Genomic DNA, 57,671 nt, shown 5'->3' on the forward strand with positions numbered 1-57,671 from the left:
ATACCGATAAAGTAGCAGAAGTTCTGTCTGTTCATAATAGATAGGATTTTAGATAACTAACCAGTATCCAGATAACCATCGAACCCCTGATAATAGGTCTAAAAACCTGAATTTCCATCTGATGCCGTTCTGGAGATAACTGACGGGGGCTTTTATCAAATAAAGTATAAGCCCACAGCTTTGAGTAGCGTATAATTCGCCCCCATCAGTTTGGTCACAGTTTATTATTATTGGGGCTATTCCCCGATAGAAAGTTAACAATTACGGAAACTCACTAACATATAAATAATCCCTAAATAAAGTGCGTTCGCAAAACTAAGGGAGTAGCGGCATTGCAACAGGCAAATGCGCTCTAGATATTAAATCCGGTAAGAGATTTAAACGTTTTTAGGAGGCTGAAAAATGCTGTTTGCCAGCGAAAAGGAATAAGAATCTCGGTAAGCAAAATTAGAAGTCGTCTGATCTGAAGGAATACTCTTAGGCTCCGGCAACAATTCAAAATCAGTTAAAAAAGCAACAACGCTATGAACACAGCTATGCTGGTGCTCAAACGGAAGTTTCTCGTGATCTTCCCGTTCTTCCTGATGTTCTAGATTGTGTTCCGCTTTGAGTTCGCCATAATGTTTATTTAAAAACGAAAAAACATCATCCCCAAAAGTCTCTTGATGGTACTCATAATGATTTACCAAATCTTCAAAATGCAAAAAATCGCCAAAGCTTAAATTGAAGCTTTGGATCAATAGCATTATAGATAATATTGAGGTAACTAATTTTGACATCGGCGTAAAGTTACTTAAGAAATGAAAACAATCTACTTGGCCATTCGTATTTATAATTAATATAAGTAGTTATTGCTGCGTTAACAATAAACTTTCATAATTAGCGGTATTGAGATATTCTTTTTTAAGGTTGCTCAAATACTGTTTTGCACTATTATAATGCTCGTGTTCAACATTTAACATGTCATTAACCGCATCATCTCTCAGAATCATCACAATATACCAGTGCCCTGTTCTACTCGTGTAGGTATCCTCTAAAAGGGAATCGTAGTCGTTTACTTCGAGAGCTGCATCTATTACTAACGGAATTAAATTAAGTGTGTTTGAAGAGCGCTCTACTTCATAAAACGTGAGAAATCCTTGCACACCATCTAGTTCTATCGGTAAATTATAAGCGAAATCATCTGGATGTAAGTTAGGATCAGGCCTTAATTTATAATACAGATAATCGTAAAACTCTCCGGCTTCTTTAGTATCCTCAAAAATAAATGCACGCTGTCTGGGTAATTTTTTATGGAATTTCTTCGCTAACTGAACGTGATCTCCCGCTATTTTAGGAGCAAATTTATAAGGAATACAACTGGTTAAAAGCAAAAGAGTAAGGAAGCGATACAGGTGTTTCATAAATCGAATTTAGAAATACCAATACAATAAATGTTCCGTTTCATTAAAACTTAAGCTTAATCAACTACAATCTATCGATTACCGCTTCAATGTAAAATGCGCTTTAAATTCTGCTGGTTGTTCTTCAAAAATATACTCTACTCTAAACCAATAATCATCAGAAGGTAAATTGCGACCGCGATAGGTTCCATCCCAACCCGGTCCTGTGGGGGTTAATTTTTTAATCAATTTACCAAAACGGTCAACTATAAATATCTGTGCTTCGGGATGATCATCCAGTGAAGATATATTCCAAGTGTCGTGATATCCGTCATTGTTAGGAGTAAAATATTTAGGATAATTAATAACCTGAACTTCTAACATCGCTTCTCCACAAGTACCATTTACCCCCCTAACGGTGACTGTATGAACTCCGGGGGAAACATTTCTAAACTCTGGTGTGTTTTGAAAAGCCTGCTCATCTAAGCGATATTCGTAATCCCCAAAACCGGAAACAATAATAACCTCAATAACAGACTCCTCTGCAAAAGGTTGGGTCACTTCAGCTTCAAAAACAGGTTCTGCAGATTCAAGTACTTCTACTGTTGTGGGATTGTAGTTACAGGCAGCTCCAACGTCAGGAATTATCTTTTCAGTTGAAACGGTATAAACACCCGCTTCTTCAGCAGTAAAGGTTTGCCCCTGACCAACTAACTGTTCATTCAAAAACCAACTCACTAAAAACTCTGAAGGATTTAAACCGGAATCTAAAAGAACAGCACTTTCAACAGCTCCGGTCTCTGCATTTCGGCATAGGGTTCCGCCTTCAACCGTAAAATCTAATAAGGGATAAACAGTAACCTCAAAGACATTTTCGTCAGCACAATCAGGATTATCAGAAGCTTCCGCATACTTATAAATGGTATAGGTGCCCGGTAACAATTCGTAATCAGCAGGATCAATAGGTGACTGTTTATTGGTACCCAAATAGTATCCCTGAGTAAACACATCCTGAGGTAAAGTGGGTAAGGTATAACTTCCACATTGCTCCACATCTGGTTCTGGAATCAACACCGGTGTTTCTGAAATAGTAACTGTAAAACTGCTTTCATCTTCACAAAAAAAGCGCGTACCGTTTCTAGCATAAATAAATACCTCTTGCGTGTTGGTAAGCACATCTCCTGGAGCAAGCCTTGCTCCCTGACCTCCAGATTCTGTAAAATAATCTCCTTCAACTAGAGCTGGTAAGGTAAAAGAGTCACAACTGGCTATATCGTCAAATTCCTCAACTTCAACCCCTAAAATAGTTATGGTAAAGGTGTTCTCACTATAACAAGATGGAAAGTCATCGTATGCATTATAAACATAGATGGTCTGGGTTTGAAAAATTTCTGTTCCAGAAAATAACTCAGTTCCCTGCCCCTGAGGTTCTGTGAAATACCTACCGTTATTCAATTCTGGTAAAACATAAGTCTCACAAGAATAAACAAAGCTTAAGTTATCTACCGGTAAAAGCGGTCGTATTTCAACTGTAAATTGGGTTTCATTTTGACAAATACGTACTTGATTATTGATGTATACTGTTTGCGTTGCATCAATAATATCTCCCGGGAAATACTGCGCTCCTCCCCTATCGGGTTCTTCAAAATATTCCCCATTATTCAAAGTGGGTAATGTATAGGTTTCTCCTTCACACAATAATTGATCGGGTAAGGTGTCAACCTCAGGGATTGCTATTACTTCTAAATCAAAAAATGAATGATCTGTACAATTTGAACCTGCAGTCGTATTTACATAATAATAAATGCGCTGAGAGCTCGTGATTTCAGTGCCCTCAGGGATTAGCGAACCACTCCCCATTGCCCCGGTGTAAAAAGCACCTTCTTCTACAGCCGGAATCGTATAGGAACCACAAGCCTGTAGATCATTAAACTCCGGAACGATAAAAATGCGCCATTCATATGTGTTTTCACATTGAGTTGTACTGTCATAGTTATAAATATACACCGTTTGTGTAGTTGTTATCGCATCACCTGCATTAAGCGAAGAACCTTGACCATCAGGTTGTGTAAAATAATTTCCGTTTGTTAAAGCAGGAAGTGTATACCTATTACAAGCTACCACATCTGAAGGCATATCAACAGGAGGAAGCGGATATACAATGATATCAAAAGCATCATCTCTGCAAACCGAACCGTTTTCTACAAAATAAAAGTAAATAGTCTGACTAGTGGTCAGCTCTTCTCCCGTGTTCAATCGCACTCCGGTTCCATTAGGACCTCCTGATTCGGTATAAAAAGCACCTGCAGGAGTAGGCGGAATTATAAATGATTCACATGCCTCTATCTCGCCCAAATCATATTCTGAAACAAATGTAATACTAAACGAAGACTGACTGCTACAGCCATTAGCATCTGGACCGTTGTAGATAAAAAGAACCATATCTTCAGTTATAACATCACCGGCATTGTATGGAGTACCTGAGCCGTTAGATCCTGAATAATAATCTCCGTTTGTGAGTGGTTCTAACTCATAAGCATCACAGGTTATCACATCACCTAACTGATCTACAGGCGGTAAATCATTCATGATGATATCAAAATCAACTGTTTTATAACAGGTGTCTTCATCTGCATACGAAACCCTTGCCCACAAGGTAAGTGTGGAAACTCCCGAAGAAATCAAATAAGGAGCTGCTACAGCATTATTTTCATTCGCAGCATTTGCTTCAGATGTATAATACGTGATGTCAAATAGAGCCGGATTTTGACCATTGAGAATACGGTTGTTTATCGGTGTTAAATCTACTGAAACATCATTTCCGTCGGGAGAACATACACGTATGGGACTGGGTTCTGAAATTATTATTTCTGGTAACACATCCAATTCAAAATCATAGGTAGCATCACAAAAATTACCGGTATTTGTATTGCGCAATCTTAAATAAATAGTTTGACTGCCCGTACTCCGGTAAGCAGTTGTCTGATTATCCGGAAGGGGTTGGTCTGCATTTAAATCTGCGAGCGAGGCATAATAAACAACATCAAATTGGCTAGCGTTCACACCTAATACCGACTCATTATTTTCGGTTAAATCAAATACGGAAGGCTGACCGCCATTAGCACACGCCTCAAGATTTACGGGTTCAGTTACTGATAACTCACTAACACTAACTTCATCTGTAATTACACAAGCCTTATTTGTCACTCGAACGGTGTAAGTGCCACTTGGGTTCACTGTAATATTGCTTCCTGTTTCCCCGGGAATAATCGTGCCATTAAGAAGCCATCTGTGCGCATAAATCGAAGCATCAAGACCGGTATCTAAAACGGCTTCATCACCACTACATAAAGTAAGGTTGGGACCTAGATCTACACTGGTATTAAAACTTCCACCAGCCAGAAAAATAGCCGAATCAAAATTGGTATCATTAGAGTCTCCTATTACAATACGAACCTTATATGAAGTACCGGGACTAAGCGCAGAAGATGCCGTAAGCACTTGAGTATAACCTCGCATATTAATAGTTGACTGCGTATTAGAAGCTTCATAAACATCAAAAAGCTCCGGATTTATCGAATTACACGCAGGATTGTTTTGATTATCCCGAATGTTACGCACCGAAACAGATTCTCCGGAAGGAGTAACCGCAAGATTTTGAGACTGCCCTGTACTCAAATCGGTTAACACAAAGGCTACAATATCTTGTGAAGAACATTGCCATTCACCATATTCATTAGATGCAAAAATAAAGTCGAAACTAAAATTGCTGGAAAGCGGCACAAAATCAAATTCAAGAAAAGTAGTCTCCTCTATTTGAGCTCCGTTTCCGGTTGCCTCATTCAAACCTTGAAGGTATGCATCCTTATTGGTGTTGAGTTCGGTACTTAAATTAGTTTCTGTGTAAGGACCCGCGGTGAATTGTGCATTACCGGTGCGTAACACAACACCAGTTGCTAGTGGAAACGCTCCGCCGTTATTGCTAAAAATCCCAGCAGCCTGAGTAGAGGAAATTGAGATATTAGAAACCTCAGCACAGGCATCGTTAAAGAGTTCATTAACTAATTCTTCTGCCGGTTGCGGATTACTCACAGTAACCTGTTGCGCAAAAGTTTGCACAAAACAACAAAGTATTGCAAAAACAATGGGGGAATTTTTGCTCATGATAATAGGGGGCGCTAATTCATTTAATTGCAAGGAGATAACATTCTTATTCTGAATAAATTATTTACAAAACAAAAAGTATTAAATCCTAAGTTTAATTTAAAGTTTAAAAATCTGACAATCAAACAATTATTCTAAACTTAACATTTTAGCTATTCTTAAAAACCACGGAAATACGATTTTGGTTGCAGTATAAAATTCTGTAGCGGTTATCGTATAGCCGGCGGGTGCTTTGAACAAGTTAGCCTACGGGCTATTCTTAGTTCACAGCTGTTTGTAATTTCATGATATGCATGGAAAACCTGCCCTGAGTTTATCGAAGTAAAAGTATATCAAGAGCAGCTCTTCCATAGTTTTCGGTTGACTGAGTGCGTACCGCCCCCCAATTTCTACCGGCGTCTAAAGGATGCGTTGAATCTTGATTTTCTCTACGACCTTACCCGAAGCTTTACGGCAGCAGTGGTCGAAAGAGTATTGATCCGGTGGTGTTTTTTAAGCTCTGTTTAGAGAACCTACCTGAAAAGTAAATACGATTGGATTAAAACAGGCCAACACATGTATGCAGCTCGCTGCCATGGAATAAAACATTAAAAAGTACCTTAAATTCACGCAAAACCGGGTGAAAAGTGGTGCAGGTATGCTCGGCTTGTTTTTAAAGTTCACAATGACCTTAAATCAGGAGTATACGTCCATTTTAAAGGCACTTCATGCTGCTAATTAAAGGGTATAAAACTAAAAAACCGCTTAGAGGCGGTTTAAATGAATGCGTTTTTTAAGAGTTGTTGTGCAACAGTTATCATCTTTGTTGGCAACTGGCTTTTTTTATTTATAATCTTGAACCAAAACTTCAGTTGGAATGTGAAGAGTTGTGTTCAGTTTTCTAATCATATTTAAAGTAAGTTTTCTTTTTTTATTTAAGATTTCACTTACTCTGCTTTTAAAGCCAACAACTTCTGCTAAATCTTTTTGATTCATTCCCATTTGTTCCATTCTGAACTTAATTGCCTCGATTGGGTCAGGCATTCCGATTGGGAAATTCTCTTTTTCGTATTGGTCAATCAAGATGGAAAGGATTTCCAATTCATCTCCTTCTTCCGTTCCTTTTTTTGCATCAAAAATATCCTCAAGTCTGCTGAGTGCTTTTTGATAGTCTTTTTCGTTTCTAATAGGTAATATTTTCATAATCAGATGTTATTTGCGTCAATTTTTTCATATTCTGCGTGAGTTCCAATAAACCTTATCCAGCATATTCCATATTCAAAGTTGAATTTTACAATCAAGCGATAATTATTGCCTTTGATATTGTAAACAATTCGATTGTCATTTAAAATACTTGCGCTTGGATATTCATTCTTTAAATCGTTGATGTTTTTCCATTCCGATTTTTCGGTTTCTCTGTACCACGATTTTAATTGTTGTTCGCAATCAGCGTGTTTTTCCCAAAAATCTCGTAAAGTTCGTTTTGCTATTACTCGCACATTATAATTGTTTGTTGCAAATATAATAAAAAAGTTACCAAATTGGTAATTATTTTGTCTTTTTAGCTTGTTGCCAACTCGTTATATCCTGATAAATATGCCCATTACCCCCTTTATTTTTCCGGGATAACCGGAACTTTTATTCCTGTTTATCAATCGTAAACCTAAGTTAGGACATCAATAGCAAACTCAGTTACGGAAATCCTTAATCACATCAAAAAGGGTATCGTTATTTTAGAATTACGGCATGTAAATTTCTAGGAATTGCGTTTCTTGAAAATGGTAGCCTTGCATCCACAACTAGTGCATGAGAACAGCTACCCTGCCGTTCCCATAGCTTTAGTATACCGTTACCCTGCTTTTGCTATGCTCTATCCTCGGGTGAAACGCGGGTGAACCTCGGGTGAACTATGGGTGAACCTTGGGTGAATGGAGTTCTGGGTATGTTTAAAATAAAACGTGTGCAACACGAAGTTTCGCTGCAGGTAGTAGGGCAAGCTACTCGTTAAGATCAAACTTGGTGATTAAAAAAGAACCTTTCCCCTTATCTTACTGTGTGCCGGCTAAGCGAAAGCTGTCTTAGCTTAGTAAACTACCTTGGGTTAAGCCTGTTTGCCGACAAAGGCGGTAGGCAGGTTTCAATCTCGATTATCGAATAAATATAGCGTATTTATAAGGCCTTGTCAAGAGGTATAGCCTATAAAAGCTAATTAGACTTTTCTCGTTAGCAGCGCAAACTAAAACAATGCTTTCACTCCACGGAAATACCCGATGACCAGTATCTTATGCAGCGGGATATTGGAAGGTATTTTCTGTACGTGCATCTATTTGGGCACCGCTCTAAACGAATAAAAATACTATTTGAGTCCAAAGAGTAAATAGGATAAGACCTGAGCATTTTTATTGCTATAAACATATAAAAGCTCTCAGGTTTGACTTGAGATTGAGAATCCCCTCAATATTGAAACAGTTAGTTGTCAGATACCGCGTTCTTTCTGGATGGTATCATACGCGTCCTGCACATTTCTAAACTTTTCTTCTGCACCGGCACGATAGGCTTCATCCATATGCTGTAGTTTATCAGGATGGTATTTTTTAGCCATTGCCCTATACGCTTTCTTAACCTCAGCATCAGTTGCAGTTTTTTCAATCTCCAAGATTTTATAGGCACTGTCTGCATTTTTAAAGAACATCGCTTTAAGGCTTTCAAACTCGCCTCTGCTCAATCCCAAATATCCGGCAATTTGAGAGATTTGATCAACCTCTGATGCAGAAACCGAACCATCTGCCTGAGCAATACCAAACAAGAAGTGTACAATTTGTAAACGCACTTCTCTGCGGGTACGCTGGGTCAGATACGCACAAATACGCTGTGCATTGATTTCGCGTTTTTTGACTACCTCATTAAAGGTTCTAAACGTGGCATTAGCCCGCTCTTTACCATAAGCTTGTACAAAATATTGCCGTACATAGTCCATCTCACGCTGACTTACTTGTCCATCTGCTTTTATAACTATAGAGCAAAGCGAAAGCAAATTGAGTTCAAAATCACCGGGAGTTACGGTTTGCTCCTGACTGCCAAAAGGAGCGCTGCTTCTGCCTGAGCTTGTACTGGTATTTTTATTGAAAAATAAATTATCTATGAGCATCCCAATTACATACCCTGCGATTCCGCCCATCCAGCCGCGGAAAGCCAGGCCAATAATGGCTCCTATCCATCTTACCATTTAATCTTTTTTATTGTGTTTTCGGTCAAAACCGGTATCTATACGTTTTGTGCGCTGCAAAAATAAAGCCTTTACAAGATGTGAGTCTGTAAATATGACAAAATGTTACTGTTTTGAGGATGCGCAAAGGATTGAAGCCCTGTGGAGCTCGTTGTATCTGCCAGAAGCAGATGCAACAGCGACGGCTGAAAGCCTGCCTATGCCGGCTCTTAGTCCTGCCCCAAAGGGATGCGCCCTAAACCCTATATTTTTTAGCAGGAGACTGTAGGGTTTATAAAAAGTACCCGACTATTATTTTGTAACTTTGTAAACTAAAGCAAAAGCCTTGTGGTCGAAACAGAAGGTCTTGTTTAAAATAAAATTTTAGTTTCGAAGCCGATATCGAAATGTTAAACGCCAGAAGTGGCTTAAAAAGAGAACTTATGTATCCAGCAGAATTAGTAAAACCTATGCGTGAAGACCTTACTTCTGTAGGTTTCACAGAATTACATACTACAGATGATGTGCAAGCGGCTATGAAAAAAGAAGGAACAACACTTGTTGTGGTGAATTCTGTTTGTGGTTGTGCTGCAGCAAATGCTAGACCGGGAGCGCGTATGGCTTTGCAAAACGCAAAAACTCCAGATAATATATTTACGGTATTTGCAGGTGTAGACCGTGAGGCTACAGATCTTGCTCGTAATTTTATGGTACCGTTTCCTCCATCTTCGCCTTCGATGGCTTTATTTAAAGATGGTGAATTGGTGCATATGTTAGAGCGTCACCATATTGAAGGCCGTCCTGCAGAGCTTATTGCAGACAATCTTATAGATGCATTTAACGAGCATTGCTAAGCAGTTAATTAGCTCTAGGAAAACCTGAGAAGACTTTAGTCTTGATTATTGAATACGAATCAGACAACCTATTAAATCCCTGCCTTTTACGCAGGGATTTTTTTGTTTTCATAAATACTGCTAATTGTATGATAATTTGATTTATACCTCTTACTTTTGCGCCTCAAAACACGATTAAAATGCCTGGTAAAAAACCCCTTTTACATCGCTTTCACGCCTGGCGCTATAAGCATATTTCTAAAACCACATTTGTTTACTTTTTAAGTGTAATCACAGGTCTCCTTGCGGGGTTAGGAGCTGTATTGATCAAAAACATCACACACATCATCCAGAATTTATTAGAAGGCAAACTTGTTGAGAATTACCGGTATGGTTTTTACTTTTTGTTCCCTATTGTTGGTTTGGCGTTAACGGTTCTCATCGTAAAATTTATCATTCGTAATCCCTTGAGTCATGGGGTTCCTATGACGTTACGTGCCATTGCAAAACGCAAGGGTATTTTACGCAACTATCAGGTTTATGCCTCACTAATTACAGCACCGCTCACCGTAGGTTTTGGAGGTTCAGTGGGATTGGAGAGTCCTACAGTAGTTACCGGAGCAGGAATTAGTTCGTACTTGTCCCGTATCTTTCATATGGATCAGGCACACCGAACGCTGTTGCTGGGCTGTGCTGCTGCCGGTGCAATGTCTTGTATTTTTAAGGCTCCCATAGCTGCCATCATTTTTGCGGTTGAGGTTTTTAGCCTTGATCTCACGTTACTCTCGTTGATGCCCTTACTATTAGCATCACTTTCCGCAATTCTTACGTCTTACTTTTTCTTTGGCTCAGATACGATTTTACCTTTTGTGCTTAAAGATGCCTTTACGATTGCAGACTTCCCTTACTATATGATACTGGGGCTGGTTGCAGGTTTTACTTCGGTGTATTTCAGTAAAGCCTATTTTGCCACACAAAAGATTTATACACGTTGGGATTCTGTTACTATCCGTTTACTAGTCGCCGGCGCCTCGTTAGGTCTGCTCTTATTTTTAATCCCACCGCTATATGGTGAAGGTTTTGATACCATTAACAAACTGTTAGACGGGCAAGCGGTCAATGCATTAGGTGCTACTTTTTTTAGCGAATATTTAGATAATATCTGGGTTGTTATTGCGCTACTTGCCGGTCTCGTTTTATTTAAAGTCATTGCTTCAGCAATTACTTTTGCGGGTGGTGGTATCGGTGGTATTTTTGCACCAGTATTGTTTATGGGTAGCGTTATGGGTAATTGTATTGCTAAAATCATCAACAATCTTGGGATATCCGGTGTTCATATTTCTGAAAGCAATTTTACACTTGTAGGTATGACCGGTTTACTTGCCGGAGTTTTGCATGCACCGCTCACTGCAATATTCCTTATTGCTGAAATCACCGGAGGATATGGGTTGTTCATTCCTTTGATGATTACGGCAGCAATTGCGTATGGTATCAATAAATACTTTCTACCGCATTCTGTTTATGGGATGGAACTGGCCGTTAAAGGTGAACTCATAACTCACGATAAAGACCAGGCGGTGCTTACACTATTAAATGTAAATCACATTATAGAATCTAATTTCATACGGGTCAGACCTGATATGACTTTAGGTGAAATGGTTCAAAAAGCTGTAGCAAAATCTACGCGAAACCTCTTCCCTGTAGTAAATGAAGAGGACGAGCTCGTAGGAGTCATCACACTCGACGACATCCGGGAAATTATGTTTGATTCGTCTCTATACGAGACCACAAAAGTAAGAAGCTTAATGCATGCCGCTCCGGAGTATATTTATCTAGAGTCTGACCCTGCTAAAGTGGTGATGCGTAAATTTCAGGAAAGTGGCGCGTGGAACCTCCCCGTTATTAAAGACGGAAAGTATCACGGTTTTATTTCAAAATCTAAATTACTTACCGCTTACAGACGTATGCTGGTCAGTTTTTCCAGGAAATAATATCTTTAATATTAAATTATCAATCTAGAATACTAGCTATGCGTAACGCGATAATCATACTCTTTTGCATACTTTGCCTCACACTGGGCTATGGCTTTTATTTGCGCTATTTCACCCAAGATACACTCACCGGAGACCGCTTTTTAGGACTCACTATTCTTGCGGTTGCGTTCATTCTTATGCCTATGTTTTTATACCACCGCTGGAAGGACAGAAAGGTAAAAGATTACATGCTTGACGAGGATAACATCAGGAGAATGAGAGCTTTCAATGACCGTAAAGAACCTCGTAAAAATTCTGAAAATCAATAACTTTTATAAAATTATTTACTTTAAGATAACCTTCATGTCGTTTAAACACGTAGTTTTGTATCAATATTAATTTTTACAATTTTATAATGAAAGGTACAGTTAAATTTTTCAATGAATCAAAAGGTTACGGATTCATTACTAACGATGACACAGGAAAAGACATCTTCGTTCACGCCACCGGTCTTAACGGTGAAGTATTAGAAGAAGGTGACCAAGTAGAGTACATCGAAGAAGAAGGAAGAAAAGGTATGGTAGCTGCGCAAGTGCGCGTACTATAATCCTAAGATATATATAAGTATATTTAAGATTCCAACCCTGCTTAATTAGTTAAGCAGGGTTTTTTGTGTGTTAATATTAAGTATCAGGGCGTTCACCCCTGCACTTAGGCGCAGTTTCCATTACAATTCCTCCTGCGCTCTATTGCGCCGTGCGGGATTTTCACTACAATCCCTAACGCAAGAAGAACTCGCTGTTTCTATTTTGTAATTTTACGCGATAATCGAGAGTAAATTCTTTTAAACGTATTCCAATACCGCATTAGATATGTCACAAACATTAGAACTAGCTGCAATACAAGCCAATTTAGTCTGGGAAGATCCGGCTGCTAACCGGGCGTATTTTGATCAGAAACTCGCTGAAATCAAAAAAGACGTAGACCTCATCGTACTACCCGAAATGTTTGCGACCGGTTTCAGTATGAATCCAGACGGTATCGCAGATGAAGGGGAAACCCTTAATTGGATGAAAAGCAAGGCTACTGATCTAAACACGGCTATTGCCGGAAGCTTAATGGTTAAAGAAAATGAGTTGTATTACAACCGCTTTTATTTTGTCACCCCAGATGGTTCTGTAACCCTATACAACAAACGACACACGTTTACACTCGCAGGAGAAGATCAAGTTTACGAGAAAGGCACGCAGCAGGTGTTTGCAGTCTATAAAGGCTTTAAAATATTATTACAAGTCTGCTACGATTTGAGATTTCCGGTTTTTGCTCGTAATACGAGCGCTTACGATGCAGTAATTTATGTGGCAAACTGGCCTAAAAAGCGTGTTTTTGCATGGGATACTTTATTAAAAGCCCGTGCGGTTGAAAACATGTGTTATTGCATCGGTGTCAACCGAATGGGATTAGATGGCAATACGTACGAATACAATGGCTTTAGCGGTGTTTACGATAGCTTAGGAGCTACTTTAGCTTTCGCAGAAGCAAAAGAAACCACTATCTACGCTACATTAGACAAGTCGCATTTAGAGCAAACACGCAACCAACTCAACTTTTTGGCAGATCAAGATAGATTTACTCTTGAGTTAGAATGAATGTATCTTTAGGATACCATCCGGATCTTAAATCTAGCAAATCCGGGTAATACAACACCTCTTCAGGTTGTACTTGCTTTAAAAAGTTACCGCTGTCGTATTTACCATTTTCATTGAGATCTACAATGACACGCGCATAATATTTGCCGGGTTCAATACGGTTAAACTGAAAAAATGTTTTACCGGGTTCACCTATAAGTTCTCTCTTCACATCACCTTTTTCGGTAATTAACTGTACAATATGTTGAACATCTGCTGCACCCTGCAAGGTGAGGTCATATTCACCATAATCTCCGTAAGCCTTGGTAGAGGCAGTAAAGTTTAATGTGTCATTTTTAGCTCCGTAAAAATCGGTCAAAGCTTCCGGGAGCATTTGTATGTTATAGGATTCATTCTCCGCCGTTTCAAAGCGCAAGTCAAGCTGGAGTTTTTTTGGATACAAATTCACTTTAAAATCTTCCACTAAAGTCGAATCTTTTCTACTGATCACAATTTTTGAAGTGTCTACCGCAATAACCGGAATCGTAGTATTGAGCACATAAGGCTCTTCTAAAATTAATCCGCTGGAAGCCGACTGTATTTGCAGGGAATCTGCTTTTAACTTCCGCTTGCGTACAAAAGCAGTATCTATTTTTTGATTGGCTAGGGTTCTAAAAACAAGTGAATCTGTTTCGGTTTGTGGTTTATACCAGAACTGTAAAGAATCCTGACCGGTTTTACGCGTAATGAGCTTTTCAAAACCTTCGGGTTTTGCGCTGATCAGTTCAACAGCAATACTGTCTGGATTTCCCACATAAGGAATGGCGATTCGTTGCGCAGCACCTTGTTTTGGTCGGCCGGGTTTTGGCGCCAACTCTTCATTAAACAAACGCAGCACATACACAGAGTCTGTAGGTACGTCAATAAAAGTATCGTAAAAAGCAATTTTATCTTTATCAGGCTGAAAGGTGTAATTACTTGCATCATCTTTCATCGCCACCAGTTTATACCGACCAGCCTTTACGTTTGAAAGTTCAAAAACCACAGAACTGTCTAACGTATTGGTCACATAGCGTGGTACTTCTTTATAAACTACAGAATCACGATAGGTAGAATCTGCTTCGTAAAGCATTACCGTAACATAGTTATCAGGCTCTCTTAGAATTGCATCTCTAATCACACCGGTCACGGTTAACGAATCTATATAGTCACCCGTAGAAAAAACGTATTTAAAAAAGGAAAACGGATTGCCCTCGTTATTATCGGTTACGCTTTCACCGAAATTAAAAACATATGTAGTATTGGACTCTAACGTATCTGTAATCTGAATGTCTATGTAGCGTGAAGCACTGCCCTGCGGTGAGATTTGCGCTTTAGGATCCATAGGAGGTGAAATAATCAGATTCTTACTAAGATCTTTGAGCTTGATGTATTCATCAAACTCAATACGAATCTCTTTTCCGTTGAAGTTTGTCGTATTATTAGGCGGATCAGCACGCACCAAAACCGGAGCGGTCTCATCTTTAGGTCCGCCGGTAGGTGTACCTCTTTTAGCACATTGCACCACAAAAAGCAGTAAACCTGCCACCAATACCAGTTGTAATCCCTTTTTTAGCATAACAGCGCAAAGTAACAATTATTTTTAAAGATTAGCTGCAAATACTACCTGCTAAGAAGCAGTAAACTATCTTGGGTATTAAACCCTTTGGCGGTGCCAATAAAACTGCTGTTTTTAAACGGTATATTCAATCTGTTATTGCCATTACCGCAACACTAAGTTTGATTCCCGGTATTTTTTGAAGTGCAATAGCGCACCCTTCTACAGTTCCACCGGTTGTTATCAAATCATCAACGAGTAAAATGTGTTTTCCTGCCAGGCTTTCTGTTTCAAGTACATCAAACGAGTCGATGACTTCAGTAGAACGTAGACCTCTATTGAGAAAAACCTGAGTTCGAGTTGCTTTTTTCCGGTATAAAACGGTATCAGAATACGATTTTCCCAATGCATGCGCAATGGCTTTACCAAAACCTGCAACTTGATTATACCCGCGTTTTTTTAATCTTTTTTTATGCAAAGGCACCGGGATAATGCAGTCTACATCCTGATATACTTCAAGTTGAGTCAATTCCTCTCCCAGCCAGTTTCCAAAATAAGTACTCAAGTGTTCCTGATTGCGGTATTTTAAATTATGTATAAGTTGTTGAACTCGTGATTTCTTATCAAAATAAAACAATGCTGTAGCTAATTCTAGAGAAGTACGCCCTCTCAATAATTTTTTGATAGGGTTGTGCGTTGTAGTATGCAAATGAGTAACCGGTAGTGCGTGTCTGCAAGAGGTGCAAATGAGATTTTCGCCCAGAGTTAAAAGTCCGGAACAGGCGCTGCATTGATCGGGATAGAAGAGTTTAAGTAAAGACTTCATCTCATTTTGATTAAAAATTATAACTTTCGCACTAAGATATCAAAATAGGCTGCATGAGCGCAACTCGCAATAACAATGCTTTAAAGATTCTTATCGGTATATTATTTTTACTACTGCTTGGACTGGGCGGATACACCTATAAATTTTATCACGAACTCAGTGCTAACAAAGTAGCTTTATCTGAAGAAAAAGAATTGCTAAAACAAGAATTAAGCACACTGCTTACGAATTATAACTCAGAAATAGAGAGCAATAAATTGCTTACTACAGAGCTTAAACAGGCGAGATCACGCATTCAAAATTTACTGGTTCGTCTAGAAAACGCAAACTCTACACAGACCACTTTGCAAAATTACCGCAGAGAACTGGCTGTTTTACGCGATGAACGTGATGAGTTGCGTGAAAAAGCAGACAGTTTATTGCTTGAAAATGCGCTTCTTGTTTCTCAAAAAACTAATGTAGAAGCAGCTTTTGTTGAAACTGTTGTGCAACGCGACTCCCTCAAACAGCAAAATGAAGAGCTTCAAGACAATCTCGCTAAAAGTGCCCAACTCAATGTAAGTAAGTTTAAAACAAGCGGTGTGATTTTACGTCGAAGTGGTAAAACCGTGCCCAACGAGCGCGCAAGTCGTATTGATAAAATCGAAATTTGCTATACGGTCAATAAAAACGTACTTGCAAAACCCGGAGTTCATGACTTTTACATTCAGGTTATAAACCCTAAGAATAATGTGATGGGCGAACATGTTTCTTTAGCTTTTGGCGAAAACATTTTGATTTATAGCGCGTATCAGCAAATCAATTATCAAAACGAAGCAATTAATTCTTGTGTATGGATCAATCCAATGGCAGAAGAATTTAAACCGGGAATTTACCGCATCAATCTTTTTGAAAACGACCGCCTGCTAAGCAACAGCGTTGTAGAATTAGAATAAACTCCTCCAAGGCAATTATCGTAAATACCCTTGAGTCAAGCCTGTCTGTATCCGACAAAGGCAGGCTGGCAAGGCATTAAAAGGAAACCGCTTTTGATTTCGAGGCAGGTCTCAGAGCACCTGCCGGCAGGTTTAAATCTCGATTATCGGGTAAAAAACCCCAAGATCATCTTCTTAAAAATCAACCTATAAAAAAACCGCTGCATTGCTGCGGTTTTTTTATTTTTACCGCCTTGTTTCTTTGTAAAGCAACAACCTATACCAAACACAAAAGCAACATACCAAATGGCACAACAGGAAGATCATTTTAAGAAGGTAATATCACACGCAAAAGAATACGGTTACATCTTTGGGAGTAGCGAGATTTATGATGGCTTGAGCGCTGTTTATGACTACGGTCAAAACGGGGCAGAACTTAAGAAAAACATACGTGATTACTGGTGGAAGAGTATGGTGCAAATGCACGAAAATATCGTAGGGCTAGATGCTTCTATTTTTATGCATCCCACTACGTGGAAGGCTTCCGGGCACGTAGAAGCATTTAATGATCCACTTATTGACAATAAAGATTCTAAAAAACGGTACCGCGCCGACGTACTTATTGAAGATTATGCAGAAAAGTTGAATCAAAAAGCAGCGAAAGAAATCGCTAAGGCTAAAAAACGTTTTGGAGAAGCATTCAATGAAGAAGAGTTTGTAACTACAAATCCGCGGGTACTTCGCTATCGCGAAGAGCAAGAGACTGTTCTAAAACGTATGGCACGTTCTCTGGAAGCAGAAGATCTTGCAGACGTAAAAGCATTGATTGAGGAGCTCGGCATTGCAGATCCAGATACCGGTTCTAAAAACTGGACCGATGTGCGCCAATTCAACCTGATGTTTGGCACAAAACTGGGAGCTTCCGCAGAGACCGCTACCGATTTATACCTGAGACCCGAAACGGCACAAGGTATTTTTGTAAACTTCCTAAACGTTCAAAAAACCGGAAGAATGAAAATTCCCTTTGGTATTGCACAAACCGGTAAAGCCTTTAGAAACGAGATTGTTGCCCGCCAGTTTATCTTTAGAATGCGTGAGTTTGAACAAATGGAAATGCAATTTTTTGTTCGTCCCGGTGAAGAGTTAAAATGGTACGAGCACTGGAAAGAAACCCGTCTCAAGTGGCATTTATCATTAGGCTTAGGTGAAGAAAATTACCGTTTTCACGATCACGAGAAACTAGCACATTATGCGAATGCCGCAGCAGATATCGAGTTCAATTTCCCATTTGGTTTTAAAGAATTAGAAGGAATTCACAGCCGTACCGATTTTGATCTCAAAGCCCATGAAGAGCATTCTGGTAAAAAACTGCAATTCTTTGATCATGAGTTGAATGAAAGCTATGTGCCTTATGTGGTTGAAACTTCAATAGGTCTAGACCGTATGTTCTTAGCGGTTTTCTCACAATCTCTTGAAGAAGAAGAGTTAGAGAACGGTTCTACACGTACTGTTTTAAAACTCCCTGCAATTTTAGCTCCGGTAAAAGCAGCGATTTTACCATTAATTAAAAAAGACGGTTTACCAGAAGTTGCTCATAAAATCATAGATGATTTAAAATGGGATTTCAATGTGGTTTATGATGAAAAAGATGCTGTAGGTCGCAGATACAGACGTCAGGATGCTGCAGGAACACCATTTTGTATCACAGTAGATCACGATACTTTAGAAGATGAGCGTGTAACAATCAGAGATCGCGACACGATGGAACAAAAACGTGTTAAGATTTCTGAACTTACCACTATTCTACATCAAAAAATAGATTTTAAACACTGGATGAACTAACAGGCTTAAACAACACAAAAACTTGATATTCAAAAAATTAATTCTTAAATAGCCCTGTTTAATATATAGCTAAAAAGCTCCCGATGGGAGCTTTTTTTAATCCCTTTATTTGTTTCTTTCGTACATTTAAAGACCATAATCTGTTCAAATGATACATTTTTATAGCCGAAAGAAACAAAACACGTTCTTTCTGACCACTATACTTTTTTTATCTGTTTTTTTTCTAATTCCAGAATCGGCTGTAGGCCAGATCAAAGAGAAACCTTCATTTGTAAGATCTATAAGGTTTGTTCGCGAAGTTCCTAGTATCGCTTCTCAAATACAAAACGGAACATTTACAGCATCAGACAAATCTATTAATCCGCAAGAGATCAATCCTAAAAGACGCCAGGCCAATCAGGTAGTTCCCGGAAAAGGTTTACCGAAAGATGGTGATCCACTTGTTAAAGAACAACATCAAAAGGATAAAACAGAAAGCAAATCGTTTGATCTGGAGCCTTTAAATGTATTTGAAGCAAATACTTCAAATTTTACCCCTTCAGATCCTACGGGAGCTGTTGGTCCCAATCATTATGTTGCTGCCTGGAATGCCGGATTTAAGATTTTTGACAAAGAGGGTAATGAACTCGTACCAGAAGCAAGTCTGGGCTCGCTCTTTGACGGAAATAACGCAGGAGATCCTATTGTTTTATATGATGCCCCTGCTGATCGCTTTATTATCACCCAATTTGAAAATGAAGATGAAAGCACTGATGAAAATGAGTTTGTAAATGGATTGAACATTGCTATTTGTCAAGGTTCTGATCCTGTTAATGACGGCTGGTATATTTACACAGCCGGTTTTGAAACCGGTGAATTCCCCGATTATCCCAAATATTCAGTATGGCACGACGGGTATTATATTACTGCAAATATCAGAACTGGGGACGAACGTACTGGAGATGCCATTTTTGTGATGGAACGTGAAAAAATGCTTCAAGGCCTGACTGATGTGGGTTTTATTGGCTTTCCGTTACCTACGCTACAAACTAATGGTTTTTATAGTCCGCAATTCTTCAATATCAGCAGTCCGAATGCTCCCACAACCGGCGGTGCAACCGTCGTGTATTATCAAGATGACTCTTGGTCTGGCGTTGACGACGATCACCTAAAATTATGGACCGTTGATATAGATTGGAACACACCTACCAATTCTTCAATTTCTCAACCTGATGTTATACCGGTAACAGATTTTAATGGGGTTTTTGACGGTGGGAGTTTTTCTAATCTGCCGCAACCTTCAGGACCCGATATTGATGCCCTGCAAGGCACTGTGATGAATCAGGCACAATTTAGAAAATTTGAGGACCACAACTCGGCAGTTTTCAACTTTGTTGTAAACGTGGCACCCATCGGCGAAGAGCAAGCAGGTATTCGCTGGTATGAATTACGTCAAAATGGTGATGGTCAGCCTTGGTCTATTTTTCAGGAAGGAACCTATGTTTCTCCAACAGGAAATAATGCCTTTGCTGCAAGTATGGTTATGGACGGTTCCGGAAATATAGGTATGGGATACACTACGGTAAGTGAAAATCAACCTGTAACCATAAATTTTACCGGAAGATATGAAAATGACACAGCTGGAGAGATGTCTATCCCGGAAGCTCTTATTGCAACCAGTACCGGTGTAAGCTCTTCAGAACGCTATGCAGATTACACACACCTCACCGTTGATCCTTCAGATGATGAAACCTTTTGGTTTATCACAGAGTATTTCAACACCCGTCGTAAAGACCTCGTAAGCGTTTTTAGGCTCGCAGTGGACGAAGCTAATGATGTTCAAGTGATTTCTATAGATAATCCACAAGATGGCGCACTAACCGATTCTGAAGCAATTACCATAACGATTAGAAATGTGGGTAATTCATCACAAACTACAATACCGGTTAGTTATACCCTAAATGGGGTCACCGTCAATGAAACATTTACCGGTAATCTGGCTTTTAATGAGACGGCAACCTATACATTCACCGAAACTGCAGACTTGTCAACTATAGGCCAAGAATATGAAATCACAGCAAGTACCCATCTCAATGGCGATGAGGATACCTCTAACGATGCGATGACTGTAATTGTTCAAAATCTATGGCAAAATGATATTGGTGTTTCATCTATAGACACTCCACAATCTGATTCTGGTTTGGGTTCTGCTGTTTCAATTTCTGTAACCGTAACCAATCACGGTCAGGATGCGCAGAATAATTTCCCGGTTTATTACAGCATAAATGCCGGCGATCAAGTTGTTGAAACCTTTAACCGTACCATTGATGCGCAAACTTCAGAGACTTTTACTTTTAACATAACAGAAGATTTTTCAGAAATAGGTTCTTATGAAATTGTTGCAGGCACCAATCTAAATGGAGATAGTGATCCTACTAACGATGAGATCAGCAAAACTGTAACTAATAATTATTGCCAACCGGTTTCTAATTGTGAAGGTTTTGGAGATGGAGTTACCTTACTTACTCTTGCGGGCACTCTGGTAAGACCAACTTGTTCAAATACAGGATATGGTGCAGATCTGGATACCACATTTAACTTAAATGTACAAAATGATTCTTTTATGGGTACTTTGCAAATGGGCTTTCAAGATTCCGGATATGTGATTTTCATCGATTTGAATAACAATGGTGGTTTTGAAGCTTCTGAACTGGTTTCCAGCGGAACAGTTGCCCTTGCAGATACAGATGCTGTGTTCACACTCGATTTACCAGACGATGTAGCGCTAGGCACTTATAGAATGCGCATACGCGGAAAAGATAATAATGAAGATGGTGACCTCAATGATGCCTGTGGCACGTTAGCCTATGGTCGTACTAATGATTATAGCGTACGTATTTTTAACAGCCTTTCGGTAGAAGAAAATATTTTCCCGGATAGCGAACTTGTAGTTCTTGAGCCTGAAAAAAATCAATTTCAAATCTCGTTAAGCACCAATACAACTACCGAAAAAATGGCAGTAACGGTTTATTCTATTTTAGGTCAGAAATTAGCTGAAAACTGGATCGAAAATGAATACGGAAGCTATGTCTATGATCTGGATATGTCGTATGCTTCAAGCGGGATTTATATCGTAAGATTAGGAAACGGCGATGGTGGACTTTCCAAAAAAATAATAGTCAAGTAATCCATTTTATTTTAAAAGAAAGCACGTAGCTGAACCGTTCCGGTATGAATGGTACGAGTACTCTCGCTTTTACGACCAAAGTAGGATAGGTTCAAATCTAAAAATTGAGTAAGCCTTTTTTGTGCCAAAAGATTCCACGTAAAATTGCTTCCGGGTTGTAAACCTTCTAATATTTGATATGCCACAGGCGAAAAAGCACTGCCGGTAAAGTCATTTTTTATATATTTTATTTCGGCATTTAGAGACAGTTTTGAGGCTTTGCTAAACGAAAATCCCATCCCCAGATCGTGACGCGTAAGCGTTTCTTCATCACCTATCGTGTTCGCTTTTGTATTGATTGCGTAAAAAGCTTCCATACGGCAATTGTCACTAAATAAATACGAAAGTTTCGGACTTATTTCTGTTAGTGCTAAATCATAATTTCGCTGTTCAAAATTTTCTGAAATACTGGTATTTGATCCCAAATCTGCTCTTAAATTGATTAGATAACTAGACTTTACTTTGTGTAAAAAAACCAGTTGATGACTGCGCAGCTCATTAGTTTGTAATCCTAATGCTATTAAATTTTTAGTTGAATTTGCTAAGTAAGTATAACTCGTTGTATAATGCTGTTTTCCGCGATTAAAGAAAAGGGAGTTTCTAAAATTAAGGTTTAAACCCAGTGTGCTTTCGCTATCATTAAACGGGTTCAAATCAAAACTATCTCCAGCTCTCAAAACTTTACGGTCTATTAAATAACTCATCTGATTGTAAAAATGGGAAGCCATTTTTTTTAAGCCGGTTTTCCCGCTCCACTGCTGTAAATTGAGCGTGATAACCTGACTTAATTTGTTCTGATGGGTTTTTACAAAAATCCGGTTGGGCAGTAAAACCCGAATAAAATCAGCCTCGTCACTAAACTGAGCCACCTCAAATTCTTCGAGCTGCTGCACGCCATCGTCGTTATAATCATTCCACGTAAAAACGCCCTGACCTTCATCAACTTTTACATAGGTAAATTCTTGTTGTGGAAGCGTCCCGCTACTGGTCTCAAAAACCGTATTGAGCCTAATGAGGTTTTTAAACAATTTTTGATCATACAAAAGCCTCGAGTTTAGAGATTGTTCTGCCTGTATTGCCTGATTTTCATAATTCAGTTTACGATAATTTGCAAAAAGAGCCAGTGAGGTATTTTGACTCTTTACAAGCTGCGACTTAAAATAATACGTGTTGCTGTGATTTACTTGCTCTAAATTCTTACCGCGTAAACTATCATTTACCCGATAGCGATACCCCACTTCCACGAAAACACCCGTACTGTCTCCCCTACCTACAAATGCTTCATAAGCCTGAAATCGCTGACTCAACGGATCATAAGTTCCGGTTAAGGGGTTTTTACTTTCGTTGGTTTCTGCACGTACTTTTGCACCAATCCAGTTCTTTTTAATACGATAAATCGATGCTGCATTCAGTCTAAAAAAAGAAGTATTTGCAGTATCTGCCTCGGTTTTAAGATAGCTTCCGTTAAAACTGGTTCGCAAGTTTTTATGTAGAAGTGCCCCAGCAATGCTATTGCGTGATCCTGTATAATTTTTGGCGAAGGCTAAATGCTCAAACTTGTAATCAATATAACCCAAAGCCGTATCCTGATACTGCAGTCCCGAAGTTATCAACGTCTGATTTCCTTGTGGAAAAAGCGGCAAATTCCAATCTCTACTGAATTCAATAGTATAAGTACGTTCTATATTTCTAAAATCCTCCTGAATGTAATCTAGATTTCCATAAGCATCAAGCGTCTGATTTTGATTTTGAGAAACTCCTAAAAGTCGCTGCTTTACCCGAAATCTTCCGGCGAAGCCGTCATTATTAGCATCGTCCAGATCAGAAAATAAATTGAGATCCTTTTTGCTTCCTGCTCCTTCAAAAGAAATCGATGTTTTTTCCGAAGGATTATAAGCAGCTTGCATGACAGCCATTTGCAATTTAGTTGGTGCAAAAAGCCGAATCACAGGAGCATAATTTCCCTGAGGGACTCCGTTTACAGGAGCTACATATTCATAAATTCGACTAATAGTGTTCTCATTACCCAACACATAATCTCCCTGATTGGCACCCACTTGTGTAAAGCGAACGTTGAAAAGTTCGGCTTCAGGATCGTTAGAAAACACAAAAGCCTCGCGACCTTGAATGCTCACTTTTTGATACAATATTTTGTTTTCGTTATAAACATCAGGATTAGCACTAGGCGCAATCATTTGGGTAACATCATCCCCTGCTTGCTTTAAAACAGCAACCTGTTCTTGATTCAAATTTTGTAAAAGCGGTTGATTTTTAGCGTCACTTTCAGAATACACATGAGCGCGTAGCTCCAACTTATTCTCTTCAGTTTTATGACCGCCTCCCGCATAGGCAATAACACGGGTGTAATTCTGCTCGCTATACTGATACTCTACCGAAATACGCATCTCACTCGTGATGGGAAACGTGGGGTTAAACCGCAATTCACCAGCATTATAATCTATCACATAATCTGCGGTTTCCCCACGCTCCAGCAAAACACCATTCACAAAAACCCGCTCGCTACCACTCACAATGAGCACATACAACTCCCCATTAGGTCCGGTTAACTTATAAGGCCCTTGATTGCCTTCCTGGCCGGTAAATCTACTTTGTGTAAATACGCCACGCACTAATGCTCCGGTAGCAAAAACATCGGTTTCTGAGTTGGGATGATCCAGTCTTCCTCCCAGCGAAAGCCCCTGAACTTTTTTTGCAAAGCGCCCAAAATAGGAAGTCGAATTTTCAAGATTAATGTCTCCTGCTCTTATACTCCAATCGTCACTATAAAGCTCTATAAATATCTGATCAAACTCATCCAAACGTTGCGAATACCCACCGTTTTGCTGCGGAATATTAGCGTCCTGTAAAGAAGCGCGCAAGGATACCTTCTCACTTAGTTTACCGGTAATTTGCAGATCGAGTTCGCTATTGAGTGTGCTGTTCTGGTTGTTTCCGCTGGTTATCCCACGCACTAAACTCCCTGAAGTCGTCAAGCCATCAAAAGGTTTAAAAGCAGGTTTCTCGTCTTCTTCAGTTAGGGCATAAACTCTGCTTAAGTTTCCTTCACTGTTTACAACGCGCGCCGGATCATATTCAAAATAAGTTTTGGTTAAAAATTCAGGATAGATGCGATACTTAAAAATCAAAGAATCGGGTCTGTTTTGATTCCGCTTTAGCGAAAAAAGAGATCTTCCATAATCTATAATATAAGCCGAAGAATCAATCAAAACTCCTGTTGTCGTATAGACTTCAAAATCAACCGGATTGATACTTACCGAATCTAAAAGTAGCGTGTCTTGTACCGCAAGAGTCTTGGTCTTATATTCTTCAAACCGAAGTTCCTGTGCAATACTTGTCACAGAAAATACCAGTAGAACTATAATTACAAGACTTCGCATCGGCTATAAATCTACGGGAAAAAGTATAAAGCTTACTCAACTCACAGACATTTGCGCGCACGATACACGTTTCTGATTTCTGCTTAAATCGCTACCTTCGCCAAAATCCAAAATTTAAGCATGAAAATTATCACCTATAACGTAAACGGCATCAGAGCAGCTATACGCAAAGGACTTTTTGAATGGCTAAAAGCTGCAGATCCCGATGTACTTTTATTGCAGGAAACCAAAGCGCATCAAGAGCAATTAGACGTTAATATTTTTGAAGAAACGGGCTATCATGATTACTGGTTTAGCGCTCAGAAAAAGGGATACAGCGGGGTGGCTGTTCTTACTAAGAAAAAGCCGGATAATGTAGTTCACGGTACAGGCATAGAGTATATGGATTTTGAAGGTCGAAACATCAGAGTAGATTTTGGAGATTTGAGTATTATGAGCATGTATTTACCCAGCGGAACGAATACAGACCGTCTGGATCTTAAATTAAAATACATGGCAGATTTTCAGACTTATGCTGATGAACTTCGCAAAACCAGACCCAATCTTGTGGTAGGTGGGGATTATAATATTTGTCATGAGCCTATTGATATTCACGATCCTGTACGTCTTAAAAATGTAAGCGGCTTTTTACCGGTAGAACGCGAGTGGTTAAGTGGTTTTATAAATAGTGGATTTACAGACAGTTTTAGACATTTAAACCCTGATGTAGAGCAATTCAGCTGGTGGAGTTATCGCGCCAATGCCCGCGCCAATAACAAAGGATGGAGACTAGATTACAATATGGTTAGTGAACCTTTACAAGACAAGATAAAACGTGCGGTTATTTTGCCCGAAGCAAAACACAGTGATCATTGCCCGGCATTATTAGAGCTTGAACACGACTTTTAAAAATTGTTATTTTCTTGGTACCGGTAAGCCAATATAATAGCTATTTTAAACGTTACTCAACAAACTAACAAACAGATTATATGCTTAAAAAAGTTTGCCTTATTGTATGTGTTGCAGCTACATTAAACTCTTGTGTTTCTGCAAAAGTCTACAAAGATCTTGAAGCCCGCTTTGCAGATTTAAAAGCCAAAAATCAAGACCTGAATCACGACCTATCTACTTCAGAACGTTTGCGCAGGCAGTTTGAGGAACAAGCGGCTAAATTAGAAAAAGACCTAGCAAGTACCACTGCTGAACGCGATGATTTACAGCGTAAATATGCCGCAGCACAAGCAAATCTTAAGAATTTGCAAGATTCGTATGATGCATTAGAAGCGAACAGCTCTAAAGCACTGGCCGAAAATTCTCAAAAAAACCGCGAGTTATTAAGCGAATTAGATGAAAAACAAGCCGCACTTGCTGCAGAACAAACCCGTCTTGAAAAGATGCAACGCGACCTGACCGAGCGCTCTCGCAGAGTTGAAGAATTAGAATCTATGATTGCGGCAAAAGATGCTAAAATGCGTGCACTTAAAGATGCGATTTCTAAAGCCTTGGTTGATTTTGAAGGTAATGGTCTTACCGTAGAGCAACGCGATGGCAAGGTGTATGTTTCTTTAGAAAATAAATTACTATTTGATAGCGGAAGTTGGACGGTAGGAACTAAAGGTCGCCAGGCTGTAAACCAATTGGGAAGCGTCTTGGCTCAAAATCCTGAAATCGCAGTTCTTATTGAAGGACATACTGATAATGTGCCTTATGGCGGCAACGGACCGTTGAAAGACAACTGGGATTTATCGACTAAACGTGCTACTGCTATTGTTGAAATTTTGAATCAAAACAGCCAGATTGATCCTAAAAATCTCACCGCTGCAGGTCGTGGAGAATTTGCTCCGGTAGCACCTAACACCACTCCAGAAGGCAAAGCTAAAAACCGTAGAATTGAAGTGATACTTACACCTAAACTGGATGAGGTCACAAAACTGCTTAATGATATTTAGTCTGTAGACATCAAAAACTTATAGAAAAACCCTGATTTTAAAGTCAGGGTTTTCTTTTTGCAATACTTTCGCATAAAAAGCAACAGACTATGAGATATACAAAACTTCCTAGTACAGAGATTGAAGTAAGTAAAATATGCTTGGGCACGATGACCTGGGGCGAACAAAATACAGAAGCTGAAGGACATGCACAGCTGAATTATGCCATTGAACAAGGTATCAATTTTATTGATACAGCAGAACTATACAGCGTACCCGCAAGAGCAGAAACCTCCGGAAGCACCGAGCGTATCATTGGTTCGTGGCTTAAAAACCGCGGCAAACGAGATGACCTCATCATAGCCTCAAAAATTGTGGGACCGGCAGAAATGTCTAAACATATTAGAACCGGTGGTTATACCAAAGCTGAATTTAAAGATGCGATTCATAAAAGTTTAAAGCGCTTACAGACAGATTATATTGATTTGTATCAACTGCACTGGCCTGAACGTAATACCAACTATTTTGGTAAGTTGGGCTACAGCCACGATGATAAAGAAAACTGGCAAAATAACTTTGCCGATATTCTTGAAAACTTACAAGAATTTGTAAAAGAAGGTCTTATCAGACACGTGGGACTAAGCAACGAGACGCCTTACGGTCTTTCTCGTTATTTAGAAGAAAGCCGCAACGGACTTCCTAAAATGATCACCGTTCAAAACCCATACAACCTTTTAAACCGAAAAGATGAAATAGGCCTCACCGAAATTATGCATCGAGAAGAAGTGGGGTATTTAGCCTATTCACCAATGGCTTTTGGTGCACTTTCGGGTAAATATATAAACGGTACAGACACACCAGACTCTCGCATAAATAAATTTCCACAATACAGCAGATATTCTAACGAACAGGCTGTTGGCGCTATAAAACGCTATCAGAAAGTTGCTGAAAAACACAACCTGTCTTTAGCGCAAATGGCATTGGCTTTTGTGACAGACCGGCCTTTTATGGCCGCTAACATTATCGGTGCAACTTCTTTAGAGCAACTTAAAGAAAACATAAGCAGCATTAATCTTAAACTAACTCCTGAAATTTTAGAGGATATCGAAGCAGTACATACTGCAATCCCTAATCCTGCGCCTTAATTTCAAAGAATATTCATAATAAAAAAGGCCGCTAAACTAAAAGACTTTACTTTATTTCAAGTAATTCTATATCAAAAATCAAGGTTGAAGATGGTGGGATTTCACCCATATCACGATCGCCGTATGCCAAATCAGCCGGAATATAAGCACGATATTTTGCGCCTTCTTTCATCAACTGCAATACTTCAGTCCAACCTTTTATGACCTGGCCAACCCCAAAAGTTATGGATTCTCCGCGTTCGTAGGAACTATCAAAAACGGTTCCGTCAATTAATTTACCCTCATAATTAACCTCAACTTTATCTGAAGCTTCGGGCATAGCACCCGTTCCTGCTTGTATGATTTCATACTGCAATCCGCTTTCGGTTGTGATTATTCCTTCTTTTTTTGCGTTTTCGGCTAAAAATTCTTTTTGAGTTTCTACGCGTTTTTTTCGCTCTGCTTCTTTTAGCTCAGTAAGCTTTTGATTAAACTTTACCATTACCGCTCTCCCCTCTTTTTCAGAAATCACAGAACTGTCTTTAAGCGCTTCCTGGAAGCCTTCTAAGAATACTTTTTTCTCAAAATAATTATCATAGGCAACAGGATCTTTTTTAATACTCTCTGCAATAGTCACGCCCATATAGTAAGCCACAGAATCCTGAAAACTCTGAAATAAAGGTTCCTCTTCAACAACAACTTCTTTTGTGCCGCCACAGTTTAAAAACAAGAATCCCAATGGGATATAAAACAGTATTCTTTTCATATAATGAGTATCAAATTTAATTAAGCTGCTAAACTACTCATAAATACGCAGTCTGTTTTGAGTTTTTATAAGTTGTCTGTTTAAATTTTCAATTTTATGAAGCAAATTGAGAATGACATCTATACCTTCAATATTAATATCTAGCTCGTTATGAATACGCATAATTTTTTCAAAAACAGGAATGCTGTCGTGATGTAAACAACGCGTTTGAGATACGGTAACCACTTCAAGAACTCCCTTGTCGTGTAATTCGGTAAAAAACGTGTGTTCTATGTGGTATTGCTCACATAATTCTAATACAGGAATATAATCTGGAGTGCTCATCAGGATCTTAATTTTGCAAGTTCTTCAAATAATTCTTTTTCTTTAGCCGAAAGATTTTGGGGCATTTTAACCTCGTAAGTAATGTATAAATCGCCAGCCTGACCTTCCTTTTTGTAAACCGGAAAGCCTTTGCCTTTGAGTTTTACTTGTTTGCCGTTAGGAGTCTCTGGAGCAACTTTTAGCTTGACACTGCTATCAAAGGTCTCTATGACCAACTCCCCTCCTAAAATTGAAATATACAGGTCTAAAGGAACAGTTTTATACAGGTTAGCACCATCTCTTCTAAAAGAGGTGTTGTTGTTTATAGTAAACTGAAGGTATAAATCCCCGTTAGGGCCACCGTTTACGCCCGGACCACCATAACCTTTGATTTTTATGGTTTGCCCATTTTCTACTCCGGCAGGGATTGTAAGGCGTATATTTTTACCATTAACAGTAAGGGTACGTTTGTGTTTCTCAAAAACTTCACGCAGGTCAAGTTCTAGCGTTGCGTTAAAATCCTGCCCTCTAAATTGTGCTTGCCGGCCTCCGCCGCGAAAACCACCACCGGCACTTCCGCCAAACATAGAACCGAAAAAATCTGAAAAATCTCCTTCGTCAAAGCCTCCGCTGTATTGGGCGCGTCCACCGCCAGACCCAGATCCGGAATATTGACTACGCTGTTGTTCTGTCTGCTCGTAGGCATCAGCGTGTTGCCAGTCTTTCCCGTATTTATCGTATTTCTTTCGGTTTTCGGGGTTACTCAAAACTTCGTTAGCCTCGTTAACCTGTTTGAATTTTTCTTCAGCTTCGGTATCCCCCGGATTTACATCAGGATGGTATTTTCGGGCAAGTTTGCGGTAAGCCTTTTTGATTTCAGCCTCACTAGCCGATTTATCAAGACCCAAAACCTTATAGTAATCTATGTAAGCCATTTTGTTAAATGATTAAAGAATTTAGAAACAGAATACCTCTGTCTTTCTTCCTTTAAAATTACGCGGTTTAGCGTAAAACTAATTACATACTCTTTTAAAATTTAGTTAGAATATAAGGTGGATCTGAAGGGTTTCCGCGCAAGCGAAAGTTATTAGCTAAGACTGTTCAAATAAAATGCAAGAATGAGACCTGTAGCAGTGGCAATGCCTGCCCAGTAACTATCTTCTTTGTAAGCTTTAGGGAAAACTTCAATAGCTAGAGAAGCAACTACGGCACCACCTGCAAAACAGCGTATATAAGCCAATGTCTCGTCTGGAACATCAGCAAGCAATTGATTGCCTAAAAATGCTGCAAGTGATAAGATTAAAGCTGTTGCAGACCACAACAAAAGTACTTTCTTTTTAGAAGAACCGTTTTCGGTCATTTCTTTTGCTCCGCCTGCAGCTTCAGGAAGGTTAGATAAGAAAATAGAACCCGATAATGCAGCAACCGTAAGTGCGTCTGCTCCTATAAGTGCTACTCCCAGTGCAAGATTTTCAGGAATTCCGTCCAGAGTAATTGCAGCGAGTAACCCCCCACCACTATCTGAACCCCATTTTTTCTTCACCAGATAATCAAGTGCGGTAAAAACACCTGCCCCGGCGAGAACAATTCCTAGTGCGACAGCCACATTTGCCTTTTGCATCGCAGGATTTATCAACTCGATTACTGTAGAAACAATAAGGGCTCCTCCTGCTAAAGCAACGAGAAAGCCCTCTGTTTTCTTCCGTAAATTACCGTAAATACCCCAGATTGCTCCAAATAGAAGCGCCCCAGAAACTACGGCTATTACTATAAATGTCAATTGTTATTCTGAATCTTTAACGTCAATCAATTCTACGGTGAACATAAGTGTTGCTCCAGGTCCTATTTTAGCACCAGAACCTCTTTGACCGTAAGCTAAATCTGAAGGAATATAAAACTCATACTTAGCTCCTTCTTTCATCAATTGTAGACCTTCTGTCCATCCTTTGATTACTTGATTTACACCAAAAGTAGCCGGTTCACCGCGATCGTAAGAACTGTCAAAAACGGTTCCGTCTAATAATTTACCTTCGTAATTTACTTCAACTTTATCTGTTGCAGATGGGCTGTCACCAGTTCCTTCTTCGATTACTTTGTATTGCAATCCGCTTTCGGTAGTTTGAATACCCTCTTTAGTAGCATTTTCTTTTAAGAAAGCTTCTTCTTTCTCTTTATTTTCTGCTGCTTTAGCCTCTTGCTCTTTTTGCTGCTTTTCGCGTAATTGCGTTTGGAATTTCTGCATCACTTGCTGCATCACTTCCTGTGGCATTTCTACACTATCAGTAAGCGCTGTGCGCACACCTTGCTCATAAACATCTACATCAAAAAACTCATCAGGATTATCTCCTAAAGCTTGTTTAAATTGTGCTCCGGTATTAGCACCTATGATATAAGAAACAGAATCTTTGAACGTTTTTAGATCTGCATCGCCTCCTGAATTCATCTTTGAATCATTGCAGTTCACTAATGTAAGCGCAACAGGTAACGCTAGAAATAATCTATTGAATTTCATTTTATAAATTTTAAATTTTTCAAGTGCAAATAACGGGATATTAAAACACCTATAAAAATCTTTTGGAATCTATTATAATATAGAACTAACTTACAAAGGCACTATAACCCGTAATCGCCCTACCCACGATAAGGGAATTTATCTCTTTTGTACCCTCATAACTGTAAATCGCTTCTGCATCAGCTACAAAACGAGCTACATCATACTCCAGCAAAATACCGTTACCGCCCATTACCTCACGAGCGCGGCTTACTACATCACGAGTTCGCATCGAGCAAAAGACTTTTGCTAAAGAAGCATGCTCATCGGTCAACTGGCCACCATCTTGCATTTCGCTTAAGCGGAAACAAAGTGTTTGCATCGCAGTAAGATTTGATACCATTTCTACCAGATGATTTTGTATCAACTGAAAACTAGCAATTGGGCGACCAAATTGCTCTCGTTTCTTAGTATATTTCAACGCTGCTTCATAAGCCCCGCGCGCGCAACCTACTGCCTGCCACGCCACGCTAGCACGTGTCATTTGCAATACTTTTGCGGTGTCTTTAAATGAGTGGGCATTTTGCAAACGGTCACTTTCAGGAACACGACAATCTGTGAGTGTGATCAGGGCATTTTGTACAGTACGCAAGGCCATTTTATCTTTCATCTTTTCGGCTTTAAAGCCGGGATTTTCTTTGCGTACGATAAAGCCTTTTACGCGACCGCTTTCTTCATCGCGTGCCCAGATAATTGTTATATCAGAAAAGGTTGCATTACCTATCCATTTTTTTTGTCCATTTAAAATCCATTCTTCACCTTCTTTTCTACACGTTGTTCCCAGTCCCCCGGCAACACCAGAACCTACATCGGGCTCTGTAAGACCAAAAGCGCCTATTTTTTCAAACTTCTGCATTTTAGGCAACCAGTATTCTTTTTGTTCTTCGCTTCCGCAGAGGTAAATAGAACCCATTGCCAGACCACTATGTACGCCGAAAAATGTCGAAATAGAAACATCAACCCTCGCGAGTTCCATCGCCAGGATTCCTTCCATCATAAAAGACTGTCCGGGACAACCGTAACCTTTATAGGCGATACCTGCTAAATTAAGTTCTGCGAATTTAGGGATAATCTCGTGTGGAAATTCGGCTCGATTCCAGAAGTCGTTAGCGATAGGTTTTACTTCATCTTCCATAAAATTGCGCATCTTCATCTGAATCGCTCGCTCTTCAGGAGAAAGCTTTTGAGCGAGGTTGTAAAAATCCCCATCAATGGGTGGCAATTTATGTTGGCCTTTCTTTGCTTGAGAATTCAACATTTTCATCAAACCTTTCAGTTGACGGTCATCAAGATTTCCCACGGCACTCATTACCTGAGACAAATCAACTTTCTGAGAGAGTTTTGCCAAAGCATCTAAATCTATCGATTTCAAGAGGTCTATTGTATTTTTTACTTTTCCGAATAACGACATCGTTTGCGTTTTTATAGTTCAGTTTAAAAATACCAAGCTTTTAGCGCTCTTGCAGCCAAAGAAACGTTAATTACAACTAAAGCGGAGTCATTAAACTTTTATGTACAAAAGCGCGCTTTGCTCCTGAAGTTTCAATGTGTAACCAATCTGCTGTTTTACCTAAAAGATTTACCGTATCCATACGCGTGAGTGATCCTATTTGCTCTGACTTTGCTGAAGCGCTACTTCTCAAATTAGCACGAACCGACTTTACCAAATAGCTGTTGTAAAATTCCGAAGCTTCTTGATCGGCTACTAGTTGAGGCTCTTCTTTTAAGAACGGCAATGGGTTAATCGCTCCGCTACCATGGCTGTAAACTCCAAAATGCAAATGCGGCGGTGTGGTGCGCGCATTACCCGTATTGCCTACCAAGCCTAACGTATCTCCTATTTTTACGCGCTGGCCATTAGTCGCAATAATACTGTCTAAATGCGCATAATACAAACTGTTACCAAAGAGACCGTCTCGCAACCAAACCTGTTTACCACCCAGACCACGATTACCGGTTCTGCTCACATACCCGTCTATACTGGCGAGGACAGGCGTACCTCGTGATGCAAAAATATCTACACCCTCGTGATTGCGCTTACCGCCGTCTCTTGGCGCTCCCCAAAAACTTTGAATGGCTTTTTTACTAGAAACACCCGCTACCGGAAAACTATACCCAGGCTCGCTTGATATAGTGATTCTAAAACTTGACGCAGCATTTAATTGAGGTTGAAAAACCACTTTATAAACCGCTGATTTTTTAGGTGAAAAATTTAATGTTGAATTTTCATAAGCCGCCTGCTTCTCTAATTTAAAAGGAGAAATACTATCTGAAGTCCTTTCGTAAAGATCAATAAACACCAATGGATGTAAGGTGTCTGTCAAAACACTGAAGTCGTATTTGCGACCACGCTCCAAATTGAGTTCATACCCATAAACCGGATTCATTTTAGGATTGAATATCCCGGTTTCTTGATAAGGAGAAGTTACGTGTAAACTGTCTCCAAGCGTTTCTTTAAATGCCATATTCCAAAAAATATAGGGTAAAGAATCTGATTCAAAATTGCGTGCATAAACTTCTCTTGCAGTGGGCTGTGTTATAAAATCAGTAGCCTTAGTCAGCTTATTACAGGAAGCGAACAACAGCAATCCGATTATTATAAAATATATTTTTTGATTATTTAGCATAGTTTATAATAATATGCAGAAACTGTGCCAATTAGAATCTTTAAAATAGAGAAAGTTGCCCCGGTCTGTATTGTTCAAACAAATCACAATTGAGCGGTGCAATGTTTTTACCTTTAAGGAATTTCTTTCGTCCCAGTTCCATTTGCGCTTTTATCTGATTGGCAAACTCCCCGCTTCCGCGCATTCTGCGACCAAATTGCGAATCATTTAAAGTGCCCTCGTGACAAGCCGCGATCTGATTGAGCACTTTATCTGCCCGGTCTGGCATTGCCGTTTTGATCCATTGTTCAAAAATTTTACCGATAGCACCATTGAGCCGAACTACCGTATAGCCTACTGAATGCGCGCCGTGATCTGCCGCCGCTTTGATGAGTGGTAGCACTTCGTGACTGTTGATTCCCGGGATTATAGGGGCAGTCATCACATTTACGGGAACACCTAACTCTGCTAATTTCTTTAGCGTTTCTAAGCGTTTTTTAATACTTGCGGTACGCGGCTCAAGTAATCTTCTGGTTTTTTCATCTAAAGTGGTGATAGACATATTTACCTGAATCAAATTGTTTGCAGCCAATTCTTTAATAATGTCAAAATCTCGCTGAATCAAAGCATTTTTGGTAATAATAGCTACCGGATGCCGGTATTTGTAAAACGCCTCCAATAAACTGCGGGTGATTTTAAATTGCTTTTCGGCGGGCTGGTAGCAATCTGTATTTCCCGAAAGTACTATGGGAGTCGCTTTCCAACTTTTTTTGGTCAGTTGCTTTTCTAGCAAGCGCACCGCATTGCGTTTGACTAAAATGCGACTTTCAAAATCAAGACCGGCACCGTAGCCCCAATATTCGTGTGAATTACGCGCATAACAATATACACAACCGTGCTCGCAACCCTGATACGGATTTAAGGAATACTCCATACCCACATCCGGACTATCCACTTTATTGACGATGCTTTTAGGAAAGGTATCAATGTACAAGGTTTTGAGATTCTGCGGCTCATCGCCTTCCTGCGCACAATAATTTAGAAAATCGTCTCGCAATTCATGACTGATTTGATCAAACCGATTTGCAATTTGTGCCTGAGCTCCCCGCCCTTTTAAGTGTTTTCTTTCCGTTCGCATATAAAAGGATTTATTACAAATATATGGAATAATTCCTATAATATACTTAACATGTTTTACCGCTATAATCCTATTGAACTATATTATTTTCAATTGCGAACATCTTCCCTTTATCAGTCAGCATCATATCACCATCATCGTATTGCATTATATATCCAGCTTCTTTAGCTTCCTTAATTAGGATATCTAAATAGATTTTTGAAATACTCATTTTCCTATTAATTATTTTATAATGACTGTAATCTTTTCCTTGTTCAAAATCCTCAACTAGATGGGAGATTAATTCTATTGAGCTACTTTTTGTTTTAAGTTTTTCTACGCTAATGTATTTTTTGAAAGGATTACTAGCTACTTCTGGTTTTTTTAAAAGAGGGCTTTGTGAATAGTTCTAATTAATTCATCGATTGCAAATTCATATTTATCATCAGTTGAAAAATCTATATAGAGTTTTGTTTTTATAAAAGTTGGTACATTATTAATCGTATTATTTCCAATTAAAGGAATAACTTTTTTTGGTTTATATTTTCAAGAAGATTTGATATAATAATTATTTTTTCATATCCAACTCCACCTTTTCCGCTATTTGCTTTTTCAACGTAATTACTACTACAAATCATTAGTACATAGTCCGATTTTTCTAGATTATTCTCCATAAAATGTGGTAAATCATCACCCGGCTTTAGCTCCTATTGATCAATAATGGCATCAATGCCATTGTTCCGTAGCCTTAATGCTAAGTCAAGAGTCCCTTTTTTATGGCATAATGTATCGTGTGAATAGGAAATAAAACTCTGGGTATTGACATATAAACTTTTAAAAAGTATACAATTGTCAGATATCATCAGCTTTAGGCCCACTTATTTCCCCGGAAATTCCGCTTTACGTTTTTCTAAAAAGGCGCTGGTGCCTTCTTTAAAATCTTCAGTACCAAAAGATGCTCCAAAACCCTCAATCTCGGCATCATATCCGTTTACTCCGGTTTTGAATCCGGCATTTACCGCATGTATCGCTGTAGCAATTGCCACCCCGCTGTTGTTTAAGATTTTTGCTGCTATTTTTTCGGCGTGCGACATCAATTCTTCCTGCATGGTCACGTGATTCACCAAGCCGTATTGTAAAGCCTGATCAGCATTGATCATCCCTGCAGTCATAATCATTTCAAACGCGCGACCCTTGCCTACGAGTTGTGGCAAACGCTGCGTCCCACCATAACCGGGGATGAGTCCCAGAGAAGTTTCCGGCAAGCCCATACGCGCGTTATCACTGGCAATGCGAATGTGTGCCGCCATCGCCAATTCTAATCCGCCTCCTAAGGCAAACCCGTTTATAGCTGCGATAACCGGCGTGCTTAAATTTTCGATAAAATCGAATAATAATTTTTGCCCTTTTCGCGCCAGCAATGCTCCTTCTTCTTCCTCAAAATCAGAAAATTCACTGATGTCTGCGCCGGCAACAAAGGCTTTCTCGCCGCTTCCGGTCAAGATGATAACACCTATATCTTCATCGGCATCTGCTTCGGCAAAGGCATCATGCAATTCTTGTATGGTTTCGCGGTTGAGTGCGTTTAACTTTTTGGGTCGATTTATAGTTATGACAGCCAATTGGTCATCGACTTCATAAATAAGATTTTCAAAATTCATAGTCGTCATTTTTGTTCCACAAGGTGGAAGTTATTGCTTTTTGTAAGGCGCGATTTTCAGGTAGATTTATACCTCAGCAATAGGAAAAGTTACTTTAAAAACGGTTCCTCTTTCAGCCTTAGTAGTAAAGGTAATGGTTCCGTTATAGGTTTCCACAATATTTTTTACCATCGCCAGACCCAGACCCATTCCGCTGGATTTTGTGGTAAATTTTGGCTCAAAAATCTTTTCGGCATTCTCTTCAGAAATGCCGTGACCGTTATCACAGACCAGGATGCAAACCGTATCTTGATCATCTTTAATCTCAACACGAATTTTAGGATCTTCAACATCTTCAGTAGCCTGAATCGCATTTTTAACCAGATTGGTGATCACTCTAATAAGCTGAGTACGGTCTAGTTTTACCGTTATTTCTTCGGAATCTGTACCAAAAGTAAGGTAATGCTCTGTAAAGATATCCAGAGCTAGTTTAGTAACAAAAACCACGTTTAATGTTTCGTTCTGCTGAGCCGGCATTTTAGCAAAATTTGAAAAAGCCTCTGCAATCGAACTCATGGTGTCTATCTGCTGAATCAACGTTTTACTGTATTCATCTAACTTTTTATGAATGTCTGGATCTTCAGGATCAAAACGCCGTTGAAAACTCTGTACCGTCAAACGCATAGGCGTCAGCGGGTTCTTAATCTCGTGCGCCACCTGCTTCGCCATCTCACGCCACGCTGCTTCCCGCTCACTTTGTGCAAGTTTTGCAGCACTGCTTTCGAGTTCGTCAATCATCCCGTTATACGACCGTACCAAATTGCTGATTTCTTCGCTGGCATCATCAATCTCAATACGCTGGTTGCGTTTATCGAGACGCGTCTGAACCATCTTATCGCTTATGGTTTTTAAGCTTCGGGTGATGTATCTCGAAAGAAAATAGGAAAGCGCTGTAGCGATCAAGAGCATAAACAAATAGCCTTCTGCAAGTCGGCGTAAAAATTCGTCCAGTTCGCGCGTGATAAAATCATCATCCTGTATATAAGGAAGATTCAATATCGCCAGCGGCTTAAACTGGTTATCGTTGATATAGGTATATGAAGATTGATATTTAACACCATCAATTTCAGACTGTACCACCCAGCGCTTTGTGGGCATATTCGCGAGGCCTTCTAAAACAGACGGATTTAAGGCAGTCTCCAGTGTATCTTCGGTGAAGCTTTCTTTTGATTTAACCAAAAGCTTTCCGTTGAGATCATAAATATTAATGGGTAACTCGTGAACATCTGCAATGCGGTAGATGTCGTTATAGTACTTTAAAATAGACGGAATATTCTTAGAAATGACCTCATAGGTCGTTTGGTCAAAAACGTATGCAATCTCTGCCCTGATCTGATCTTCTTTGCGCAATAAGCGGTCTCTATGATATTCTTTTGCCTCTTCTTTATATTGAACGACACTAATAATCCCAATGAGGATCGAAGCTCCCAAAATGAGAAATACCATCCCAAAAAAGATACGCAGGCGTAAAGAAAGCTTATTGAATTTCATTGGCAGATAGGTATCAAAAACCGCGCCGTTAGGCGTTTGGGTTTTTATCGCGTATGCTTTTATAAAGTTTTATTCCCAACATTAAAAGTATTGCCAGTGTAATTAAACCGGCTAGTCCCCAGATCCAGTTGGTAGCACTTTTAGTAATTACCAGAAAAATTACCGCAAAAAGAATCAAGGTTGGCCCCTCGTTCCAGATGCGCATAAACTTTGTGCTGTACTTAAAATTACCAGCTTGCAACTGCTTATAAATCTGATGGTTTTTAAAGTGATAGGCATATAGTAAAACAACAAAACCCAATTTGATTTGCATCCATGGTGCGTACAAAATTCCTGAATTTAAATGCAACATCGCAAAGGCAAAAACACTTGCCAAAATCATTGATGGCCACGTGATTATTTTCCAGAGACGTTTAGTCATTAAAGCCAGTTGATCGCCCAGAATTGCTCGAGCCGGTTGGGGTTTTTGAGAAGCTTCAATCTGATACATAAACAAGCGCGGCACATAGAATAAGCCCGCAAACCATGTCACAATAAAAATAAGGTGCAGGGATTTTAAATAGTTGTAATATTCCATACAGCAAAGGTAACTCTAATTGCCCGTTGTGTGAAGGGATAATATAGTGCTAAAACAACTGCAGTAGTATTAAAACCACCCCTCAATTTCTGCGAAATTGTTTCCCCTCCTTTGAAAAGGAGGGGAGCTTCAAAAGGACTAGTCCTTTTGAATAAAAAGGTAGTTGAGCTGCATTGCATTAAACTCTTTGTTGAATGCAGCAACCTCATCGCTAACCAACTTGTCAAACTTGTTTAATTCTGAATCTATTTTAGCTGTTAGCTCGTCTTTTACCGTTACATCCTGATCTGTAGGAGCAAAATCTCCCATCCCCACCAGTGCATTTAAATGTGCCAATTTATTAGTCAGTTTTATTGGAAAATTCAATGGGTCCTGACCGCTTCGATTTTTAGTTTGATACAAAGCTTTTTCAATTTCCTCCAGATCTTCGCGTAGTTCTTTAGACTTTTCGCGCAGTTCTTCGGTATCTGCATTGTCTTTGTATTGCTTTTCAAAAGCGCTCAACTGCCCAGTGATATTTCTGATCTTTTTGATGCTTTTGTGCGCGTGATCTACCGTTTTATTTACATCCGTTATAAAGTCAAATTGTGCCTGCATATCTGCCACAGAAGCTTCAGATCGCGGATCTGCTAAAACCGTATAAGGTTGTGCGTAATCTGTTCCGTTTACATTGAGCGTTACGGTATAATTTCCAGGAATTTGTTTAGGCCCTTGCGTGCTTGCCCACCATAAAATCATTCCGTCAAGTCGCTCTGCTCCTTCGTAAGTCATATCCCAATTGAACTGATTTGCGCCTTCTCTAACTTTTAGTTTGTCTTTTTCACCTTTGTTACTGTATGACTTGATTGTATCGTTTTTAGCATCAAAATACGTGAGTGAAACGCTATCTTTTTCTGCATCATATTTTGGTAAATAGAAGTAGGTCATTATGCCGCTTGGATGATTAGTTCCTGCGAAATTAGAAGTTCTACTACCGGCATCCATTCTATAGGTATCTTTGGGTTTGTATAAATGCACAGCACCTGCATCATTCATCGCTGAAGCCTGATGCAACACACTCAAATCATCTATAATATACAAACTACGCCCCTGAGTCGCGACGATAAGATTGTTGTTTTTTAATGCCAAATCGGTAACAGGAACGATAGGTAAATTCATCTGAAAAGGCTTCCAGTTTTTACCGGCGTCAAACGAAATATACATTCCAGTTTCGGTACCGGCATATAACAATCCTTCCTGCTCCGGATCTTCACGAACGACACGTGTAAAATGTTCTGTTCCGATCCCGTCAGTAATTTTATTCCAGGTTTTTCCGTAATCTGTGGTTTTGTATAAATACGGAGCGAAATCTCCGGTTTTGTATTTTGTTCCGGCGATATAGCAAGTTCCTTCATTAAAATAACTCGGTTCAATACTGTTAATCATCATCCATTCGGGCATTCCTTTTGGAGTAACATTTTCCCAATTTGTGCCTCCGTCACGGCTTACGTAAACCAAGCCGTCGTCACTACCGGTCCAAAGCAGTCCTTCTTTTAACGGACTCTCATTTGCTGCAAAAATGGTACAATAATATTCCACGGAAGTATTGTCTTGTGTGATTGGTCCCCCAGAAGAACCTTGCTTCGATTTATCATCAGTTGTTAAATCCGGACTTATAACTTCCCAGCTTTGTCCCTCATTTGTGGTTTTGTGCACGTGATTACTGAAGGTGTACAACACATCAGGATTGTGTCTAGAAAACATGATGGGGAAATTCCACTGAAAGCGGTATTTCATATCTTCTGCTCCGTGCCCCATAGGATTATCTGGCCACACCGAAACCGAACGCACGCTGTTATTCTCATGATTTACACGGGTTAAGAATCCATCATAACTTCCTCCGTAAACAATATTTGGATTTTCGGGATCTACGGCGATATGCGCACTTTCTCCACCGGCTGTGCTCTCCCAGTCCTCTTCGTTAATACTATAACCATCTGTGCGATGCGGAATACGAACCGTGCTGTTATCTTGCTGGGCCGCATAAATACGATACGGAAACTGATTATCTGTAGTCACCCTGTAAAACTGCGCTGTAGGCTGGTTGTGGTAAGTACTCCAAGTTTCCCCTCCATCGTAAGTAATCTGTGCACCGCCATCATCCCCCATAACCATACGCATAGGATCTTCAGGAGCAATCCACAAATCGTGGTGATCCCCATGCGGCGCATTGCTGCTTTCAAAAGATTGACCACCGTCTGTACTTTTATGATAGCTTACATTAAGCACATAAACCACATCTTCATCCTGCGTATCTGCATAAACTTTGGTGTAATACCAAGCACGTTGTCTTAAGCTTCGGTCATCGTTGACGAGTCTCCAAGATTCTCCACCGTTTTCACTTCGGTATAAGCCGCCTTTATCTTTATTTTCGACCATTGCAAAAACCCGATCAGAATTTACCGGTGAAACTGCCACACCAATAATCCCCAATGTGTCTTTTGGGAAACCTTCATTTTTTGAAATCTCTTTCCAGGTTGAACCGCTGTCTGTAGATTTCCATAAAGCTGAACCTTCACCTCCACTTATAAAACTGTAAGGCGTCCTGCGAGAATGCCAGGTCGAAGCATATAAAATACGCGGATTATTAAGATCAAACGTCAAATCTATCGCTCCGGAATCTTCATTGGCAAATAAAACACGCTCCCAAGAAGCTCCGCCATCTGTAGATTTATAAACACCACGCTCTTGAGTTGGCTTATAAATATCTCCTAAAACTGCTGCATAAACAATATCTGGATTTGTAGGATGTACGCGTATTTTAGAAACGTGACGGCTTTTTGACAAGCCGGCTTTTTCCCAGGTTTTACCAGCGTCTGTAGATTTCCACATCCCGTAACCGGAAGAGACATTTCCGCGCAGCGTATTTTCACCACCACCTACATAAATAATATTGTGATCGCTGGATGCAATTGCTACCGCACCAATACTTCCACCAAAAAAACCATCTGATATATTATCCCAAGAGCGTCCACCGTCTTTGGTTCGCCACACACCTCCGCCGGTTGCTCCAAAATAAAAAAGATTGGGTTTACCCGGAATACCGGTAACAGCGGCGCTTCGCCCTCCGCGAAAAGGCCCCAACAAACGATATTCTAAAGCTTCATAAAGAGACGCATCAACATCCTGAGCAAAACCAGAACACGTTGAAAGAATTAAAACAGTACAAAATAATCGGAGTAAAAATTTATGCATACTTGAAAGACTTAGTTAGTAGCTAACTAAGTTAATCAATCAATTCTTTTCTGCAGTCTCCGTTTCTAATTTTAGCCGGGTTTCTCGCCATAAAAAGTATCCTGTAACGATTGTAGATAGCGTATCGGCCAGCGGAAAAGAAATCCATACGCCTAATTCTCCAAAATAATTAGGAAGAATAAGCACCAGCGGAATAAAGAAAAAACCCTGCCTGGTCAAGGTTAATAATAGTGCCGGAGTTGCTTTACCTATCGCCTGATAATACGCTGAACCTATCAACTGAATCCCGATTATCGGTATCGCAGCAAATACCCAACGCATCGCCCAAGGCGTGTCACGCAAAACCGCTTCGTCTTGCGTAAATACCGAAACTATACTTTCTGGAAAGATCATAATCAATGCAAAAATCACAAGCGCTACTCCGCAAGCATAGATGATGGCAAGTTTGATGCTTTCGCGAACGCGTGAATGCTTTTTTGCGCCATAATTGAATCCGGCAATAGGAAGAAAGCCTTGTGTTACGCCAAGAACCGGAAACAGGGCAAACATCAACATTCGGCCAATTATCGCATAAACGGTTACCGAAGCTTCTCCGCCCAACTCAAAAAGAATGTTATTCATCAATAAATAGGTGATGCTTACCACCGCCTGTCGCGCAAGAGTCACAAAACCTAAAGCAGACATTTCTTTGAGAATGGGAAGATCAAGACCAAAATGACTGAAATCTATTTTCAATTCTGAATTGTCACTCAAAAAATACCAAAGCACATAGAAAAAGCAACAGATATACGAAGCCGTGGTTGCCCAGGCCGCTCCTGCCATTCCCATATCCAGAACATTGATAAGCAAGTAATCTAAGATCAAATTCCCCAGTGAAGGAATGATCATCGCTATCATTGCAAACTTGGGTTTTCCTTCTGCTCGAATCACGTTATTGCCCATCATACACAATGCCAATACCGGTACACCATACAACACAATACGGTAATAGATTTTAGCCGGCTCGAAGATGTCTCCCTTTCCGCCAAAAGCAGGAATCAATTGATTGATAAAAACCAATCCTAATACCACCATGCTAACCGTCAGCAATAAGGTTATTGTGATTTGGTTTCCAAAAGTCTTTAAGGCCTTAGCCCGATCATTTGCACCTAAAGCGCGGGAAATAATCGAAGAACCACCTATCCCGATCGCCATACCTAATGCCGCAATAAAAAAGGAAACCGGAAGCACTACATTAATTGCGGCAATGGCAATACTGCTAATCCAGTTACCCACAAAAATAGTGTCTACTAAGATATTGAGCGACATCACCAAAATACCTATTGATGCAGGTAAGGCTTGCTTAATTAATAAGGAGCTGATGGACTCATTGCCTAAAGCTTCAGATTTATTGGATTTTAACAAAGAGGAGTTTTAAAATGAAAATTCCCGCCAAGATACTGACGGGAATTTAATTATGCTATAGCTTTTGATGCTTCTACCAAAGCCCAATCGTTAATCCAGGTTGCGACTACATGTGCCCAGTCATCTCGGTCATTCAAACACGGAATTGTCGTGAATTCTTTACCGCCCATCTCGTGGAAAATCTCTTCCCCTTCCATTGCGATTTCTTCAAGCGTCTCTAAACAATCACTAACAAATGCTGGTGTAACGATCGCAATTTTTTTGGTTCCTTCTTTACCAAAACGCTCTATCGTGCGGTCTGTATAAGGCTGTAACCAAGGATCAAATCCTAAACGAGACTGAAACGAAGTGAAATATTTATCTTTATCTAACCCTAACTTTTCTGCAACCTGCCTGGTCGTCTCATAACACTGATGACGGTAACAAAACTGATGTGCTTGTGAAGGTGTCTGGCAGCAACTGCCGTCTATTTTACAATGGCTTTTTGTAACATCACTTTTTCTAATGTGACGCTCGGGAACTCCGTGATAACTAAAAATCAATTTCTCAAAATCAAGATCTTTAATCTTTTCCTGAATGCTTCGGGAGAGTACCTCAATGTATTCGGGTTTATTATAAAATGCAGGAATATCTGAAAAACGCATATGCGGAAAATGCTCCTTGCGCAAGGCTTCAGCTAAAACCAAAATGGTTTCGGTAGTTGCCATCGCAAACTGTGGATACAACGGAAGGATCAAAACCTCATCTACTCCTTGTGCATTCAGTTCTTCGAGACCTTCTTTTAAAGATGGAGTCCCGTAACGCATTGCCAAAGCAACAGGAACATCTACTTTTTCTGAAACTTTTGCCTGAAGTCTTTCGCTTAAAACGATAAGCGGCGAACCTTCATCCCACCATATTTTTGAATAGGCTTCTGCAGATTTTTTAGGTCTCGTATTCAAGATAATCCCTTTTACCAGCAGCGTACGTGCCCATAGCGGGACATCAATCACGCGCTCGTCCATCAGGAATTCACCTAGATATTTCTTTACGTCTTTGGGATCTGTGCTATTGGGCGAGCCCAGATTGACCATAAGTACTCCTTTTTTCATGCTCTCTTTTTAGATTGTCAAAATTACGACTTATCAATTTTTTAAACAGGAAATACAATAAAGCTTCTTAGAAGTTGTATTGAAGAATTCTATACTTCGTACTATTCCAGTAACCAGCGCATCACACTCTTTAAATGCGCCCTAAAAATGGGATCATCATAGGCTTCCTTAGTATGACCACCACCTGTATAATACATGCGACCACCGTCATAATCCTGATACCAAGCAATAGGGTGATAATCTCCATTAGTACCACCTTCATAAGTAGTTTCATCTAAAAAAAGCGTGGGAATTATTGATTCACTTAGATTGTAATAGTTGTACCATTCATCGGTACGTTTAAAAGTTTTTGGGCACATACTGGTGGTTACGTGAGGCTCGGCTTTAGTAAGACCCACTTCCCGAACATTAGGATTATTAGGATGGCTCTCAAAGTAGCCTCCTATAAACTCACCATACCACGGCCAGTCAAACTCGGTATCCGTGGCCGCATGAATTCCCATAAACGCACCCCCATTTTGAATATACTTTTTAAAAGCTTCTTCTTGATCAGATCCTAAAATATTACCGGTCGTGCTCAAGAAAACAACAAGATCTATATTTTTTAAATTTGAATTATTCATTATTAAAGAATCTTCACTTTGCATCACCTTCCAACCTTGCTCTGCGCCAAACTCTTTTAACGTAGCTACACCTTTCTCTATAGATTGATGTCGCCAACCCATAGTTTTTGTAAATACCAGAACATTTTTAGTTGTTGGTTTAGCAGCACTTTTGGTTGAATTACAACCTGTAAGAAACAGCAAGACTGTCAGAAACAGAATGATTTTTTTCATAATTAGCTAAGAGATTGAATGTATTTTTTAGGTGTCGTACCGTACTGTTTTTTAAATGCAGCAATAAAATGACTTGCTGTGCTATAACCTATTTTCAGCCCTACTTCATTAACATTATGCGAACCGCTAGCAAGTAACTGTCTCCCCACTTCCATCTTATAATCAAAGAGAAAACTATATACCGAATCCCCATAAATCTGTTTAAAACCTTCTTTCAGTTTATTTAAACTCAGGTTAATTTCATCAGCAAGTTCCTGCAAAGAAGGTGGCTCTGCCATACGCGCAATGATGATGTCTTTTGCTTTTTTAATTTTTGCTACATTATCTTCATCTACCAGAAACGGACACTGCTCCACATCAGCTTCAGAAGGACGGTTGAAGTACAAACTGAGCAATTCATAAGCCTTTCCTTTAAAGTAAAGTGCTTTAACCGAAGGATGCAGATTGTAGTTCATCAACTGGTTGAGCACAATCGCCATCGACGGTGAAATCACTCCGTCTTTATAATACTTACGGTCTCGATTTTCATCGCTTAAAAAAGTTATAAAGTCGGCTTCACGAGAAAATAAAGAATGAAATTTTTTAATGGAAATAAATACTGAAATCACCCAACTATCCGGAGCGATTTCAAGATTTATAGGTAAATCCCGTTGCGGATTATAAAGCAATAAAGAATGCTCTTCACTCAACGGAAGCTTATAATTACCTTCATTAAACTGGAATACTGAAGTGCCTTTTGCACAAAAATGAAACTGAATATAACTGCTGTCAACCTCACGGGTTACCAACTGTTTTTCAGCAGTTTCATTATTGAATTTCAGGATAAAAAAACCTTCTTCAATATTGGTTTCACTATACAAACCTATAGCGATATTTTTTAATATTTCCATACGTGGAAAAAAGTGTTTTATTTAGATTTATTCTAAACAAATGTGAAGAATCACATTCAGAATTCCTCACTAAATTAGGCTATTTTCAGCTTTTTGATGTGAAAAACGACATTTTATTCGGTCATCGTTAAAAATCATACCTCTAGCGTTACTTTTTAAACATAACCCGAAATACATTTGCAGCCGAAGTTATGAATACAAACGGCAAACGACATTTTTACCCGGCTTATCCCGGTGATTTTTTCGCCATTGGCTTAAGCTATTTAAAAGCAGATGCTGAGACGCGCGGACATTTTAGTGTTGACAGTACCATTCAAGAGCAAATTTTAAAGCGCGCTCAAGAAGAAGGTATTGAAGGGCTGAGTATCATTTCTACCTGTAACCGTACCGAGTTGTATGGTTTTGCTCAAGAACCTCTGGATCTTATCAAATTATTATGTGAGCATACTCGCGGTACCATCGCAGAATTTGAAGCGGTATCGTACTCCTATAAAAACGAGAAAGCCGTTGAGCATTTATTTAAAGTGGGTACCGGTCTTGACAGTCAGATTTTAGGAGATTTTGAGATCATCAGTCAGTTAAAAAATGGTTTCAAACGCGCTAAAAAGCTCAAACTTGTTAATCCGTTTATGGAGCGACTTGTAAATGCCGTAATTCAGGCGAGTAAGCGCATTAAAAATGAAACCAATATTTCTAGCGGAGCGACTTCTGTGAGTTTTGCTTCGGTTCAATATATTTTATCACGCGTTCCCTTTATTTCAGAAAAGAACATTTTGCTTTTCGGTACCGGAAAAATTGGGCGTAATACCTGTGAGAATTTGGTTAAACACACCAAAAACGATCACATCACGCTCATCAATCGTACTAAGGATAAAGCAGAAAAAATTGCCGGAAAATTCAATCTCATCGTTAAAGATTATGCAGACATTCAGTCTGAAATCGCACAAGCAGATGTGTTAATTGTAGCTACCGGCGCACAAAAACCTACCATTTCTAAAGAACTTTTATATCTTAAAAAACCTCTTCTTATTTTAGATCTGAGTATCCCTAAGAATGTGAGTGAGAATGTAGAAGAAGTTGAAGGCGTAAGTCTGGTTCACCTAGACCAACTTTCAAAAATTACAAACGATACGCTTAACCGTCGCAAAAAGCAGTTACCACAAGCACAGGCAATCATTACTGAAATTCAAGATGAATTTTATGAGTGGTTGACCACACGCCAGTTTGCACCTACCATAAAGGCATTAAAACTAAAACTGGTAGATCTTAAAGACGGTGAGATAGACAACCAACGCAAAAAAATTGCCGGTTTTAATGAAGAACAAGCCGAAATCATCAGCGAGCGTATCATTCAAAAAATTACTACACAGTTTGCAAAACACTTAAAGACTGAAGATATTTCACATACAGAAAGTCTTGATCTTATTCAAAAAGTGTTCAAACTTCAAAATCACTAAGCTTTGGCAAAAACCATACGCATAGGTACCCGTGATAGCGAATTAGCGCTTTGGCAGGCACATACCGTGCAAGATCAACTACAAGCTCTGGGATATAAAACCGAATTGGTTTCGGTAAAATCTACCGGAGATCTTATTCTAGATAAGCCGCTGTACGAACTGGGAATCACCGGGATTTTCACTAAAACTCTTGATGTTGCGATGATTAACGAGACAGTTGATATCGCTGTACATTCTATGAAAGATGTTCCTACTCAACTCCCAAAAGGAATTGTACAAGGCGCTGTTTTGCCGCGTGCTGCTCAAGAAGATATTTTTGTTTTTAAAGATGAAAAAAGCGCTGCAGATTTTAATCAACCGGTAACAATTGCTACCGGAAGCCTGCGTCGCAAAGCGCAATGGCTCAATAAATACGCACATCACAATGTGGTTGATTTACGTGGAAATGTAAATACCCGCTTACAGAAAGTAGCTGATAATAACTGGGCAGGGGCAATTTTTGCAAAGGCCGGTTTAGAACGTATCAACTTAAAACCTGAAAATCACGTCATTCTCGATTGGATGATCCCTGCGCCGGCGCAAGGTGCGATGGTTATAGCTGTTATGGAAAATGATACTTTTTGTAAAGAGGCTTGCGCCCAACTAAACGATGCCAATTCTGAATTGACAACCCGTGTAGAGCGTGAATTTCTTAAAAAATTAGAAGGCGGTTGCACGGCTCCTATAGGTGCTTATGCTGAAATTAAAGACGAACACATTCATTTTCACGGAGCACTTTTTAGCCTTGACGGAACTCAAAAAATAGAGATTGAAGAAACGGTAGCTGTTTCTGAAAGTCAGGATTTTGGAGGCTTGTGTGCTCTAAAAATCTTAGAGGATGGCGGTCGCAAATTGATGGAAGCGATTAAGAAAGAATTGTAAATTTCTCCTCATCCTCAAAATGAAAACAGTTCTTTCCACCAAAAAGCTAACGCCTTCTCAAAAGAATTTGATTCTTGGAGCAGGATTTTCAGTAGTGGAATATGATGCTATAAAAATTGAACCATTAGATTTTGAACTTCCAGAGGCATTAGAAAATCTGATTTTCACGAGTAAGAATGGAGTTGAGGCATTTTTAAAAAAAAGCCATAAAAAGTCCCTTCTCCTTGAAGAGAGGGCTGAGGTTAGGTGTTTTTGCGTAGGTACTAAAACCGAAGCCTTACTTATTAAAAATAGTTTTAGTATGATTAAAACTGCTCAAAATGCATCAGAATTGGGTGATTTCATTTTGAAAAACCATAAAAAAGAACATTTTACGTTTTTTTGTAGTGCAATACGGAGAGACGAATTACCTGAAAAATTGACTGAAAATCAGGTGAGTTTTGAAGAGATTATAGCTTACGAAACTCGATTAAATACTAAAGCATTCAACAGGCAATTTGATGCTATTCTGTTTTTTAGTCCGTCTGGAGTGCAAAGTTTTACTTCAGCAAATACATTAGAAAATACGCTTGCTGTTTGCATTGGTCAAACCACTGCAAACGAAGTACAAAAATATACCGAGCATTTTACCATTGCCAATGCAACCACTGTAGAAAGTGTAATTGCCCGCACGGTAAAAGCATTAATTTAGAAACTCTCGACTGCGCTCGAGATGACACAATAATTATGATTAAGAACGATTTATTTTTAAGAGCATTAAAAGGAGAAACGGTTGAGCGTCCTCCGGTTTGGATGATGCGGCAGGCGGGTCGCTACTTACCTGAATTTCAGGAAATAAAGACCAAGTACGATTTCTTTACGCGCTGCCAAACTCCAGAACTTGCCAGTGAAATCACCGTGCAACCCATCCGTCGTTACGGTATGGATGCTGCGATTTTGTTTAGTGATATTTTAGTGATTCCGCAGGCGATGAATATTGATGTGGAAATGAAGCCGGGAGTTGGGCCTTGGTTACCAGATCCTATTCGTTCTATAGAACAGTTAGACAGCGTGATTGTTCCAGACATCAATGACACCTTGGGTTATGTGATGGATGCGATTAAAATGACCAAAGAAAAACTCAATGACGAAATACCGTTGATTGGTTTTGCCGGTAGTCCGTGGACGATTCTATGTTATTGCGTGCAAGGGCAAGGATCTAAGAATTTTGATATCGCTAAAGAATTTTGCTTTACAAAGCCTGCAGCTGCCCACGCTTTACTTCAGAAAATTACAGACACAACTATTCTGTATTTAAAGGAAAAAGTAAAAGCCGGTGTTAATGCGGTTCAGGTTTTTGACAGTTGGGGCGGTATGCTCTCTCCTGTTGATTATCAAGAGTTCAGTTGGAACTATATTCAGCAAATAATTGATGCTTTAAAAAACGAAATTCCGGTTATTGCTTTTGGAAAAGGCTGCTGGTTTGCACTAGGAGATATGGCAAAAAGTGGTGCTTCGGCATTAGGTGTAGACTGGACGTGCAGTCCGCGTAACGCGCGTTACTTAAGCGGTGGCAACATCACATTACAAGGTAATTTTGATCCTACTCGCTTGTTTTCGCCTCCGGTAGAAATCAAACGTATGGTTACTGAAATGATTGATGCCTTTGGTAAAGACAAATACATTGTAAATCTGGGGCACGGTATTTTGCCAAATATTCCGTTAGAAAATGCAGGAGCATTTATTGAAGCGGTAAAAGAATATAAAGCAGAGCGATGAGTATACGGGCACGTTTAAAATCTATGAGCTTTGCTCAACTTTTTAAGCTTGCCACTCTTTTTATTGCGCATCCCGGTTATGTATTTTTAACAGCTCGTGCTTCAAAAAAAGCGATGCACCTTGCAACTCAAGTTTATGGTAACACTCATCATAAAAGCAATCGCGGCAATGCGTTTAGACACGCGTTATGGACGGTTTTATTAGGACAAGAAGTCTACCGGAAATCTGATAATCTGGAAAAAGCCAAAAACTGGCCAAAACAATTTACCAATCTGCACGAGGAGATATTTGTAAATAACCAGTTAGATCGCGCAATGGATTTGCACAATAATAACTTTGGAATTCAAAAACTGAAAGAACTGGTTACATCCACTGAAACAGAGACTCTTGAATTCTTGAAAACCGAAGCCGAAAAAGCTATTCAAATTACACAAGCTGAAGAAACTAAGCAACATCCGTTAAATTTGGTTTATATTTTAGCCCTATGATACAATCTATTTTTAGCGGACTTTCGGCTTATAAAGATTCTATAAGTCTGATGCGTAAACTGCGTTTATGGAAGTTTTTTGCCGTGCCTATGGCTATTAGTTTTTTTACAGCTCTTGGGATTGGGATTACTGCTTACGGACTTTCAGACAACATTGGCCATTTTATTGCACAGCTTTGGATTTGGGAATGGGGAGCGCAAACTGTAGAAACCATAAGCGCAATAGTAGGTGCTCTAATTATTATCGCACTCGGACTCATTGCGTATAAGCACATTATTATGGCGTTCTCTGCGCCTTTTATGAGTCCGGTTTCAGAAAAGATAGAAGCGCATTTTTATTCGGGAGTGCATCAACATCGAGACACCACAAATGCCGGTCAACTCGTTCGCGGGATAAAAATAAACCTACGGAATTTAGCCTGGGAGCTGCTACTAAGCATTCCACTTTTGCTGTTGAGTTTTATTCCCGTTGTAGGTATTATTTCCACTATTTTATTGTTTCTCATTCAGGCATATTATGCCGGTTTTGGAAATATGGATTATACGCTAGAACGCCATTTTCCATACCGTGAAAGCATTAACTTTGTAAAAGCTAATCGCGGATTTGCCATAGGAAACGGAATTGTTTTTATGCTGTTTTTATTGATTCCTGTTGTAGGAATTATTTTGGTTTTGCCCATTTCGGTTACTGCCGCAAGCAAAACAACGCTTGAACTTTTAGAACAACAAACCCATGAGTGAAGAACCAGAATATGAGTTGAGGCTTTTAGAAACCGATGATGCCAAAGCTTTGAATTTTCTATTTAAAGAAAATAAAGACTCCTTTAAGCAATATTTCCCCGAAACCTACAAGCAAACCAAAACCATTAAAGCTTCTAAAGCATTGATTGAAAAAGCTATCGAGCTCGGTGAGGAGAAAAAGACGTTTTACTTTGGCTTGTTTACCACAATTCATCCCGAGTTAGCCGGTTTGGTAATCCTAAAAGAAATAGATCTGAATAATGCCGAAGGTGAAATCGCTTATTGTCTTGCAAAACGCTTTAGAGGTCGTGGTTGGATCTCAGAAGCCGTTGAGCGCATAGCAGATTATGGTTTTGTAAATCATAACATAAACCATTATAAAATCATTACCCACAACAGTAATGAAAAAAGTATTGAGGTCGCACAACGTACCGGTTTTATCTGGCACAGCACCTTAGAAAAAGAATTTAAACCCCTGCGAGGCAAAGCTCAGGATATGGAGCTTTATGTCTTAAAAAAGTAACGTACAAATGAGAGATCAGTTTGTAAACTACATAAAAAATTTACAAAATACTATCACCGCAAAGCTTGAAGCTATTGAAGGTGAGGCAACTTTTAAAGAAGACTTGTGGCAACGTAAAGAAGGCGGAGGCGGTCGCACCCGAGTGCTTGAAAACGGTGCGGTTATCGAGAAAGGCGGCGTAAACATTTCTGAAGTTCACGGTCCGCTTGCCCCGGCGATGCAAAAATATTTTAACGTAGGCGATGTAGATTTTTTTGCCTGCGGATTGAGCTTGGTGATTCACCCTAAAAATCCGTTTGCCCCTACTGTGCACGCAAACTGGCGGTATTTTGAAATGCTCGATAAAGAAGGTAACATCGTAGATTCTTGGTTTGGTGGCGGTCAAGATTTAACACCTTATTATTTGTTTGAAGAAGATGCGGTGCATTTTCATCAAACTTGCAAAACAGCTTGCGATGCCCATGATCCGGAATTCTACCAACAATATAAAATGCGCTGTGACGCGTATTTTCACAACAGTCACCGTGGCGAAGCCCGTGGATTAGGCGGTTTATTTTTTGATTATCTCAAAGCAACAGATGAGCGCTCTATGCAAGACTGGTATAATTTTGTCACACAAGTTGGCGATAGCTTTCTGGGTGCCTATACTCCTATTTTGGATAAACGTAAAGATTTGCCTTACGGCGAAAAAGAACGCAATTGGCAGGAAGTACGCCGCGGTCGCTATGTAGAATTCAATCTTGTACACGATAAAGGGACGCTCTTTGGTCTCAAAACAAATGGAAGGATTGAAAGTATTTTAATGAGCCTCCCTCCCCATGTACAATGGCGTTACGACCACCACCCAGAACCGGGCAGTGCAGAAGCTAAACTGGTCGATGTGTTAGAGAATCCTAGAGATTGGGTTTAACAAATCAAATAAGAATAAAAAATAAGAATTATGTTCCCACTAAGAAGAAATCGCAGATTACGCACCTCTGAAGCTATGCGCTCGCTTGTGCGTGAAACCAGTATATCCCCTAATGATTTTATCGTTCCGCTTTTTGTTGTTGAAGGAAAAGGTGTAAAAGATGAAATCGCGTCGATGCCGGGCTATTACCGCCTTAGTTTAGACAACCTTGTAAAAGAGACGAAGGTACTCTGGAAGATGGGTTTAAAAAGCATTTTGCTTTTTGTTAAAGTTGATGACAAGCTTAAGGACAATGCCGGTACCGAAGCTTTAAATCCAAACGGATTGATGCAGCGTGCGATTAAAACGGTTAAAGATGCCGAGCCGCAAATGGTGGTGATGACCGATGTAGCGCTTGACCCGTTCTCTTCTTTTGGCCACGACGGTATTGTAGGCGGCGGAAAAATCATCAACGATGATTCTAGCGCAGTGCTTGCAGAAATGGGACTTTCGCATGCTAATGCAGGAGCAGATTTTATCGCTCCCAGCGATATGATGGACGGTCGCATTTTTGAAATGCGAACCTTGCTTGAAGATGAAGGTCACCACGATGTAGGTATCATGAGCTATTCGGCTAAATATGCCTCTGCTTTTTACGGTCCGTTTAGAGATGCGTTAGACAGCGCTCCGGTAAATTTAAAAGATGTTCCTAAAGATAAAAAAACGTATCAGATGGATTACGCCAACCGCGACGAAGCCATTAAAGAAACCTTGATGGATATTGAAGAAGGTGCAGACATTGTAATGGTAAAACCCGGATTATGCTATCTAGATATCGTGCGCGATATTAAGAATACGGTAAACGTTCCCGTTTCTGTGTATCAGGTAAGTGGTGAGTATGCAATGATCAAAGCTGCCGCAGAAAAAGGATGGCTCGATCACGATGCAGTTGTTCTGGAGCAAACCTACGCGATCAAACGTGCTGGTGCTGATCTAATCGCTAGTTATTTTGCTAAAGATGTGGTGAAATTAATCTCCTAAATGATGCCCAAATTTCTAATTCTCGTCGTTTTAATTATGGGCATACATAACACTCAAGCTCAAGATGACCTGTATAAAAAAGCCTGGCTAGAGAAATGGCAAAACTCAAAAGATTATTTGATTGCTATTGCTCAAGAAATGCCAGATTCTCTTTATGCTTATAAACCTACAGCGCGGGAAATGAGTTTTGGCGAGCAATTAGAACATATAAATTCTAATATAGAGTGGCTAGCAACAACCTATTTTAACAAACAAGAAGCTGAAGTTAGCAGTCTAGAAAACCCAAAGCAGCGTATTATCATGAATCTTTCAAATTCATTTGATCTCGTTTATAGAACGGTGAATGACTTTCCTAATGAGCGCTTAGCTGAATCTGTAGATTTCTTTGCGGGTGAAAAATCCCGACTTCAGATACTTAATTTACTACACGATCACGTGACGCATCATCGTGGACAACTAATTGTTTATCTAAATCTTAATAGTATTAAGCCTCCTCGGTATACGGGGTGGTAATAGGTTGATTAATTTGATTTCTTAGTCTAAGTTAATGTTAAAAGACATTATTGATAAATACGGTTCATTTTCAGATTCCTGGATCAATTCCGTTGAAACAAGTAAAGAGCCCAGTGAAATCAAAATTTCCATAATCTGCTCAAACCATTTGAATAATTATAAGTACGAAACAATCCATTTGATTTTAAGGAATATCATTTTTTCAAATATTGATCGGTTTTACTTAAAAAACATAATGGCATTAAAGAGGGACTTCTAGAAAGGAAAGGAGATTTTATTTTACTTGATTTTGACCCAATAGATCACTTTGACTACTTAAACGAAAATTCAGATTCATCGTTCATTGTCAACTTTAAGGAAATCGAAGTCGTATTTGTAAAGTATCTTGATTGCTAAACTAAATTTTTGAAAAAGGCTTTATTGTTTTAAAAATAAACTAAGCTTTTCTTAACCCATTGGTTAGACCTTTTGATTTGTTTTATATTTATCACAAATCAAACCTAACCAATGGCTTTACTTATCGCATTTGCGTTTATCTCGATATTTTTCTCATTTCTCTGTTCAATCTTAGAGGCAGTTTTACTGAGTGTTACCCCTAGTTTTATACGAATTAAAACCAAAGAAGGTCATGCTTACGCCAAAACCTTGGCCAATTTTAAAAAAGACATAGACAAGCCTTTAATTGCCATACTTACCTTAAATACGATTGCTCACACCGTAGGTGCTATTTTAGTGGGAGAACAGGCCGGTACTATGGCTGCTGAGTCTGGCTGGGATTTTTCAATTTTAGGACTCAATTTTGTCGCGATTGTTTCTACAATAATGACGCTATTGATTCTTGTGCTTTCCGAGATTATACCAAAGACAATAGGCGCTACTTACTGGAAATCTCTTGGGAATTTCACAGCTAAAGCCCTAACCTTAATTCTCGTCTTTTTAAAATATACCGGTATTCTATGGATCTTGATGCAAGTAACGAAGCTCGTGGGGAAATCTGCGCACGTAAGTACAATGAGCCGTGAAGAATTTATGGCACTTACTGATGCTGCCGAAAAAGAAGGTGTTTTTGAAGATAATGAGACTACAGTAATTAAAAATTTATTAGTCTTTAAATCGGTTATGGCAAAAGATGTGATGACGCCGTTTCCGGTTGTTGTGACCGAAGATCAAAGCACTACTTTAAAAGAATTTCAGAAAGCGCATCCGCATTTAAAATTCTCGAGAATCCCTATTTACGAAGAAAAATCACACAACATCACCGGCTTTATTCTTAAAGATGATGTGCTCGAGGAAATCGTAGAAGAGCATGGTGAAAAAACCCTAGCTGATATTAAACGCGATATTCTGATTGTTGATTCAGACCAACCCATACCACTGCTTTTTGACACTTTTGTAAAGAGTAGAGATCATTTGGCTTTGGTCACAGATGAATTTGGAAACACCATAGGTATCGTAACGATGGAAGACATCATCGAAACCCTTCTGGGACTCGAAATTATGGACGAAAGCGATACTATTGAAGATATGCAGGTTCAAGCTCGTAAAAACTGGGAACGTCGCGCAAAACGTATGGGAATCCCGTTAGAAAAAGCAACTACTCAACGTATAAATGTAGAACTCTCACCTCAACATAATACAGATGTAAAACGGGAAGATATGCCAGACTCTGATAAACCTTCAGAATGAGTGAAGTATTTTTAAAAACTCCCCTCGGAATTTTAAGAATTGAAGGCGATTCAGCCGGACTTGTAGCCGTTGAATTTGTTGATGAAGAGCTTCCGCAAAGCGAAACAATTCCTGATGAATTGTCTGATTCAGTAAATCAAATACGAGAATATTTTGATGGAAAACGCACTACTTTCGATCTTAAATTGAATCCACAGGGTACCGATTTTCAGAAACGTGTTTGGCAAGAATTGGCTCAAATTCCTTTTGGTAAAACCACTTCCTATTTACAAATGGCAAAAAACTTAGGCGATCCTAAAGTCATTCGCGCAGCAGCTTCCGCCAACGGGAAAAACCCTATTTCAATCATCATTCCCTGCCATCGGGTGATTGGCAGTGATAATTCTATGACTGGTTACGCTGGTGGCATTTGGCGCAAAAAATGGTTGCTGGAGCACGAAAGTCCGGTTACGCAACAACGTTTGTTTTAGAATCAATTCAGCATTTAAATTTTTCACCTTTTTGGGTATCTTTAAAGTATGAAAATACTCAAGCGAATTCTATTAAGTCTCGTCAGCCTCATCGCTGTGCTAATACTCGCACTCTATATACTTGACTATGATTATCTGATCAAGGCGGTGCGTACCATTTATTTTACCGGGCATACCACGGCATATTTAGAGGATTATAAAAAGTTTGATAATGCTACAATTTCTAGTGGAACGGCTCAACCTTGGCCCAAAGCAACCCGTTATAATACCTATACACTCAGTGATTCGTTGATGAATATTCATCAAAAATTTGGTTCTATCGCGTATGTGGTTATCAAAAATGACAGCTTGGTTTTTGAGGACTATTACGATGGTTTTAGTCAGGGTTCTAAAAGTAATTCCTTCTCGATGGCAAAAAGCTATGTTTCGGCAATGCTGGGAAAAGCTATTAAAGACGAATATATCAAAAGTCTCGATCAACCGGTTGGAGATTTTATTTCAGAATATTCAACAGGAACAGCTGCAAAAATGACTGTAGGCGATCTCGCTTCCATGGCTAGCGGTCTCAACTGGGATGAGTCGTATTACAGTCTGTTTTCTGTTACAACACGTGCTTATTTTGATGATGATTTGGAGCCTTTA

At 39.5% G+C, this 57,671-nt stretch carries 50 protein-coding genes and 2 pseudogenes (1 of these 52 running past the window's edge); 25 read left to right on the forward strand and 27 right to left on the reverse strand.

Going from position 1 to position 57,671, the window contains the following annotated elements; translation table 11 throughout:
• Window positions 1-377: 377 nt before the first annotated feature.
• From BUB91_RS00015 to BUB91_RS00025, 3 genes are all read right to left on the reverse strand, one after another.
• A complete protein-coding gene (locus BUB91_RS00015; protein WP_073095562.1) occupies window positions 378-779 on the reverse strand; it encodes a hypothetical protein in 402 nt (133 codons plus the stop codon).
• Between the two features lie 69 nt (window positions 780-848).
• Entirely contained in the window at window positions 849-1,403 is a 555-nt protein-coding gene (locus BUB91_RS00020; RefSeq protein WP_073095564.1) for a hypothetical protein, read from the reverse strand.
• Between the two features lie 78 nt (window positions 1,404-1,481).
• The gene (locus BUB91_RS00025) at window positions 1,482-5,546 is read right to left on the reverse strand and encodes a T9SS type B sorting domain-containing protein (protein ID WP_073095565.1); all 4,065 of its coding nucleotides are present in this window, start codon (window positions 5,544-5,546) and stop codon (window positions 1,482-1,484) included.
• A 315-nt stretch (window positions 5,547-5,861) separates the two neighbouring features.
• Between BUB91_RS00025 and BUB91_RS21700 the strand changes: the two are divergent.
• Window positions 5,862-6,052 (forward strand): annotated as a pseudogene (locus tag BUB91_RS21700) (IS1182 family transposase); the annotation flags it as partial.
• A gap of 316 nt (window positions 6,053-6,368) precedes the next feature.
• Here BUB91_RS21700 and BUB91_RS00030 read toward each other — a convergent pair.
• The 3 genes from BUB91_RS00030 to BUB91_RS00040 form a co-directional block, all read right to left on the reverse strand.
• Window positions 6,369-6,728, reverse strand: a complete 360-nt coding sequence (locus BUB91_RS00030) for a helix-turn-helix domain-containing protein (protein ID WP_073095567.1) — start codon at window positions 6,726-6,728, stop codon at window positions 6,369-6,371.
• 2 nt (window positions 6,729-6,730) lie between these two features.
• Entirely contained in the window at window positions 6,731-7,024 is a 294-nt protein-coding gene (locus tag BUB91_RS00035) for a type II toxin-antitoxin system HigB family toxin (protein ID WP_073095569.1), read from the reverse strand.
• A 977-nt stretch (window positions 7,025-8,001) separates the two neighbouring features.
• Window positions 8,002-8,751 carry a TerB family tellurite resistance protein gene (locus tag BUB91_RS00040; protein ID WP_073095571.1) on the reverse strand — a complete coding sequence of 250 codons (750 nt, stop codon included), beginning with the start codon at window positions 8,749-8,751 and terminating at the stop codon, window positions 8,002-8,004.
• Between the two features lie 422 nt (window positions 8,752-9,173).
• On the opposite strand from BUB91_RS00040, the gene BUB91_RS00045 reads away from it, so the two are divergent.
• The 5 genes from BUB91_RS00045 (at window position 9,174) to BUB91_RS00065 (ending at window position 13,185) form a co-directional block, all read left to right on the forward strand.
• Window positions 9,174-9,584: a BrxA/BrxB family bacilliredoxin gene (locus tag BUB91_RS00045; protein ID WP_073096350.1), complete on the forward strand. Its 411-nt coding sequence runs from the start codon at window positions 9,174-9,176 to the stop codon at window positions 9,582-9,584.
• Between the two features lie 179 nt (window positions 9,585-9,763).
• Window positions 9,764-11,554: a chloride channel protein gene (locus tag BUB91_RS00050; protein ID WP_073095573.1), complete on the forward strand. Its 1,791-nt coding sequence runs from the start codon at window positions 9,764-9,766 to the stop codon at window positions 11,552-11,554.
• 38 nt (window positions 11,555-11,592) lie between these two features.
• Window positions 11,593-11,865 carry a hypothetical protein gene (locus BUB91_RS00055; RefSeq protein ID WP_073095575.1) on the forward strand — a complete coding sequence of 91 codons (273 nt, stop codon included), beginning with the start codon at window positions 11,593-11,595 and terminating at the stop codon, window positions 11,863-11,865.
• Between the two features lie 86 nt (window positions 11,866-11,951).
• Window positions 11,952-12,143, forward strand: coding sequence for a cold-shock protein (locus BUB91_RS00060; RefSeq protein WP_009781881.1), 192 nt, complete (start codon window positions 11,952-11,954; stop codon window positions 12,141-12,143).
• Window positions 12,144-12,408: 265 nt separating this feature from the next.
• Window positions 12,409-13,185, forward strand: coding sequence for an amidohydrolase (locus BUB91_RS00065; RefSeq protein ID WP_073095577.1), 777 nt, complete (start codon window positions 12,409-12,411; stop codon window positions 13,183-13,185).
• Here the strand turns inward: BUB91_RS00065 and BUB91_RS00070 are convergent.
• The gene (locus BUB91_RS00070; RefSeq protein ID WP_073095580.1) at window positions 13,166-14,782 is read right to left on the reverse strand and encodes an Ig-like domain-containing domain; all 1,617 of its coding nucleotides are present in this window, start codon (window positions 14,780-14,782) and stop codon (window positions 13,166-13,168) included. The genes BUB91_RS00065 and BUB91_RS00070 overlap by 20 nt on opposite strands.
• Before the next feature lie 127 nt (window positions 14,783-14,909).
• Window positions 14,910-15,587 carry a ComF family protein gene (locus tag BUB91_RS00075; RefSeq protein WP_073095582.1) on the reverse strand — a complete coding sequence of 226 codons (678 nt, stop codon included), beginning with the start codon at window positions 15,585-15,587 and terminating at the stop codon, window positions 14,910-14,912.
• Between the two features lie 53 nt (window positions 15,588-15,640).
• Between BUB91_RS00075 and BUB91_RS00080 the strand changes: the two genes are divergently transcribed.
• The 3 genes from BUB91_RS00080 (at window position 15,641) to BUB91_RS00090 (ending at window position 21,509) form a co-directional block, all read left to right on the forward strand.
• Window positions 15,641-16,522: a hypothetical protein gene (locus BUB91_RS00080; protein WP_073095584.1), complete on the forward strand. Its 882-nt coding sequence runs from the start codon at window positions 15,641-15,643 to the stop codon at window positions 16,520-16,522.
• A 285-nt stretch (window positions 16,523-16,807) separates the two neighbouring features.
• On the forward strand, window positions 16,808-18,343 hold the full coding sequence (locus BUB91_RS00085) for a glycine--tRNA ligase (protein WP_073095586.1): 1,536 nt from the start codon (window positions 16,808-16,810) through the stop codon (window positions 18,341-18,343).
• Between the two features lie 148 nt (window positions 18,344-18,491).
• Window positions 18,492-21,509 (forward strand): GEVED domain-containing protein, encoded by a 3,018-nt coding sequence (locus BUB91_RS00090; protein WP_073095588.1) that lies wholly within the window; start codon window positions 18,492-18,494, stop codon window positions 21,507-21,509.
• Between the two features lie 11 nt (window positions 21,510-21,520).
• Here the strand turns inward: BUB91_RS00090 and BUB91_RS00095 are convergent, their stop codons facing one another.
• Window positions 21,521-24,946, reverse strand: coding sequence for a hypothetical protein (locus BUB91_RS00095; RefSeq protein WP_073095590.1), 3,426 nt, complete (start codon window positions 24,944-24,946; stop codon window positions 21,521-21,523).
• A 120-nt stretch (window positions 24,947-25,066) separates the two neighbouring features.
• Between BUB91_RS00095 and BUB91_RS00100 the strand changes: the two genes are divergently transcribed.
• The 3 genes from BUB91_RS00100 (at window position 25,067) to BUB91_RS00110 (ending at window position 27,998) form a co-directional block, all read left to right on the forward strand.
• Complete coding sequence (locus tag BUB91_RS00100) at window positions 25,067-25,834, forward strand: exodeoxyribonuclease III (protein ID WP_073095592.1); 768 nt, start codon at window positions 25,067-25,069, stop codon at window positions 25,832-25,834.
• Window positions 25,835-25,914: 80 nt separating this feature from the next.
• Window positions 25,915-26,874, forward strand: coding sequence for an OmpA/MotB family protein (locus tag BUB91_RS00105; RefSeq protein ID WP_073095594.1), 960 nt, complete (start codon window positions 25,915-25,917; stop codon window positions 26,872-26,874).
• An 89-nt stretch (window positions 26,875-26,963) separates the two neighbouring features.
• Window positions 26,964-27,998, forward strand: coding sequence for an NADP(H)-dependent aldo-keto reductase (locus BUB91_RS00110; RefSeq protein ID WP_073095597.1), 1,035 nt, complete (start codon window positions 26,964-26,966; stop codon window positions 27,996-27,998).
• 46 nt (window positions 27,999-28,044) lie between these two features.
• On the opposite strand, the gene BUB91_RS00115 is transcribed toward BUB91_RS00110, so the two are convergent.
• From BUB91_RS00115 to BUB91_RS00195, 18 genes and pseudogenes are all read right to left on the reverse strand, one after another.
• Window positions 28,045-28,743 carry a BamJ family beta-barrel-assembly machinery protein gene (locus tag BUB91_RS00115; protein WP_073095599.1) on the reverse strand — a complete coding sequence of 233 codons (699 nt, stop codon included), beginning with the start codon at window positions 28,741-28,743 and terminating at the stop codon, window positions 28,045-28,047.
• 33 nt (window positions 28,744-28,776) lie between these two features.
• Window positions 28,777-29,067, reverse strand: coding sequence for a chaperone modulator CbpM (locus tag BUB91_RS00120; protein WP_083557790.1), 291 nt, complete (start codon window positions 29,065-29,067; stop codon window positions 28,777-28,779).
• Window positions 29,067-29,981: a DnaJ C-terminal domain-containing protein gene (locus tag BUB91_RS00125; RefSeq protein ID WP_073095603.1), complete on the reverse strand. Its 915-nt coding sequence runs from the start codon at window positions 29,979-29,981 to the stop codon at window positions 29,067-29,069. Before BUB91_RS00125 ends, BUB91_RS00120 begins: the two co-directional genes overlap by 1 nt.
• Window positions 29,982-30,133: 152 nt before the next feature.
• Window positions 30,134-30,826: a ZIP family metal transporter gene (locus BUB91_RS00130; protein WP_073095605.1), complete on the reverse strand. Its 693-nt coding sequence runs from the start codon at window positions 30,824-30,826 to the stop codon at window positions 30,134-30,136.
• Between the two features lie 3 nt (window positions 30,827-30,829).
• Window positions 30,830-31,558, reverse strand: coding sequence for a BamJ family beta-barrel-assembly machinery protein (locus BUB91_RS00135; protein WP_083557791.1), 729 nt, complete (start codon window positions 31,556-31,558; stop codon window positions 30,830-30,832).
• Window positions 31,559-31,643: 85 nt separating this feature from the next.
• Window positions 31,644-33,008, reverse strand: coding sequence for an acyl-CoA dehydrogenase family protein (locus BUB91_RS00140; protein WP_073095607.1), 1,365 nt, complete (start codon window positions 33,006-33,008; stop codon window positions 31,644-31,646).
• 76 nt (window positions 33,009-33,084) lie between these two features.
• Window positions 33,085-34,224 (reverse strand): M23 family metallopeptidase, encoded by a 1,140-nt coding sequence (locus BUB91_RS00145; RefSeq protein WP_073095609.1) that lies wholly within the window; start codon window positions 34,222-34,224, stop codon window positions 33,085-33,087.
• A 40-nt stretch (window positions 34,225-34,264) separates the two neighbouring features.
• Window positions 34,265-35,341 (reverse strand): PA0069 family radical SAM protein, encoded by a 1,077-nt coding sequence (locus BUB91_RS00150; RefSeq protein WP_073095611.1) that lies wholly within the window; start codon window positions 35,339-35,341, stop codon window positions 34,265-34,267.
• A gap of 70 nt (window positions 35,342-35,411) precedes the next feature.
• A complete protein-coding gene (locus BUB91_RS20855) occupies window positions 35,412-35,552 on the reverse strand; it encodes a hypothetical protein (RefSeq protein ID WP_164917888.1) in 141 nt (46 codons plus the stop codon).
• Window positions 35,553-35,835: 283 nt separating this feature from the next.
• Window positions 35,836-36,012 (reverse strand): annotated as a pseudogene (locus BUB91_RS21590) (hypothetical protein); the annotation flags it as partial.
• A 186-nt stretch (window positions 36,013-36,198) separates the two neighbouring features.
• Window positions 36,199-36,981, reverse strand: a complete 783-nt coding sequence (locus tag BUB91_RS00160) for an enoyl-CoA hydratase/isomerase family protein (RefSeq protein ID WP_073095613.1) — start codon at window positions 36,979-36,981, stop codon at window positions 36,199-36,201.
• Between the two features lie 66 nt (window positions 36,982-37,047).
• On the reverse strand, window positions 37,048-38,511 hold the full coding sequence (locus BUB91_RS00165; protein ID WP_073095615.1) for a sensor histidine kinase: 1,464 nt from the start codon (window positions 38,509-38,511) through the stop codon (window positions 37,048-37,050).
• Window positions 38,512-38,539: 28 nt separating this feature from the next.
• The gene (locus BUB91_RS00170; RefSeq protein WP_073095617.1) at window positions 38,540-39,088 is read right to left on the reverse strand and encodes a CopD family protein; all 549 of its coding nucleotides are present in this window, start codon (window positions 39,086-39,088) and stop codon (window positions 38,540-38,542) included.
• A 138-nt stretch (window positions 39,089-39,226) separates the two neighbouring features.
• Window positions 39,227-42,322 (reverse strand): VPS10 domain-containing protein, encoded by a 3,096-nt coding sequence (locus BUB91_RS00175; RefSeq protein ID WP_073095620.1) that lies wholly within the window; start codon window positions 42,320-42,322, stop codon window positions 39,227-39,229.
• A gap of 39 nt (window positions 42,323-42,361) precedes the next feature.
• The gene (locus BUB91_RS00180) at window positions 42,362-43,726 is read right to left on the reverse strand and encodes an MATE family efflux transporter (RefSeq protein ID WP_073095622.1); all 1,365 of its coding nucleotides are present in this window, start codon (window positions 43,724-43,726) and stop codon (window positions 42,362-42,364) included.
• Between the two features lie 50 nt (window positions 43,727-43,776).
• The gene (gene hemH / locus BUB91_RS00185; RefSeq protein ID WP_073095624.1) at window positions 43,777-44,817 is read right to left on the reverse strand and encodes a ferrochelatase; all 1,041 of its coding nucleotides are present in this window, start codon (window positions 44,815-44,817) and stop codon (window positions 43,777-43,779) included.
• A 101-nt stretch (window positions 44,818-44,918) separates the two neighbouring features.
• Window positions 44,919-45,653, reverse strand: a complete 735-nt coding sequence (locus BUB91_RS00190; protein WP_073095626.1) for a ThuA domain-containing protein — start codon at window positions 45,651-45,653, stop codon at window positions 44,919-44,921.
• A gap of 2 nt (window positions 45,654-45,655) precedes the next feature.
• The gene (locus BUB91_RS00195) at window positions 45,656-46,543 is read right to left on the reverse strand and encodes a helix-turn-helix transcriptional regulator (RefSeq protein ID WP_073095628.1); all 888 of its coding nucleotides are present in this window, start codon (window positions 46,541-46,543) and stop codon (window positions 45,656-45,658) included.
• Window positions 46,544-46,734: 191 nt separating this feature from the next.
• Between BUB91_RS00195 and hemA the strand changes: the two genes are divergently transcribed.
• From hemA to BUB91_RS00260, 13 genes are all read left to right on the forward strand, one after another.
• Window positions 46,735-48,000: a glutamyl-tRNA reductase gene (hemA, locus tag BUB91_RS00200; RefSeq protein WP_073095630.1), complete on the forward strand. Its 1,266-nt coding sequence runs from the start codon at window positions 46,735-46,737 to the stop codon at window positions 47,998-48,000.
• Between the two features lie 3 nt (window positions 48,001-48,003).
• A complete protein-coding gene (gene hemC, locus BUB91_RS00205; protein WP_073095632.1) occupies window positions 48,004-48,921 on the forward strand; it encodes a hydroxymethylbilane synthase in 918 nt (305 codons plus the stop codon).
• A 19-nt stretch (window positions 48,922-48,940) separates the two neighbouring features.
• The gene (locus BUB91_RS00210) at window positions 48,941-49,612 is read left to right on the forward strand and encodes a uroporphyrinogen-III synthase (protein WP_073095634.1); all 672 of its coding nucleotides are present in this window, start codon (window positions 48,941-48,943) and stop codon (window positions 49,610-49,612) included.
• A 35-nt stretch (window positions 49,613-49,647) separates the two neighbouring features.
• Window positions 49,648-50,679 (forward strand): uroporphyrinogen decarboxylase, encoded by a 1,032-nt coding sequence (hemE, locus tag BUB91_RS00215; RefSeq protein WP_073095636.1) that lies wholly within the window; start codon window positions 49,648-49,650, stop codon window positions 50,677-50,679.
• Complete coding sequence (locus BUB91_RS00220; protein ID WP_073095638.1) at window positions 50,676-51,167, forward strand: DUF6973 domain-containing protein; 492 nt, start codon at window positions 50,676-50,678, stop codon at window positions 51,165-51,167. The genes hemE and BUB91_RS00220 overlap by 4 nt, the downstream gene beginning before the upstream one ends.
• Entirely contained in the window at window positions 51,164-51,907 is a 744-nt protein-coding gene (locus BUB91_RS00225) for an EI24 domain-containing protein (protein ID WP_073095640.1), read from the forward strand. The genes BUB91_RS00220 and BUB91_RS00225 overlap by 4 nt, the downstream gene beginning before the upstream one ends.
• Complete coding sequence (locus BUB91_RS00230; RefSeq protein WP_073095642.1) at window positions 51,900-52,430, forward strand: GNAT family N-acetyltransferase; 531 nt, start codon at window positions 51,900-51,902, stop codon at window positions 52,428-52,430. The genes BUB91_RS00225 and BUB91_RS00230 overlap by 8 nt, the downstream gene beginning before the upstream one ends.
• Window positions 52,431-52,437: 7 nt before the next feature.
• Window positions 52,438-53,340: an oxygen-dependent coproporphyrinogen oxidase gene (hemF, locus tag BUB91_RS00235; protein WP_073095644.1), complete on the forward strand. Its 903-nt coding sequence runs from the start codon at window positions 52,438-52,440 to the stop codon at window positions 53,338-53,340.
• A 30-nt stretch (window positions 53,341-53,370) separates the two neighbouring features.
• Window positions 53,371-54,360: a porphobilinogen synthase gene (hemB, locus tag BUB91_RS00240; RefSeq protein ID WP_073095646.1), complete on the forward strand. Its 990-nt coding sequence runs from the start codon at window positions 53,371-53,373 to the stop codon at window positions 54,358-54,360.
• Window positions 54,361-54,396: 36 nt separating this feature from the next.
• The gene (locus tag BUB91_RS00245; protein WP_241652685.1) at window positions 54,397-54,873 is read left to right on the forward strand and encodes a DinB family protein; all 477 of its coding nucleotides are present in this window, start codon (window positions 54,397-54,399) and stop codon (window positions 54,871-54,873) included.
• 507 nt (window positions 54,874-55,380) lie between these two features.
• Complete coding sequence (locus tag BUB91_RS00250; RefSeq protein WP_073095648.1) at window positions 55,381-56,559, forward strand: CNNM domain-containing protein; 1,179 nt, start codon at window positions 55,381-55,383, stop codon at window positions 56,557-56,559.
• Window positions 56,556-57,029: a methylated-DNA--[protein]-cysteine S-methyltransferase gene (locus BUB91_RS00255; RefSeq protein WP_073095650.1), complete on the forward strand. Its 474-nt coding sequence runs from the start codon at window positions 56,556-56,558 to the stop codon at window positions 57,027-57,029. Before BUB91_RS00250 ends, BUB91_RS00255 begins: the two co-directional genes overlap by 4 nt.
• Window positions 57,030-57,077: 48 nt before the next feature.
• On the forward strand, window positions 57,078-57,671 hold the 5' portion of the coding sequence (locus BUB91_RS00260) for a serine hydrolase domain-containing protein (RefSeq protein ID WP_073095652.1). It continues 546 nt past the right edge of the window; the window shows 594 of its 1,140 coding nt (coding positions 1-594); it begins with the start codon at window positions 57,078-57,080; its stop codon lies beyond the right edge, outside the window.

It is taken from the genome of Leeuwenhoekiella marinoflava DSM 3653 (assembly GCF_900129005.1).
GTDB classification, from domain to species: Bacteria; Bacteroidota; Bacteroidia; order Flavobacteriales; family Flavobacteriaceae; genus Leeuwenhoekiella; species Leeuwenhoekiella marinoflava.

Excerpts from the sequence above, each read along its gene's own strand:
- BUB91_RS00030 (WP_073095567.1), bottom strand. The coding sequence starts at position 6,728 with ATGAAAATATTACCTATTAGAAACGAAAAAGACTATCAAAAAGCACTC.
- BUB91_RS20855 (WP_164917888.1), bottom strand. The coding sequence starts at position 35,552 with ATGAGTATTTCAAAAATCTATTTAGATATCCTAATTAAGGAAGCTAAA.
- BUB91_RS00165 (WP_073095615.1), bottom strand. The coding sequence starts at position 38,511 with ATGAAATTCAATAAGCTTTCTTTACGCCTGCGTATCTTTTTTGGGATG.
- BUB91_RS00245 (WP_241652685.1), top strand. The coding sequence starts at position 54,397 with ATGGGCATACATAACACTCAAGCTCAAGATGACCTGTATAAAAAAGCC.
- BUB91_RS00145 (WP_073095609.1), bottom strand. The coding sequence starts at position 34,224 with ATGCTAAATAATCAAAAAATATATTTTATAATAATCGGATTGCTGTTG.
- hemA (WP_073095630.1), top strand. The coding sequence starts at position 46,735 with ATGAATACAAACGGCAAACGACATTTTTACCCGGCTTATCCCGGTGAT.
- BUB91_RS00125 (WP_073095603.1), bottom strand. The coding sequence starts at position 29,981 with ATGGCTTACATAGATTACTATAAGGTTTTGGGTCTTGATAAATCGGCT.
- BUB91_RS00100 (WP_073095592.1), top strand. The coding sequence starts at position 25,067 with ATGAAAATTATCACCTATAACGTAAACGGCATCAGAGCAGCTATACGC.
- BUB91_RS00065 (WP_073095577.1), top strand. The coding sequence starts at position 12,409 with ATGTCACAAACATTAGAACTAGCTGCAATACAAGCCAATTTAGTCTGG.
- BUB91_RS00255 (WP_073095650.1), top strand. The coding sequence starts at position 56,556 with ATGAGTGAAGTATTTTTAAAAACTCCCCTCGGAATTTTAAGAATTGAA.
- BUB91_RS00170 (WP_073095617.1), bottom strand. The coding sequence starts at position 39,088 with ATGGAATATTACAACTATTTAAAATCCCTGCACCTTATTTTTATTGTG.
- BUB91_RS00110 (WP_073095597.1), top strand. The coding sequence starts at position 26,964 with ATGAGATATACAAAACTTCCTAGTACAGAGATTGAAGTAAGTAAAATA.
- BUB91_RS00015 (WP_073095562.1), bottom strand. The coding sequence starts at position 779 with ATGTCAAAATTAGTTACCTCAATATTATCTATAATGCTATTGATCCAA.
- BUB91_RS00060 (WP_009781881.1), top strand. The coding sequence starts at position 11,952 with ATGAAAGGTACAGTTAAATTTTTCAATGAATCAAAAGGTTACGGATTC.
- BUB91_RS00225 (WP_073095640.1), top strand. The coding sequence starts at position 51,164 with ATGATACAATCTATTTTTAGCGGACTTTCGGCTTATAAAGATTCTATA.
- BUB91_RS00190 (WP_073095626.1), bottom strand. The coding sequence starts at position 45,653 with ATGAAAAAAATCATTCTGTTTCTGACAGTCTTGCTGTTTCTTACAGGT.
- BUB91_RS00050 (WP_073095573.1), top strand. The coding sequence starts at position 9,764 with ATGCCTGGTAAAAAACCCCTTTTACATCGCTTTCACGCCTGGCGCTAT.
- BUB91_RS00105 (WP_073095594.1), top strand. The coding sequence starts at position 25,915 with ATGCTTAAAAAAGTTTGCCTTATTGTATGTGTTGCAGCTACATTAAAC.
- BUB91_RS00135 (WP_083557791.1), bottom strand. The coding sequence starts at position 31,558 with ATGAAATTCAATAGATTATTTCTAGCGTTACCTGTTGCGCTTACATTA.
- hemF (WP_073095644.1), top strand. The coding sequence starts at position 52,438 with ATGAGAGATCAGTTTGTAAACTACATAAAAAATTTACAAAATACTATC.
- BUB91_RS00095 (WP_073095590.1), bottom strand. The coding sequence starts at position 24,946 with ATGCGAAGTCTTGTAATTATAGTTCTACTGGTATTTTCTGTGACAAGT.
- BUB91_RS00025 (WP_073095565.1), bottom strand. The coding sequence starts at position 5,546 with ATGAGCAAAAATTCCCCCATTGTTTTTGCAATACTTTGTTGTTTTGTG.
- hemH (WP_073095624.1), bottom strand. The coding sequence starts at position 44,817 with ATGAAAAAAGGAGTACTTATGGTCAATCTGGGCTCGCCCAATAGCACA.
- BUB91_RS00150 (WP_073095611.1), bottom strand. The coding sequence starts at position 35,341 with ATGCGAACGGAAAGAAAACACTTAAAAGGGCGGGGAGCTCAGGCACAA.
- BUB91_RS00175 (WP_073095620.1), bottom strand. The coding sequence starts at position 42,322 with ATGCATAAATTTTTACTCCGATTATTTTGTACTGTTTTAATTCTTTCA.
- BUB91_RS00045 (WP_073096350.1), top strand. The coding sequence starts at position 9,174 with ATGTATCCAGCAGAATTAGTAAAACCTATGCGTGAAGACCTTACTTCT.
- hemB (WP_073095646.1), top strand. The coding sequence starts at position 53,371 with ATGTTCCCACTAAGAAGAAATCGCAGATTACGCACCTCTGAAGCTATG.
- BUB91_RS00020 (WP_073095564.1), bottom strand. The coding sequence starts at position 1,403 with ATGAAACACCTGTATCGCTTCCTTACTCTTTTGCTTTTAACCAGTTGT.
- BUB91_RS00070 (WP_073095580.1), bottom strand. The coding sequence starts at position 14,782 with ATGCTAAAAAAGGGATTACAACTGGTATTGGTGGCAGGTTTACTGCTT.
- hemE (WP_073095636.1), top strand. The coding sequence starts at position 49,648 with ATGATTAAGAACGATTTATTTTTAAGAGCATTAAAAGGAGAAACGGTT.
- BUB91_RS00250 (WP_073095648.1), top strand. The coding sequence starts at position 55,381 with ATGGCTTTACTTATCGCATTTGCGTTTATCTCGATATTTTTCTCATTT.
- BUB91_RS00160 (WP_073095613.1), bottom strand. The coding sequence starts at position 36,981 with ATGAATTTTGAAAATCTTATTTATGAAGTCGATGACCAATTGGCTGTC.
- BUB91_RS00120 (WP_083557790.1), bottom strand. The coding sequence starts at position 29,067 with ATGAGCACTCCAGATTATATTCCTGTATTAGAATTATGTGAGCAATAC.
- BUB91_RS00230 (WP_073095642.1), top strand. The coding sequence starts at position 51,900 with ATGAGTGAAGAACCAGAATATGAGTTGAGGCTTTTAGAAACCGATGAT.
- BUB91_RS00210 (WP_073095634.1), top strand. The coding sequence starts at position 48,941 with ATGAAAACAGTTCTTTCCACCAAAAAGCTAACGCCTTCTCAAAAGAAT.
- BUB91_RS00090 (WP_073095588.1), top strand. The coding sequence starts at position 18,492 with ATGATACATTTTTATAGCCGAAAGAAACAAAACACGTTCTTTCTGACC.
- BUB91_RS00055 (WP_073095575.1), top strand. The coding sequence starts at position 11,593 with ATGCGTAACGCGATAATCATACTCTTTTGCATACTTTGCCTCACACTG.
- BUB91_RS00220 (WP_073095638.1), top strand. The coding sequence starts at position 50,676 with ATGAGTATACGGGCACGTTTAAAATCTATGAGCTTTGCTCAACTTTTT.
- BUB91_RS00080 (WP_073095584.1), top strand. The coding sequence starts at position 15,641 with ATGAGCGCAACTCGCAATAACAATGCTTTAAAGATTCTTATCGGTATA.
- BUB91_RS00140 (WP_073095607.1), bottom strand. The coding sequence starts at position 33,008 with ATGTCGTTATTCGGAAAAGTAAAAAATACAATAGACCTCTTGAAATCG.
- BUB91_RS00115 (WP_073095599.1), bottom strand. The coding sequence starts at position 28,743 with ATGAAAAGAATACTGTTTTATATCCCATTGGGATTCTTGTTTTTAAAC.
- BUB91_RS00040 (WP_073095571.1), bottom strand. The coding sequence starts at position 8,751 with ATGGTAAGATGGATAGGAGCCATTATTGGCCTGGCTTTCCGCGGCTGG.
- BUB91_RS00195 (WP_073095628.1), bottom strand. The coding sequence starts at position 46,543 with ATGGAAATATTAAAAAATATCGCTATAGGTTTGTATAGTGAAACCAAT.
- BUB91_RS00075 (WP_073095582.1), bottom strand. The coding sequence starts at position 15,587 with ATGAAGTCTTTACTTAAACTCTTCTATCCCGATCAATGCAGCGCCTGT.
- BUB91_RS00085 (WP_073095586.1), top strand. The coding sequence starts at position 16,808 with ATGGCACAACAGGAAGATCATTTTAAGAAGGTAATATCACACGCAAAA.